Source organism: Microbacterium sp. NPDC087665 (assembly GCF_044743285.1).
Classification (GTDB): Bacteria; Actinomycetota; Actinomycetes; order Actinomycetales; family Microbacteriaceae; genus Microbacterium.
In genome coordinates, this window is sequence record NZ_JBIUWD010000003.1 from 570175 (window position 1) to 627845 (window position 57671).

At 68.2% G+C, this 57671-nt stretch carries 43 protein-coding genes, 3 tRNA genes and 1 other RNA gene (2 of these 47 only partly in view); 34 read left to right on the top strand and 13 right to left on the bottom strand.

The features are described from left to right. The 6 genes from ACIOSY_RS09525 to ACIOSY_RS09550 form a co-directional block, all read left to right on the top strand. A protein-coding gene (locus ACIOSY_RS09525) for a carbohydrate ABC transporter permease (protein WP_400852521.1) crosses the window boundary here: on the top strand, positions 1–241 show its 3' portion. It extends 731 nt beyond the left edge of the window; the window shows 241 of its 972 coding nt (coding positions 732–972); its start codon lies beyond the left edge, outside the window; the stop codon is at positions 239–241. A gap of 105 nt (positions 242–346) precedes the next feature. After that, complete coding sequence (locus tag ACIOSY_RS09530; protein WP_400852523.1) at positions 347–1723, top strand: cystathionine beta-synthase; 1377 nt, start codon at positions 347–349, stop codon at positions 1721–1723. 102 nt (positions 1724–1825) lie between these two features. After that, entirely contained in the window at positions 1826–2980 is a 1155-nt protein-coding gene (locus tag ACIOSY_RS09535) for a cystathionine gamma-synthase (RefSeq protein WP_400852525.1), read from the top strand. Positions 2981–3126: 146 nt separating this feature from the next. Beyond that, complete coding sequence (locus ACIOSY_RS09540; RefSeq protein WP_400852527.1) at positions 3127–4518, top strand: multidrug effflux MFS transporter; 1392 nt, start codon at positions 3127–3129, stop codon at positions 4516–4518. 274 nt (positions 4519–4792) lie between these two features. Further along, a complete protein-coding gene (locus tag ACIOSY_RS09545; RefSeq protein WP_400852529.1) occupies positions 4793–5443 on the top strand; it encodes a phosphatase PAP2 family protein in 651 nt (216 codons plus the stop codon). 9 nt (positions 5444–5452) lie between these two features. Beyond that, positions 5453–6055 carry a GNAT family N-acetyltransferase gene (locus ACIOSY_RS09550; protein ID WP_400852531.1) on the top strand — a complete coding sequence of 201 codons (603 nt, stop codon included), beginning with the start codon at positions 5453–5455 and terminating at the stop codon, positions 6053–6055. Between the two features lie 61 nt (positions 6056–6116). Here the strand turns inward: ACIOSY_RS09550 and ACIOSY_RS09555 are convergent. After that, positions 6117–6204: transfer RNA gene (locus ACIOSY_RS09555), tRNA-Ser, on the bottom strand. A 141-nt stretch (positions 6205–6345) separates the two neighbouring features. Between ACIOSY_RS09555 and ACIOSY_RS09560 the strand changes: the two genes are divergently transcribed. Together ACIOSY_RS09560 and ACIOSY_RS09565 are read left to right on the top strand one after the other, a co-directional pair. Then, on the top strand, positions 6346–13176 hold the full coding sequence (locus ACIOSY_RS09560; protein ID WP_400852533.1) for a PA14 domain-containing protein: 6831 nt from the start codon (positions 6346–6348) through the stop codon (positions 13174–13176). Beyond that, positions 13164–13607: a hypothetical protein gene (locus ACIOSY_RS09565; RefSeq protein WP_400852535.1), complete on the top strand. Its 444-nt coding sequence runs from the start codon at positions 13164–13166 to the stop codon at positions 13605–13607. The genes ACIOSY_RS09560 and ACIOSY_RS09565 overlap by 13 nt, the downstream gene beginning before the upstream one ends. Positions 13608–13794: 187 nt before the next feature. Here ACIOSY_RS09565 and ACIOSY_RS09570 read toward each other — a convergent pair. Continuing rightward, positions 13795–13882, bottom strand: a tRNA-Ser gene (locus ACIOSY_RS09570). A gap of 111 nt (positions 13883–13993) precedes the next feature. On the opposite strand from ACIOSY_RS09570, the gene ACIOSY_RS09575 reads away from it, so the two are divergent. After that, positions 13994–14884, top strand: a complete 891-nt coding sequence (locus ACIOSY_RS09575) for a rhodanese-related sulfurtransferase (protein WP_400852537.1) — start codon at positions 13994–13996, stop codon at positions 14882–14884. A gap of 71 nt (positions 14885–14955) precedes the next feature. Here ACIOSY_RS09575 and ACIOSY_RS09580 read toward each other — a convergent pair whose 3' ends face one another. From ACIOSY_RS09580 to ACIOSY_RS09595, 4 genes are all read right to left on the bottom strand, one after another. Beyond that, the gene (locus tag ACIOSY_RS09580) at positions 14956–17232 is read right to left on the bottom strand and encodes a DUF3488 and DUF4129 domain-containing transglutaminase family protein (RefSeq protein WP_400852539.1); all 2277 of its coding nucleotides are present in this window, start codon (positions 17230–17232) and stop codon (positions 14956–14958) included. Then, the gene (locus ACIOSY_RS09585) at positions 17219–18409 is read right to left on the bottom strand and encodes a DUF58 domain-containing protein (RefSeq protein ID WP_400852541.1); all 1191 of its coding nucleotides are present in this window, start codon (positions 18407–18409) and stop codon (positions 17219–17221) included. The genes ACIOSY_RS09580 and ACIOSY_RS09585 overlap by 14 nt, the downstream gene beginning before the upstream one ends. Positions 18410–18420: 11 nt before the next feature. Further along, positions 18421–19398 (bottom strand): AAA family ATPase, encoded by a 978-nt coding sequence (locus tag ACIOSY_RS09590; RefSeq protein ID WP_400852543.1) that lies wholly within the window; start codon positions 19396–19398, stop codon positions 18421–18423. A gap of 86 nt (positions 19399–19484) precedes the next feature. Next, positions 19485–22406: a hypothetical protein gene (locus ACIOSY_RS09595; RefSeq protein WP_400852545.1), complete on the bottom strand. Its 2922-nt coding sequence runs from the start codon at positions 22404–22406 to the stop codon at positions 19485–19487. 50 nt (positions 22407–22456) lie between these two features. On the opposite strand from ACIOSY_RS09595, the gene ffs reads away from it, so the two are divergent. From ffs to ACIOSY_RS09675, 16 genes are all read left to right on the top strand, one after another. Further along, an RNA gene (gene ffs / locus ACIOSY_RS09600) (signal recognition particle sRNA small type) lies at positions 22457–22553 on the top strand. Between the two features lie 41 nt (positions 22554–22594). Next, the gene (locus ACIOSY_RS09605; RefSeq protein WP_400852547.1) at positions 22595–23191 is read left to right on the top strand and encodes a rhomboid family intramembrane serine protease; all 597 of its coding nucleotides are present in this window, start codon (positions 22595–22597) and stop codon (positions 23189–23191) included. Positions 23192–23307: 116 nt separating this feature from the next. Then, positions 23308–23874, top strand: coding sequence for a hypothetical protein (locus tag ACIOSY_RS09610; protein WP_400852549.1), 567 nt, complete (start codon positions 23308–23310; stop codon positions 23872–23874). 57 nt (positions 23875–23931) lie between these two features. Beyond that, on the top strand, positions 23932–26049 hold the full coding sequence (pta, locus tag ACIOSY_RS09615) for a phosphate acetyltransferase (RefSeq protein WP_400852551.1): 2118 nt from the start codon (positions 23932–23934) through the stop codon (positions 26047–26049). After that, positions 26046–27266 carry an acetate/propionate family kinase gene (locus ACIOSY_RS09620; protein ID WP_400852553.1) on the top strand — a complete coding sequence of 407 codons (1221 nt, stop codon included), beginning with the start codon at positions 26046–26048 and terminating at the stop codon, positions 27264–27266. Before pta ends, ACIOSY_RS09620 begins: the two co-directional genes overlap by 4 nt. A gap of 104 nt (positions 27267–27370) precedes the next feature. After that, positions 27371–28129, top strand: a complete 759-nt coding sequence (locus ACIOSY_RS09625) for an HAD family hydrolase (protein WP_400852555.1) — start codon at positions 27371–27373, stop codon at positions 28127–28129. Then, positions 28126–30633, top strand: a complete 2508-nt coding sequence (locus tag ACIOSY_RS09630) for a glycoside hydrolase family 65 protein (protein WP_400852557.1) — start codon at positions 28126–28128, stop codon at positions 30631–30633. The genes ACIOSY_RS09625 and ACIOSY_RS09630 overlap by 4 nt, the downstream gene beginning before the upstream one ends. A 163-nt stretch (positions 30634–30796) precedes the next feature. Then, entirely contained in the window at positions 30797–33145 is a 2349-nt protein-coding gene (locus ACIOSY_RS09635) for a DNA polymerase III subunit gamma and tau (protein ID WP_400852559.1), read from the top strand. Then, on the top strand, positions 33145–33738 hold the full coding sequence (gene recR, locus ACIOSY_RS09640) for a recombination mediator RecR (RefSeq protein ID WP_400852561.1): 594 nt from the start codon (positions 33145–33147) through the stop codon (positions 33736–33738). Before ACIOSY_RS09635 ends, recR begins: the two co-directional genes overlap by 1 nt. Positions 33739–33757: 19 nt before the next feature. Next, positions 33758–34678: a DMT family transporter gene (locus tag ACIOSY_RS09645; RefSeq protein WP_400852563.1), complete on the top strand. Its 921-nt coding sequence runs from the start codon at positions 33758–33760 to the stop codon at positions 34676–34678. Between the two features lie 96 nt (positions 34679–34774). Then, positions 34775–36055, top strand: coding sequence for an aspartate kinase (locus tag ACIOSY_RS09650; protein WP_400852565.1), 1281 nt, complete (start codon positions 34775–34777; stop codon positions 36053–36055). 130 nt (positions 36056–36185) lie between these two features. Next, positions 36186–37250: an aspartate-semialdehyde dehydrogenase gene (locus ACIOSY_RS09655; protein WP_400852567.1), complete on the top strand. Its 1065-nt coding sequence runs from the start codon at positions 36186–36188 to the stop codon at positions 37248–37250. Positions 37251–37385: 135 nt separating this feature from the next. Then, positions 37386–38855: a malate:quinone oxidoreductase gene (locus ACIOSY_RS09660; RefSeq protein ID WP_400852569.1), complete on the top strand. Its 1470-nt coding sequence runs from the start codon at positions 37386–37388 to the stop codon at positions 38853–38855. 9 nt (positions 38856–38864) lie between these two features. Continuing rightward, entirely contained in the window at positions 38865–39482 is a 618-nt protein-coding gene (locus tag ACIOSY_RS09665; protein ID WP_400852571.1) for a thymidine kinase, read from the top strand. Between the two features lie 129 nt (positions 39483–39611). Beyond that, the gene (locus tag ACIOSY_RS09670; protein WP_400852573.1) at positions 39612–40379 is read left to right on the top strand and encodes a FadR/GntR family transcriptional regulator; all 768 of its coding nucleotides are present in this window, start codon (positions 39612–39614) and stop codon (positions 40377–40379) included. 10 nt (positions 40380–40389) lie between these two features. Continuing rightward, entirely contained in the window at positions 40390–41649 is a 1260-nt protein-coding gene (locus ACIOSY_RS09675; RefSeq protein WP_400852575.1) for an alpha-hydroxy-acid oxidizing protein, read from the top strand. Between the two features lie 43 nt (positions 41650–41692). On the opposite strand, the gene ACIOSY_RS09680 is transcribed toward ACIOSY_RS09675, so the two are convergent. From ACIOSY_RS09680 to ACIOSY_RS09705, 6 genes are all read right to left on the bottom strand, one after another. After that, positions 41693–42535, bottom strand: a complete 843-nt coding sequence (locus tag ACIOSY_RS09680) for a DUF1295 domain-containing protein (protein ID WP_400852577.1) — start codon at positions 42533–42535, stop codon at positions 41693–41695. 38 nt (positions 42536–42573) lie between these two features. Further along, positions 42574–43329, bottom strand: coding sequence for an HAD-IIB family hydrolase (locus ACIOSY_RS09685; RefSeq protein ID WP_400852579.1), 756 nt, complete (start codon positions 43327–43329; stop codon positions 42574–42576). Further along, positions 43326–43802: a VanZ family protein gene (locus ACIOSY_RS09690; protein ID WP_400852581.1), complete on the bottom strand. Its 477-nt coding sequence runs from the start codon at positions 43800–43802 to the stop codon at positions 43326–43328. The genes ACIOSY_RS09685 and ACIOSY_RS09690 overlap by 4 nt, the downstream gene beginning before the upstream one ends. A gap of 67 nt (positions 43803–43869) precedes the next feature. After that, positions 43870–43946, bottom strand: a tRNA-Pro gene (locus tag ACIOSY_RS09695). A gap of 53 nt (positions 43947–43999) precedes the next feature. Beyond that, the gene (locus tag ACIOSY_RS09700; protein ID WP_400852583.1) at positions 44000–44935 is read right to left on the bottom strand and encodes a metallophosphoesterase; all 936 of its coding nucleotides are present in this window, start codon (positions 44933–44935) and stop codon (positions 44000–44002) included. Further along, on the bottom strand, positions 44932–47505 hold the full coding sequence (locus ACIOSY_RS09705; RefSeq protein ID WP_400852585.1) for a transglycosylase domain-containing protein: 2574 nt from the start codon (positions 47503–47505) through the stop codon (positions 44932–44934). Before ACIOSY_RS09705 ends, ACIOSY_RS09700 begins: the two co-directional genes overlap by 4 nt. A 90-nt stretch (positions 47506–47595) precedes the next feature. Here ACIOSY_RS09705 and ACIOSY_RS09710 point away from each other — a divergent pair, with 90 nt between their 5' ends. Together ACIOSY_RS09710 and ACIOSY_RS09715 are read left to right on the top strand one after the other, a co-directional pair. After that, positions 47596–47820: a hypothetical protein gene (locus ACIOSY_RS09710; protein WP_400852646.1), complete on the top strand. Its 225-nt coding sequence runs from the start codon at positions 47596–47598 to the stop codon at positions 47818–47820. After that, positions 47817–48275: a RidA family protein gene (locus ACIOSY_RS09715; protein WP_400852587.1), complete on the top strand. Its 459-nt coding sequence runs from the start codon at positions 47817–47819 to the stop codon at positions 48273–48275. Before ACIOSY_RS09710 ends, ACIOSY_RS09715 begins: the two co-directional genes overlap by 4 nt. 58 nt (positions 48276–48333) lie before the next feature. Here ACIOSY_RS09715 and acs read toward each other — a convergent pair whose 3' ends face one another. Continuing rightward, a complete protein-coding gene (gene acs, locus ACIOSY_RS09720) occupies positions 48334–50301 on the bottom strand; it encodes an acetate--CoA ligase (RefSeq protein WP_400852589.1) in 1968 nt (655 codons plus the stop codon). Positions 50302–50650: 349 nt separating this feature from the next. Here acs and ACIOSY_RS09725 point away from each other — a divergent pair, with 349 nt between their 5' ends. The 7 genes from ACIOSY_RS09725 to topA form a co-directional block, all read left to right on the top strand. Next, positions 50651–51664, top strand: coding sequence for a TadA family conjugal transfer-associated ATPase (locus ACIOSY_RS09725; protein ID WP_400852591.1), 1014 nt, complete (start codon positions 50651–50653; stop codon positions 51662–51664). 17 nt (positions 51665–51681) lie between these two features. Beyond that, on the top strand, positions 51682–52551 hold the full coding sequence (locus ACIOSY_RS09730; protein WP_400852593.1) for a type II secretion system F family protein: 870 nt from the start codon (positions 51682–51684) through the stop codon (positions 52549–52551). 45 nt (positions 52552–52596) lie between these two features. Further along, positions 52597–52794: a DUF4244 domain-containing protein gene (locus ACIOSY_RS09735; RefSeq protein ID WP_400852595.1), complete on the top strand. Its 198-nt coding sequence runs from the start codon at positions 52597–52599 to the stop codon at positions 52792–52794. After that, on the top strand, positions 52791–53144 hold the full coding sequence (locus ACIOSY_RS09740) for a TadE family type IV pilus minor pilin (RefSeq protein WP_400852597.1): 354 nt from the start codon (positions 52791–52793) through the stop codon (positions 53142–53144). Before ACIOSY_RS09735 ends, ACIOSY_RS09740 begins: the two co-directional genes overlap by 4 nt. After that, the gene (locus ACIOSY_RS09745; protein WP_400852599.1) at positions 53144–53473 is read left to right on the top strand and encodes an Rv3654c family TadE-like protein; all 330 of its coding nucleotides are present in this window, start codon (positions 53144–53146) and stop codon (positions 53471–53473) included. Before ACIOSY_RS09740 ends, ACIOSY_RS09745 begins: the two co-directional genes overlap by 1 nt. 240 nt (positions 53474–53713) lie before the next feature. Next, a complete protein-coding gene (locus tag ACIOSY_RS09750; RefSeq protein WP_400852601.1) occupies positions 53714–55699 on the top strand; it encodes an Ig-like domain repeat protein in 1986 nt (661 codons plus the stop codon). 276 nt (positions 55700–55975) lie between these two features. Further along, positions 55976–57671, top strand: partial view of a type I DNA topoisomerase gene (gene topA, locus ACIOSY_RS09755; RefSeq protein ID WP_400852603.1) — the 5' portion only. 1145 nt of this gene lie beyond the right edge of the window; only the first 1696 of its 2841 coding nucleotides appear in the window; it begins with the start codon at positions 55976–55978; the stop codon falls past the right edge of the window.

Here is a 57671-nt window from a genome sequence, read left to right on the forward strand (position 1 = left end):
CTCCTTCGCGATCTTCCAGTTCCTCTGGGTCTGGAACGATCTGCTCGTGGCGACGATCTTCGCCTCGCCAGGGGCGCTGCCGATCACACAGGCGTTGAACTCGCTGTCGGGAACGTGGGGGAACAAGTGGTTCCTGCAGTCCGCGGGAACGTTCATCTCGATCATCGTGCCGTTGATCGTGTTCTTCGCCCTGCAGCGCTTCTTCGTGCGCGGCCTGCTGGCGGGTGCCACGAAGGGCTGATAGTCACTCGTTCCTGTTCCTGAGCGAGCGGAGCGAGACGAAGGACGACGGATGCCGCGGCGCAACACTTCTGCGCCGCGGCATCCGTCGTTCTACGCTGAGGTCATGAAGTATGCAGACTCGATCGTCGACCTGGTCGGCGACACGCCCCTCGTGAAGCTCCGGCACGTCACCGAGGGCGTGGCGTGCACGGTCCTGGTGAAGCTCGAGTACTTCAACCCCGGCGGGTCGTCGAAGGATCGCATCGCGTCGCGCATCATCGATGCGGCCGAGGCAGCGGGCGATCTGAAGCCGGGTGGCACGATCGTCGAACCCACCAGCGGCAACACCGGTGTGGGCTTGGCCCTGGTCGCGCAGCAGCGCGGCTACGCGTGCGTCTTCGTCGTGCCCGACAAGGTCGGCGATGACAAGATCGACGTGCTGCGCGCCTATGGGGCCGAGGTGGTGGTGACGCCGACGTCGGTGCCCGCCGACAGCCCGGAGTCGTACTACAGCGTCAGTGACCGACTGGCTCGCGAGATCCCCGGGGCGTTCAAACCGAACCAGTACGAGAACCCCAACGGCCCGCGTAGCCACTACGAGACGACCGGTCCCGAGATCTGGCGCGACACCGACGGGCAGGTCACGCACTTCGTGGCGGGCGTCGGCACGGGCGGCACGATCAGCGGCACGGGGCGGTATCTGCGCGAGGTCTCGGACGACCGCGTGCGCATCATCGGCATCGACCCCGAGGGCAGCGTCTACAGCGGGGGCACCGGTCGGCCGTACCTGGTGGAGGGTGTCGGGGAAGACATCTGGCCGGGCTCGTACGACCCGAAGGTGCCGCACGAGATCATCGCGGTCGGCGATGCGGAGTCGTTCGCGATGACCCGTCGGTTGGCGCGCGAAGAGGGCATCCTCGTCGGCGGGTCGAGCGGCATGGCCGTCGTGGGGGCGCTGCGCGCCGCGAAGGATCTTCCGGCGGATGCCGTGATGGTGGTGCTCCTGCCCGACGGCGGGCGCGGATACCTCGGCAAGATCTTCAACGACGGCTGGATGCGGTCCTACGGATTCAGCGAGGTCGAGGACGGAGAGACGGTGGCCGACGTGCTCGCCGCGCGCCCCTCGCGTCAGGGCGCGGGCATCCCCGACCTCGTGCACGCGCACCCCACCGACACGCTGCTCGAGGCGATCGGCATGATGACCGAGTTCGACGTGTCGCAGCTCGTGGTGCTGAGCGCCGAGCCGCCCGTCATGATGGGCGAGGTCGTCGGCACAGTCGACGAGAAGGGGTTGCTCGATCTGCTCTTCCGCGGCGAGGCGCAGCCGGCCGACGCGGTCGGAGCGCACGTGGGGGAGCGGCTGCCGCTCATCGGCATCCATGCCTCGGTCGCCCAGGCGCGCACCGCGCTCGCCGATGCCGATGCCCTGCTGGTGACCGAGGGCGGCAAACCGCACACGGTGCTCACCCGGCAGGATCTGCTGGCCTACCTGTCGAACTGACCCGGCCCTGCCGACCGGCCGCGCTGATCGACGCCGTGGGCGACTGACGCGCGACGTAACAGGATCGGCTGCCCCCTCGGGGCCGGACGTAGGCTGAGGGGCATGTCCGAGCACTCCTTTGCCACCCGAGCCATCCACGCCGGCCAAGAGCCCGACCCGCGGACCGGCGCCATCATCCCGCCGATCTACCAGGCCTCCACGCACGTGCAGGACGGCATCGGCGGATTCCGCGAGGGCTACGAGTACAACCGCGCCGGCAACCCGACGCGCTCCTCGCTGGAGACGCAGATCGCCGCGCTCGAGGGCGGCACCGCCGCGCTGTCGTTCGCCTCGGGCCTGGCCGCCGAAGACGCGCTGCTGCGCGGCATCCTGAAGCCCGGCGACCACGTGCTGCTCGGCAACGACGTCTACGGCGGCACGTACCGTCTGCTCACCCGCGTGTTCGCCTCGTGGGGCGTCGAGACCACGACCGTCGAGCTGGGCGACCCCGACGCGGTCCGCGCCGCGATCCGTCCGGAGACGAAGATCGTCTGGCTCGAGACGCCCAGCAACCCCTTGCTGAAGATCGTCGACATCGCGCAGATCGTCGAGCTCGCGCATGCGGGCGGCGCCATCGTGGTCGTCGACAACACCTTTGCGTCTCCGGCGCTGCAGCAGCCGCTCGCGCTCGGCGCCGATCTGGTCGTGCACTCGACCACCAAGTACCTCGGCGGGCACTCCGACGTGCTCGGCGGATCGGTCGTGTTCCGTGACGACCGCTTCTTCGAAGCCGTGAAGTTCCAGCAGTTCGCCGTGGGTGCCGTCTCCGCGCCGCTCGACGCCTGGTTGACGACCCGCGGCATCAAGACCCTCGCGGTACGGATGCGTCAGCACACCGAGAACGCACAGGCGATCGCCGAGTGGGCTGAGGCCCGCCCTGAGTTCGAGCGCGTGTACTACCCGGGACTCGCATCGCATCCGGGCCACGAGATCGCGGCACGCCAGATGAGCGGATTCGGCGGGATGCTGTCGTTCGGTCTCGCGGCAGGACCCGCCGCTGCGCGCGCCTTCGCCGAGTCGACGAGCATCTTCCAGCTCGCGGAATCGCTCGGCGGCGTCGAGTCGCTGATCGGCTACCCGCCCGAGATGACGCATGCGTCGGTGCGAGGCACCGAGCTGGCCGTGCCGGAGAACGTCGTCCGCCTCTCGGTCGGCATCGAGGACATCGGCGACCTCCTCGCCGACCTCGAACAGGGTCTCGGTCGCATCAGCGCCTGAAGCAGCCCCACCTGCGGTGGGAGATCGGAAACGCACGTCTGGGAAGTATCCGGACGTGCGTTTCCCCTGCGCGGGTGCGGGCGGCCTGTAGGATGGGAGGCTGAATCGAATCGATTCGACCTTCCTCCTCGCACCGAAAGGCCGTTGTGCCCGACGCCCCTCGCACCGATTCCCTCCCGACGCAGCACGCGCACACGCCGACCGATGGTGCTCTTCCCGAGCGCACGGCGACCGGCAGCATCCGTCTGCCCTCGACGGCCACCGGAGCGATCCGCACCCTCGGGGCCAACCCCGCCACCGCGCCCATCATGCTGCACCCGGGCGATTCGATCTCGAACCGCCGCCGGGTGCTCTACATCATCCTGCTCGGGGCGCTCACCGCTCTCGGCCCGTTCACGATCGACCTGTACCTGCCGGCGTTCCCCGTGCTGGAAGAGGACTTCCAGACCACGGCGGCCGCGATCCAGCTCACGCTGACGGGCACCATGATCGGCTTCGCCGTCGGTCAACTGCTGGTCGGACCGCTCAGCGACAAGATCGGCCGCCGCCTTCCGCTCATCATCGTGACCGCGCTGCACGTTCTCGCGAGCGTGGCCGCGGCCTTCGCCCCCAGCCTCGAGCTGCTCAGCGGTGCGCGCGTTCTGATGGGCATGGGAGCTGCGGCGGGTGGCGTGGTCGCCATGGCGATCGTGCGCGATCTGTTCGGCGGGCGCCGCCTCGTCGTGATGCTCTCGCGCCTGGCTCTCGTCTCGGGTGTCGCGCCCGTGATCGCGCCGCTCATCGGCTCGTGGCTGCTGACCTTCATGCCGTGGCAGGGCATCTTCATCGTGCTCGCGATCTACGGGGTCGTGATGCTGCTGTCGACGGTGATCTTCATCCCCGAGACGCTGCCCGCTGCCCGTCGTCAGGAGCGTGGCGGCGCCACGGTGCTGCAGCGCTACCGCTCGGTGCTCTCCGACCGCGTGTTCCTCGGCGTGCTCGTCATCGGCGGCATGACCTTCTCGGGCCTGTTCTCGTACCTGTCGGCGTCGCCGTTCCTGTTCCAGCAGACGCATGGGCTCGACCCGCAGCAGTACGGACTTCTCTTCGCCGTGAACTCGCTCGGCGTCGTCGTCGGCGTGCAGACCGCTTCGCGCCTGGCCACCCGCTTCGGCCCCCAGTGGGTGCTCGCGTACTCGACCGCGGTGCTTCTGCTCGCCGGGACCGCGATCGTCGTCACCGACCAGCTCGGCCTCGGGCTCTGGGGCACGGTCATCCCGCTCTTCGTGTTCATGACGGCGTGCGGCTTCACGTTCCCCAACGTGCAGGTGCTCGCGCTCGACCGCCACGGCAAGGCCGCCGGCACCGCCGCGTCGATCCTCGGAGCGACGAACTTCGGTGTCGCGGGCCTCATCTCGCCGATCGTCGGGTGGATCTCGAAGGACGCCGGCATCACCGCCACGACCATGGCCTCGGTCATGGTCGGATGCGCCGTGATCGGCATCCTCTCGCTCTGGCTGATCGTGCGCCCGCGCACCGTCGGCCTGCTCGCCCCCTGATTCTCGCCGTCCTTCGGGAGGGGATCTCGCCATCATTCGGGAGGGGATCGGCGTTCGGGAGGATGCATCTCTCGAAAGCGTCCTCCCGAATGCCGATCTCCTCCCGAACGACGAGTCCTGAACGACGAGTCTTGAACGACGAGTCTTGAACGACGAGTCTTGAACGACGAGTCCTGAACGACGAGTCCTGAACGACGAGTCCTGAACGATGAGAGGCGGCGACTTGGCGGGCCGGTTGCCCGGCTTCTCAGGCATGTTCCGTCAGACTGGGCCGATGAACAGACGCGTGCTGCTGTGGTCGGGTGTTGGATGCGTCGCCCTGACGTTCGCGTTGGGAGCCCTGCTCACGCTCGGCTTCGCGCACCCGTTCGCGCTGGATGCCTGGTGGAACGAAGCGGTCTCGGGGTTCCGCACCGAAGAATTGATCGCCTTCGCGCACGCGATGGACAGGGTCGGCGGGGGATGGGTCGCGGTCTATCTCGTGCCGGTGCTCGTGATCGTGGCGTTCGTCGTGGCGCGTCGCTGGCGGTCGGGCCTGTTCGCGGCGCTGTGCTTCCTGGCCAGCGCCGGGGCCGTGCAGCTGCTGAAGCACCTGTTCGGGCGCGCCCGCCCCGAGGACATGCTGGTGCTCAGCGACTACGGCTCGTTCCCCTCGGGGCACACCGCGAATGCCGCCACGCTCGCGTTCGTCTTCGCCGTGCTGTTCCCGAGCGTCTGGATCCGCATCGCCGGTGCGCTGTGGATCGTGCTGATGGCGCTCTCGCGCACCTTCCTTTCGGTGCACTGGGCCACCGACACCATCGGCGGGGCGCTGCTCGGCGCAGGGGTGGTGCTGCTGCTGGCGGCCTGGCTGCTGCCGTGGGTGCGGCGACCCGGCGCGGTCGAAGAGGCCGCCGATAGTCTGGACGACACCGCCACTCACTGAGGAGTCTTCGTGTCGAGCATCCGCCCTTACCGTCCGTCCGACCGTGCGTCGCTGTTCGAGGTGTGCGTGCGCACCGCCGACGCCGGAGAAGATGCCACCGGCGTCTTCTCGGACGACGAGCTCTGGGGCCTGCTGTTCGCGGTTCCGTACGTCGAGCGGCACCCCGACCTCGCCTGGGTCGTCGAGACCGACGACGAGCGGGTGATCGGCTACATCGTGGCGACCGATGACACGGATGCTTTCGAGGCATGGTTCCGCGATGAGTGGTGGCCGCAGTTCGCCGACCGTTTCCCTGCGGTGGAGGAGCCCGAGACCCGCCAGGAGAAGATGCTCGCCTACGCGTACGGGCGTCGCCCCGGCGCTCAGTCGAACACGGCGGAGTACCCCGCCCACCTGCACATCGATCTGCTCCCCGAGACGCAGGGCCAGGGACTGGGGCGCGAACTCATGCGCACCCTGTTCGACGAGCTCACGCGCCGCGGCGTGAAGGGCCTGCACCTGGGCATGGACCCCGCAAACACGGGAGCCGCCGCGTTCTACGAGCGCCTCGGCATGACCCCGCTGCCCAGCGCCCCGGGCGGGCAGAGCTACGGCGTGACCCTCGGGGGCTGAAAGGCTCAACCCGCACGAACAGAAAGGGCCCCGCACGAATGCGGGGCCCTTCTTCGTCATCTGGCGGTGACGGCGGGATTCGAACCCGCGGTTGCTTGCACAACACACGCTTTCCAAGCGTGCTCCTTCGGCCGCTCGGACACGTCACCAGGGAACCGCGGTTCGCGTGCCTCTGGGTTTGCTGTTGAGCAGTCATACTTCGAGCAGATACTTGCGAGACCAAGGAATTGTCCGCTATGAGTTAGCTGTGCGGCAAAAAGTCCGCGACTCCTTCGAGAGGAACCGCGGTTATGCGCCGACTCCCTGCTGCCGGTTTGGCTTGTCTTCTTGTTGGCGTGCTTGCACTAATCACTCCCGAGACCCCTGCGTTGGGTGACGTTCTTGTCAAGTCCGGGAACGCGGTGCCAGCGGTACAGACGGATACCCGAGACATTCCGGGCGTTGGTGAGCTGACAGCCGAAGACATCGCGAGATTGGGCGGTGAGCAGCAGTCGCCGGCAGAGGCGGCGCCGGAGATGCCTTCGGGTGATTTCTCCGAGCTTCTCGCCGACGCGGAGCGTTTCACAGCCCCAAGCAGGAACTCCCGGCTAGCTTTCTGGACTCCCGCAAAGGAATCCGATGATCTGAGCCTTGCTGAACGCGCCGAGGACCTCCCCGTTGTTGAGCGTGACGCGTTTACGACGACGTATGAGACTGAGTCCGGGTCGTTCATCAGCAAGCAGTCCGCGGAGCAATTGAATGTGCTCGACCGCGAGGGCGAGTGGCAGGAGATCTCTACGGACCTCGCCAAAGGTGCCTCAGGCTGGTCGGTAGATGCGCACCCCTTGTCACCTTCTTTCGCACCGAAGGCGGATGCGGCACAAGGTCTCACTGTCACGTCAGGTGATCACGAGGTCACCTTCGCGCTCGAACGCGCGGCGTCGGTAGGTGCAAAAGCACTTTCCTCGGATGACGCGGCGGATGGTGTTCAGGACGTTCTCCGATATGAGAACGTGACCCCCGGGGTTGATCTTGAGTTCGAGGTCGAGACGAGCGGGGTGAAAGAGACACTCGTCGTCTCGGCGGAACCGCGCGCGGCAGCCTCGTGGAGCTGGAAGATCGATGTCGGCGAACTGACGCCTGTGCTGAGCGAAGACGGAATGCTCGAGCTGAAAGATACAGCCGGGGCCGTGGCGATGCATGTCCCGGGGCCGGTAGCCTGGGATTCGTCTGGCGTCGAGGGCGAACGCTCCGATGCACTGATGAACCCGAAGGTGCGGATCGAACACCTCGAAGGAACTGAGTGGCGATACACCATCTCCGTCAGTGGTGCATGGTTGAAAGACCCTGAGCGCGTGTACCCGGTGTATGTAGATCCGACGATTAACGTCGGTCCTTGGTACACAAAGTCCTTTAAGTCCGATGGTTCCGTTTTTGCAGGACAGGCGCACATCGGAAACACGCGTCAGAACAACACGAACTCAATCTGGCGAACCTTCACGTCGTTCAACATCGCTCCGACAGCGTGGCACTTCATCGGCGCCTCGGAAGTGGGAATCGGCTTCACCGGCGAAGGAACACCGACAGCTCAGCCCGGCGGAGTCTGGTCCGGCACTGATCAGTGCTTCAACTGCATCAGCCAACAACTGTCACCATTCACTGTCGGGGCGACTGACACATGGGCATCCAGCGAGGCCATCTCGCGTAGCACAGTCGAGCACCTCGGGTACGGCCATACCCAGCAGAGCCTGTTCATCACGGGCAACGAGACAGCCGTCTACAGCCACAAGCGAGTCAATACAGCTCTGTTCGTCGAGTACTGGTTCTTTCCCTCGGTGAGTCAAGTGGCCCCGGCCAACGGGGTCACAGCCCAGACCTTGACTCCGACCTTGTCAGTGACGGGTGCCACATACTCCCCGCATGCGCCGGGGCTGGGGTACTCGTTCACCGTGTCACCGAATGCAGACATGAGCGCACCCGTCTGGTCGTCGGGGTGGACGACCGCGACGCAAGCCACCGTTCCTGAAAACAAGCTCCTGCCAGGCGTGACGTACTACTGGCAAGGCAAGATCCGTGATGGGCATTCAGGTTGGGCCGGCCAATCCACGGAGGTCGCGACCGGGGTGCGGTCGTTGACGACCCAAGTGCCACCACCCACTCCGCCGGAAGCGACCGCGACACCCGGCAATGCGTCTGGAGCGCCCGAGACGATCGTGACACTGACACCGACGCTGCAGGTGGATGCCGTGACCGATCCGGACAACATCCCAGCGGGCGCCGAGGTGAAGTACGAGTTCAAGATCGCAACTGGCTCGGACGCCAAATCCGGGGCGGTGTTCACTTCCGGGCTGCTCTCCGCGGACCCCGACGGCAAAGTCAGATGGACCGTCCCCGAGGGAACACTGCGCGACGGCAACATTTACTCCTGGATCGTGCAACCCACCGACGGGGTCGGGAAAAACACCACGCCCGCCTGGGTCAAGCGCATCAAGGTTGACATGCGCCTCGGCTCGTCCGGCCCGTCACCGTTCGACTCGACTGGCCCCGTCGCTGTCAACCTCGCGAACGGCAATGCGAACCTGTCGTTTTCTTCGCCATTGATCAATACGCTCGGCGGGCCTATGGGGATGTCGTTCAGCTACAACTCCCTCGCGGCCGGAGTGTCCACGAAGGGACTGGTCGGCTCTTACTACGATGCACGTGACGGGCTTGGCAACCCACCTACGTCCGCGGCGGGATACTCCTCCACTGGGAAGACTCCGGTGATGGTCCGCACCGACTCGGCCGCATCGTTTGACTGGGGGTTTGAAGCCCCGGGGCCCGCGTTGGCGAACGATCACTATCTCGCGCAGTGGGCCGGGTTCATCCGCGTTCCGCACGCATCCTCCCAGTGGCGTTTCGGTGTGCGCAGCGATGATGGTATCCGTCTTTGGGTCGACAACACTCGGATCGTCGACAGGTGGGCTGGAGGCTCTGGCAACGTCGAATGGTCTGCAAATCAGAACGTCTCGACTGCCGAGGTACAACTCCTGCTGGAGTACTACGAAGCAACGGGGGCTGCGTACGTCGAACTCTGGGCAGACGACCTCGCGGACTCGGCGGGGCCCGTGATCGTCCCTCCGTCCTGGTTTACAACCAAACGCACCACCATCGCCGAGGGCTGGACTTCGTCGACCCCGATCGCGGGCGATGCGACGGCGTGGGCGAAAGCCGCGATCGAACCTCAGGCAGTGATTCTCACGGACACGACTGGCGGCTCACACACCTATTCGCGAACGTCCAACGGTGGTTACACGCCGCCCGCGGGTGAGTATGGCGTGGTCTCCCTCGACATCACCGGGCGAGTGGTCTTCACAGACGAAAGCGGCACTGTATATCAGTTCGCCGCGAATGGGTCAGTCGAGTCTGCCACCTCCGCCGCTGACGGAAGAAAGCCTGCTGCCCCGGTGACAATCTATAACTCGGACGGCACAGTCAAAGAAATCGTCGATCCTCTGTCGAGAGATGGCGCAACCTATCTTCGCAAGATCTCATTCGTCTACCAGAATGCGACGCAGTCGCTTTGTCCGACGTTGCCTCCTGCAAATGCCCAGGCGCCGGTTGGCGTCCTTTGCAAGATCGTCTACCCTGCCCTCTCGGCAACGAACGCACCGGTGACGAACTTGTATTACTCGGGTGCGCAATTGTGGATGATTGAAGACCCTGGTGCGGAACGCACGCTCTTCCGCTACAACGCTGACGGCCTTCTCGAATCGATTCAGGACTCCGCAGCAAGTGACTACCTCCTCTCCGCCGCTGACCCGCCGTCGGCATCCCAGGTGGACACGCGGATAGCCTACGGTGACGGTCGCGTGAGTTCTGTAACCTTGCCCTCCACACGGGACGCAGTGCCACGGGCGAAGAAGAACTTTGAGTACGACATCCCGGGGCGAGAGAGTTGGGTTGCGCTAGACGGGGTCGCGGGTTCTGCGACCTCTGTCGCATACGACTCCGCGTGGCGTCAGGTCTCCGCGACGAGCCCGATGGGCGCCACCGTGACCCAACAGTGGCATCCCTCGAAGGATCTCGTCCTATCTGCGGTTAATTCGCTTGGGCAAAAGACAACGACAATCTATGATCCCGCGACTGACCGGGCGACCGACTCGTACGGCCCTGCGCCAGACTCTTGCTTCCAGGCGGATGGCAGACCGATAGTCAACCCCGAGCTTGCTGGCGAGTGTGGCATACTTCCCGCCCACACATCCACATCGTATGACGACGAATTCCACGGACTACAGGCGACGTATTATTCAAACCCGCACCTGGCAGGAAAGCCAGCGCTCATTGACTTGGGGGTCGGAGGGGTGAGCGGAACCGTAGATCGCGACTGGGCGGGCGCTGCTCCGGGCGCGGGAATTCCAGCCGACAACTGGTCGTTGCGTCTAACTGGTCTGGTCACTTTTCCAGAAACTGGACAGTACACTTTCGGTACCTTTAGTGACGACGGCGCGCGAATCTGGGTGGGGGATACCCTCATTGTCGACAAATGGGAAGGAGGCGGTGCAGAGCGTTACGGCGCCCCTATCACTGTCGAGGCCGGGGATAGTCGCCGCATTAGGATCGAGTACCGTGACGACACGTGGGGTGCATCGCTGCAACTCAAATGGCGGACACCGTCGTCGGCGACAGTCGGAGCGATGGTCCCTGGTGCGGTGCTGCGTCCCGACTACGGCCTCGTCACACGGACGACGAGCGATGACTCGACGGGTGCGTCTGGAGCGGTTGCGCCATCGATGACTACCTCCGTCTCATATCAGCACCCATGGCTGGGTCAGGCAACCGCGTCAACCGTTGATCCGGAAGGATTTGCTCTTAGGACTACTTCGACCTTTGAACAGCCTGGTGCGACCGGGTGGCTCCGTCGTCTCACTCGTACCCTCCCAGCGGGAGGTGCCCCAGGAGCCCCGGATACAGCCAAGACGACGGTGGCTTATTTCGGCGATCTTGAGGTGGCGCCGGCTGTGTGCGGGATCCCATCGGGGACGGGTCAGTTCGGCCTGCCGAGGTCCACCACCGGCCCCGCTCCGGCAGCGAACAACGCGATCACGTCGGAATACGCCTACGATTCCTGGGGTCGCACGATCGGCACACGAACAAGTGGAGACACTGCCTGGTCTTGCGTGAGTTATGACAGCCGCGGCTCGGTGGCGTCGACGACTTCCGCGGGCGGAGCCGGGACTGCAGCGATTTCGACGACGACGGAGCGTACAACTCGTGCGGCTGAGAGCGGAGGGTATGAGGTCACGACCTCAGGTGTGGCAGTGTCGGGGTCACCAAATGGGTCGAAAGTAACCAACACCACCGACCTTCTCGGGCGAACGGTGAGCTATGTCGACGTCTTCGACACGGTGACTACACCGACGTATGATCCCGCCACAGGTCGAGTTGTCCAGATCTTGACCACCCCTGCTGGCGGTAGCTCGTCGGTGACCGCGTATACGTACGACCTCGACGGTAAAGTGCTGACCGTTACTGTGGACGATCAGGAGCTCGCCTCGGTGACGTACGACCCTCTGCAACGTTTGCAACAGATCGTGTATGCGGACGGGTCCGAGCTAACCGGCGTTGGTCGCGACCAAGCGCAGAGGTTGTTGTCGCAGACGTGGTCGGTCGCGGGTCAAGTTGTGACCGACAACGTGGTGCGGTCGCAAACGGGACGAGTAGTGCAGCAATTCAGTTCGACGGCTGGTACTTCGCATTCCTCGACGTATGCCTATGACACGGCCGGGAGGTTGGTGTCGGCGACGATTCCAGGCCATCAGCTGTCCTATGATTTTGACGCCTCCAACCAATGCGGAGTGAATACGGCAGCGGGAAATTCGGGCAATAGGACCGGTCTCACCGACGTGTGGACGGCGCCGGGGGAGATGCCAGTATCGACGGAAACGTCTTACTGCTACGACTGGGCTGATCGCCTCACATCGTCAACGGTTACGGGGCCTCCCTCGGGTGCGACAAGCATCGCTGATGGTATACCCGCCGCGAATCTTACTTATAATGCGCGGGGCAGCATCACACGGCTAGACGACATGACCTTCCAATACGATGCGGCGAACCAGCATATTGGTACGACGTACGCTGATGGGAGCACCCTGCAGATTGAGCGAGATGCTACGGGGAGGATAGTAACGCGTACGACCGACCCGGCAGGCTCAGTCGTTGCCTCCGTAGTGAAGTACCTCTATTCTTCGGACGGAGACGTGCAATGGGGACAAAAAGACAGCGCAGGTCTGACGCGTAGCCTCGAGCTTCCTGGTGGAGTGTCCAGGACGGACCAGGCCGGATCCGTAACGTGGTCTTTCCCGGGGTTGGGGGGTCACGCGCTGATTTCTCGGAGTGGTTCCACAACCGGCAGTTTGTTGCTCTGGGAACCGTTTGGTCAGGCAGTCGATCCGGTCACCTTTGCTATCGGCGTTACGAGCGCGGAGGACGCCACGCAGGTTGCGGGCAACACGTTATGGCATCAAGGAGCGCTCAAACAGGCGGAGTCGGTTGGCTCGACGCTTCTGGTCGAGATGGGCGCAAGGTTGTACGTACCTGCGCTAGGTCGATTTGTTCAGGTCGATCCGGTGGAGGGCGGCGGCGCAAATGACTATTCCTGGCCAAGCGATCCAATCAATGGGCATGATCTAACCGGCAAAGAATGGTGGCAGGACGCCGCTAAATGGATCACAGATAGTCCAGTCGGCAACGCGGTCACATTTGCATGTGGTTTCGTGCCGGGAGCAATCGGTGCCGCTTGCGGCGTGATTGAGACAGCTGCTTACCTCGTGCAAGGGCGCGTAGGCGAGGCAACCGTGTCTGCTGCCGCCGCAGCAGCCAGCTTTATCGGAGGCGGTGCTGCCGTTCGTACTCTGAATGTGGCTGCGGCCGGTTCCATAGCTAATCGGACGGCGCACGTGGGTGTTGCAGCGGCGAGACCGCACAGAGCGACGATTCGGGCAGTTACCCAGCAGGTTCGTTCAAATAACCTGTGGTTGGGCACGGCGCTCGGAAACGTCACGGCAGGCGCCGCGAGCTACGTCCTCAAGCCTCTCGCTGCCCCGTGGCGCGTGAATTGGGGCAGGACTTTCAAAGCAGTTGGTAGATCATGGAAAAAGTGAAGGGTTCTGCGACAGGGGCTCGCACGGGCAGCATTCTCTGGGGTGCTGCGGCGAGTAGCTTGTTCCTCGCTCTCAGCTGGGGATCGGTCTTCTGGTGGATCGGACTACCTGTTTACGGGGTTGCGGTGGCAGCCTGCGTCCGTTCGGTGTTCCTTGGCGTGTGGGTCGGACCGGGTGAGGTGGTCGTATCTTCGTGGTTTCGCACGTACCGCTTTGTCGAGGGCGACGTCTCGGCCGTCGAAAAGGAGCTCTACTACGGTGTGGGCGGAGTGGGCGTCGGCTGGCTGCCCTTCTTCGGTACCGTGCGCATGATCGAGGTTGAGCTCACCACGGGCAAACACCTCGCTCTGCCCTCCACGATCGGCCGTCGCAACAGTGTCTTGCGGCTTGCGCGACGAATGCGCACGGCTCTTGGCTTGAAAGCTCGTTGATTTTGCGGGTAGCGCAAAGGCTTGAGCTGCAATCGTGCTCATCGTGGTCTCGTCTGGTGGTCTCAGAGAACTCCCGAGAAACCCGACGACGAGGAGCTTGGGGGCGATCTTTGGGGCTGTAGGCCGGCTGCCATCCCCTCAACGAACAGAAGGGCCCCGCACGAATGCGGGGCCCTTCTTCGTCATCTGGCGGTGACGGCGGGATTCGAACCCGCGGTTGCTTGCACAACACACGCTTTCCAAGCGTGCTCCTTCGGCCGCTCGGACACGTCACCAGGGAACAACCTGTCCATCCTATCCGATGCGGGTCGTGCTCCGTGACGCGACGATCCTGGCCGGACCGCCGCGCGGCGCGGGTGCTCCTGTGGACGACGTAAAATTCCTAGGTGGCAACCCCGAAGATCGTCCTGTTCTACGCCTTCACCCCGCTCGCCGATCCCGAGGCGATCCGTGTGTGGCAGCGCGATATCGGCGACGCCCTCGGATTGCGTGGCCGGCTCATCATCTCGGCCGATGGCGTCAACGGCACGCTGGGCGGCGACCTGCCCGCGCTGAAGAAGTGGGCGCGATCGTTCCGCTCCTACGCGCCGTTCAAGGACGCCGACATCAAGTGGAGCGAGGGCACCGGTCTCGACGGCGACGGGCTCAGCCTCGATTTCCCGAAGCTCAGCGTCAAGGTGCGCGACGAGATCGTGTCGTTCGGAGCGCCCGGTGAGCTGCAGGTCGACGAGAGCGGCGTCGTCGGCGGGGGCACCCGACTGAGCCCCGAAGAGCTGCACGCGCTCGTCGACGAGCGCGGAGACGACGTCGTGTTCTTCGACGGGCGCAACGCCCTCGAAGCGCAGATCGGCCGATTCCGCGGTGCGGTCGTACCCGACACCGAGACCACGCGCGACTTCGTGCGCCTGCTCGACTCCGGCGCCTACGACGACCTCAAGGGCAAGCCGGTCGTGACGTACTGCACCGGCGGCATCCGCTGCGAGGTGCTGTCGAGCCTCATGACCTCGCGCGGGTTCGGCGAGGTGTATCAGCTCGAGGGCGGGATCGTCCGCTACGGCGAGAAGTACGGCGACGACGGTCTGTGGGACGGATCGCTCTACGTCTTCGACAAGCGGGGCTCCGTCGACTTCTCCGACCACACGGCGGTCATCGGCGAGTGCGTCGGATGCGGTGCGCCCACCAAGCGCACGGCCAACTGCCCCGATCTCTCGTGCCGCACCCAGTTCGTGGTGTGCGAGAACTGCGACGCGGTGGCCTGCGTCGAGCACGCCGCCTGACGCTCACCGCGTCGGACATTAGGCCGAGGCGCCCCATCATGCCGAGGCGCCCATCAGGCCGAGGCGCTCCATCAGGCCGAGGCCACGACCTCCGGTCGGCGCGCGAGGAACAACGACCGCGGCAGCAGGAGCGCGCGCAGGCGCGCGGGGCGATCGACGCTCTGACGCAGCGCACGAAGAACGTCTGTGAGAGCAGCAGCGAGGTCATCGGCACCCGCACCGCTGCGCGCATAGGTCGCCCGTTCGACCGCGGTCGTCAGCCGACCGATCGCCGCGGCATCGACCGATCGCTCGCGCACCAGGGTCGCCGCACGCACGCGGGGAGTGTCGGCATCCGACACCGGCAGCCCGAGGTCGACCAGCGTCTCGTGCACCTCGGTCCACGCGGCACCGGCGTCACCGTGGCGGGCACGATCCATGCGCCGCGCCCGCACGAGCCGGCGGATCAGCGCGGGAAGGAGCAGCAGCACGACGACTCCGAGAGCCACGAGCAGCACCGGCGTCGGATCGACCTGGCGCAGCGTGCCCGCAGCGCCGCTGTTGTCGCCGGCATCGGGGCGCTCGGCCTGCGGCGCCGTCGTCTGCTCGGTCTGCGGTGCGGTCGTCTGTTCCGGCGTCGACGGATCGCCGGTCGTGCCGCCCGCCACGGTTTCTGCCCGGAACCCGGTCGGGACGCCGAGCGAGGCGGTCGGCTCGAAGGGCACCCATCCGATGCCGGGGAACAGCACCTCGGGCCAGGAATGCAGGCGATCGCTCGTGACGGAGAAGATCGATTCGTCGCCGCGCTTCTCCTGCGTCATCGAGCCGGGCAGGTAGCCGACCACGATGCGCGTCTGCATGCCCAGGCTCTCGGCCATCAACGCGAAGGCGCCGGCGAAGTGCACGCAATACCCCGAGCGCACCTCGAGGAAACGCGCCACCGCCTCGGCGCCGGTGCCATCGAAGCCCTCGTCGACCGGGGTGTCGAGCGAATACGTGAACTCGTTGCGGAACCACGACTGCAGGGCGATCAGGCGGTCGTAGTCGGTCGACTCCGCCCCGGTGACCTCGACCGCGAGATCGCCGACGATGGAGGGGATCTCGACGGGCTCCTCATCGGGGTCGGTCTCGGGCTGCGCGGCATCGACCGCGCGGATCTGTTCGAGCGTGGGGTTCACGCGCAGAGACGAGACGGTGTAGTCGGCACCCACGGCATCCGCACTGCGCGAGACGAGCGTGCGGTTCTCGGGCATCACCCGCCAGGCGCGAGGAACGCCCTGGATGCTGGTGGCCGGATACGGCACCGGCAACCAGGCGCTCGACATGCGCAGGATGCGCACCGAGGTGGTGGTCTCGGTCGTGGTGATGTCGTCGCCCCAATCGGGGTCGCCGAATCCCTCGGTCTGCGACTGCAGGCCGCCGCGGTCGGGCTCCCACACCTGGCCGTTGAAGTGCGAGAGCGTGGTGAGCCGCAGATACGGGGCGGTCTCGGCCTTCGTGGCGACGGTGAGCACCTCGACGGGATTCGGCTGGCGCAGGTCATCGCCGAGGCGCAGCGATGCATCGACCGCGATGCCGGCGCCGGTGCCGGTGAGTCCGGCTGCGAGCGGAAGCCCGGGAGCGATCGCGAGCGTCGTGACCACGGCGGCGACGCCGATCCCGGCCGCGAGCGTCGTCGATGAGCGCAGCGGGGAGAGCGGATGCCGACGCGACGCCGACCGGAACAGCAGCAGTGTCACGATCGCGAGCAGCACGAACCACACCAGGTTCGCATCTCCCAGGGTGATGATCATCGGCACGGCACCGACGATGCCCGTCAGCACTGCGGGGAGAACGGCGGCGCGGTGCACGACGAGCTGGTCGAGCAGGATCGCCACGAGCGCGAATCCGAAGCCCATGGTGGCAGCGAGTCCCGACGTGGCCGCGAGGGGAGCGGCGCCGTACGCGACCTCCTGCCAGGCGGATGCCGTGAGCGACGCGAACACCTCGACTGTGACGGGTGTCGGGAAGATCCCGAAGAAGGCGGTGTCACCCGCGACGAGCTGCACGAGCACGGCCGTGGTGACGACGAGCTGTGCGGCGAGGGCGACGACATCGCTGACCCACTCCGCCCGGCGCCGCAGCAGCGCACGCGCCGCCATGCTGCTGAGGGCGACGGCGAGGATCATCCCGATGACCGTGAACGACCAGGCGCCGGGTTCGATCACCGACGTGAACGGCCACATCGCGACGAAGCCCGCGACGGCCGCCAGCACCGCGGGAGCGACGATCTTGGGTGGGACGGTCTCGTCGCGGTGCCAGGTGATCGGCGTCGAGGCACCGCTGCCCCGGGCGCCCCGCGTGCGCCGAGGCTGCTCAGAGCGGAACATGACCGACCCCGATCCGCTCGGGCAGCGCCTGTTCCCAGGCTGCGGTGATGTCGTCACCGAGCGTCGCCACCGACCAGCCGTTGCGTTCGGCCGAGGCGATGGCCCCGGGCTCGGGGTGGGTGGTCAGGAGCATCGCGGCCGCGGCACCGGAGGGGCGCAGGCGCGAGGCGTCGTCTTCGTCGAGGTGGCCGGTGACGTACACGAGCGGACCGGGCGGCGTGCCGCCGATCAGGGTCGCGACGTCGCGGGCGTCTCCGCGCGGCGAGATCAGTGCCAGGGCGACGAGCAGGCCGTCGCGGTCGTCTTCGTGTCCGCGGAGCGTGCCGAGCAGCATCCCGGCGCTGTCGATCACGTCGACGCCGTAGCCCTCTTCCGACAGGTGGATCGCCGCGGACGCGCACATCGACACCGCCGCCTCGAAGGCGTCATCGGCATCGTCGTGGGCGGCGGCCCAGTGGGCCCCGCTGCGGTCGAGCACCACGACGGCGTCGGGGCTCGACTCCTCCTCTTCCTGCCGCACCATCAGGTGCCCGCGGTGCGCGGTCGCGCGCCAATGGATGCGCCGCATCGAGTCGCCCGGGTTGTACAGGCGCGGCGACAGGTTGTCGGCGCCCTGACCGAGTCGGGTCGACGAGGTGTGCGCGGTGCCGCCCGCAGCACCCACCCGCACGGCGAGCGGGGCGAGGGCGAGCACCTCGGGAACCACCGTCACGGTGCGCGTCTCGCCGAACTCTTGCTCGCGCTGCGCGAGGCCGAAGGGATCGACCGTGCGCAGGATCAGGGGCCCGATGGGCCAGACCCCGCGGCGCACCCCGGTGATCCGATAGCTCAGCTGCCCCGTCTCGGACGGATACTCTCCACCGGAGTCGCCGCTCACGGCGTCGGGCAGCACGTCGTGCCAGAGGGCGTGGGGGATGCGCAGGGAACGCAGCGCGAACCTCACGGTGACGCGGGAGGTCTCCGACACCGTGAGCAGGTCGGTGGAGATCTGGCGTGTGACCGAGCCCGAACGCCGCGGCACCCGCACCATCACCGCCGAGAAAGCGGTGAGCAGAGCCAGCAGCAGGCCGATGTACAGCAGGATCGGGGAGGCGACCAGATTGGCGCCGATCACGCAGCACAGGGCCGCGACGAGCGCGCCCGCTCCGCGCGGGGTGAGGAATCGGCGGCGACGCATGCGCGCGGGCCTCAGACGCGGCTCGCCACGGGAACGCGCACGCGCTCGACGATCTGCGCGAGGGCCGCCTCGACGGGCTGAGCCCCGGCACGATGCGCACCGCGTGCGGGCAGCAGTCGGTGCGCGAAGACCGGGATCAGCAGGGCCGTGACGTCATCGGGGATCACGAAGTCGCGTCCGTCGAGCGCCGCCCAGACCTTCGCGGCGCGGATGAGCTGCAGGGTGGCCCGCGGGCTCGCTCCGAGGTGCAGGTTCGGGTCGGACCGCGTCGCCTGCGCGAGGGCCACGGTGTACTCCTCGAGCGCCGGGGCGACGTGCACGGAACGCGCCCAGGTGATGAGCTGGCTGATCGAGCCGGCGTCCGCGACGGCGGATACGGCCGACAGCGGGTTCACGGTGTCGCGCTGGCGGAGCATGAGGGCTTCGGCCGCGGCATCCGGATACCCCATCGAGATGCGCATCATGAACCGGTCGCGCTGCGCTTCGGGGAGCGCGTAGGTGCCCTCCATCTCGAGCGGGTTCTGGGTGGCGACGACGAGGAACGGCTCGGGGAGCGGATGCGTCGCCCCGTCGACCGTGACCTGTCGCTCCTCCATCGCCTCGAGCAGTGCCGACTGCGTCTTGGGCGAGGACCGGTTGATCTCATCGGCGATGACGATGTGCGCGAAGATCGCGCCGCGCTTGAACTCGAACTCCCGATCGACCGGGTTGTACACCGAGACTCCGGTGACGTCGCCGGGCAGCAGGTCGGGCGTGAACTGGATGCGGCGCACGGTGGCGTCGACGCTGGCGGCGAGGGCCCGGGCGAGCATCGTCTTGCCGACGCCCGGAACATCTTCGATGAGCAGGTGGCCCTCAGCGAGGAGGCAGATCAGCGCGCTGCGCACAGCATCCGGCTTCCCGTCGATCACCGCTCCGACCGACGCGAGGATCGCGGAGGTCTGGGCGGCGAACTGGTCGGCCGTGATCTGGGGGGAGGTGTGTGACATGCGTTCCCTCTCGCGTCGGCGCGGCAGTGCGCGTTACTCGATCGTAACCGTCGGGCTGGCGCGGCGGGCTGGCAGATGTCTGTGCTTCATCCCCAGACGCGCGCGCGGGGTTCGGCGGCATCCAGACGCCCCTCGCTGCTGCGCGCGACGCGCAGCAGCGCCAGGCCCTGAACCCCCTGCAGTTCATGCAGGGTGCAGGTGCCGACCAGCTGCTGCCAGTGCTGCTGCAACCGCTCCGCGTCTCCACGACGGCGGGCGATCAGGCGCGGGACGGGCAGCAGGGTGCGCCCGGGGGAGAGGCGGTCGGCGAGCCGCTCGAACACCCGCAGGCGCGGGGCCCCGCCGCGGTCGATCCGCAGCAGGAACCGGGGCGTGCGCACCGCGGCGAACATCTCCTCCACGGCATCCGTCACGAGCCGGCGGTCGTGGGCCGTGCCTCCGAGCTCGATCCGCACCCGGGTGGGATCGCCCGCGTCCTGCCGCGCCACGATCGCGGATTCGTCGAGGGGTCCGATACGGCCGGCATCGTGCAGCGTGCGGGCCACGGCCACGGCGGCCGCGCGATAGGTGTCGGCGGGGCGAGCGCGGTCGCGCAGAGCACGCACGAGCAGCGGCGCGGTCGAGATCAGGCCCGCGAGTGCGCCGCCCGCCGCCGCGAGGGCGAGCCCGGCGAGCGGATGCACCGTGATCCCCTGACCGGCCAGGACCGCGAGCAGGATGCCGGTGCCGACGAGCCCCATCGCCACGGCGCCCGCCCCGTCGGTGCGCGCGGCCTGCGAGGTGCGCAGCAGGGGGGAGCGCCGCGTATGACGCACGGTGATCGCGTCGCGCTCGCGCGCGACGTACGGCTCACCGATCCGCCACTGCGCGCGGGTGGTGGAGCGCGCGGGCCAGGTCTCGCGGAGGATCGCGTCGATCCGGCCGATCGAGGCATCCGGTGCCTTGTCGAGCACCCCTTCGAACGCGTCCGCGGCGGGCATGGGCAGGACGTGACCCAGACCGCTCACGATGCGTCCCCGTCCATCGGCGTCGAGCCCCCACAGATGCGAGTGCTTGCGGCGCAGCCGGTTCGGTTCGCTCGCGTCGTCGAGAGCGACATCGGCGGGGATCAGGCAGGCGACCGACCAGTTGTGCGCGACCTTCTCGGGCCAGGCCGGATCGAGTCGCAGCGTGCGTCCGCGCAGCTGCTGCGTGGCCGACGACGTCGACACCGCGGTGAGGTCGATGAGGGTGTTCACCGCCGGGCAGTCCCATCCCTCGCCGAGCAGGCCGCGGGTGCCGATCAGCAGGCGCACCTCTCCGCGCCGGATGAGTTCCGAGACCGCGGCGACGATCCGCCCGCTGCCGACGCCGCGCACGCGCAGTTCGCGCGTCGCGCCGATGCGCTCGTCGATGTCGACCTGCGTATCGAGGAGCCCCGCGAGGGCGACCGCGAGAGTCTCGGCATCCGCGGCGCGCACCCGCAGGTGCTCGGCCGTGAGCAGCACGGGCCGCAGCGCGTGCAGCACGGGGTCGGTGGCGAGCACGTCGAAGGTGCGCAGGGCGCCGGCCGCGGCATCCGCTCGCCCGCCACGGCGATTGCCGTGCGTCACGAAGTCGGTGACGACCACGGCGCGGATGCGCTCGCCGTCTGCGGCGGCGAGCTCGCGGTGCAAGATCTCGGCGGCCGCGTGGTCCTTGGACTCCGAGTACGCGAGTGTCGTCTCGATCGGGTTGCGTCCGCGGCGCAGGCCCCGATCCGTGAGCAGATATCCGAAGTCGGCCAGCGATCGGCGCACGTAGTCCCACTGCTTCTTCGCCGACGGGTCGGGGAGCAGCACGGTCTGGGCGAAACGCACGAGCACGGTGAGCAGGTCGTCGGTCGTGCAGCGGTCGAGCAGAACGGGCGGGATCGCTGTGACGAGCGGATGCCCCGGCACCACCTCGCGGAGCACCACCGCGCACGATCGTGTCAGGGCGAAGTCGGCGGAGAAGGCCCGATCGATGCGGGCGAGCGCGTCTTCGGGGGCGCCGTCCGCTGCCTCGCCGCTGTCGGACGCCGGCTGCAGCTGACCCTCGAGGTACGCGATGCCGTCGGCCGTCGACAGCACGTCGAGGATCATGTCGTGCAGCAGCGCCTCGTGACGACGGATGAACCCCGCCTCGGCCGGGGTGGGCTCGGCGAGGAGCACATGATCGCGGTAGGGAGCCAGATGCCCCTCTTTCACGACGGCGGGGGCGGGCACCTCGTAGTCGACCTCGCCGAGCAGCTGGCTGTAGTTCTCGAACTCGGTCTCGTCGTCGGGCGAGGGCAGGGTGGCGGTCAGGCCGATGAGCAGCGGCTCGACCCCCGTCTCGCGGATGCGCGCGGCGAGATAGGCGACGACCAGAGCCCAGTGGTCGAGCAGGTGGTGGCATTCGTCGAGCACGACGGTGCGCACGCCGGCGGCGACCAGCCGATCCATCAGCGCGACCGCGTTGGGGTGCAGCACCCGGGCGAGCTCGGCAGGATTGCGCTGCGCGAACCGGGAGCGCAGCCGACGGGTGCGACGGCGGATGCCCGCGCGGTACTGCTCCGCGTTGTCGACAGAGAGCGTCGCGAGCCAGGTCGCGGCATCCGATTCGGTGCGGCCCGACGCGACGAGTTCCTCGACCCAGACGACCCGGGCGAGGTCGTCGAACGGCGAACCGTCGCCGGTCACGCTCAACAGTTGATAGGTGAGCGCGGTGAGGTCGCCGATTCGGGAGGGGTCATCGGACACCGCGCCCGCATCGGGGGCGAGGGCGGCTGCCGTGCGCACCCACTGCTGACGGATCGTGACGGTGGGAGCGAGGACCAGCGTGCGGTGCCCCTCGCGTGCGGCGAGCAGAAGCCCCAGGAGGGTCTTTCCGGCGCCCGGAGGCGCGACGATGTGCAGCGGCCCCGGCTGCCCCGCCGGGAGACGCTCGAGAACATCGGCCTGGTACGTCCGCAGAGCTCCGGTGTACTGCCACGCGCCGAGAGGGGTGGGAGGGGTCTGCGGCGCCATGATCCCCTCAGTCTGTCAAAAGCACGGTCGGAGGATCGGTTAGACTGATCCACGGCTCTCCGCGTGGCGGCATCCAGGCCAATTCCCCCAGGGCGGAAACGCAGCAAGGGTAACCGGGCTCTGCTGGGTGCGCGGAGAGTCACTTTTCTTTTCAGCCTCTTCCGGGGCTGCCCTGCGAGGATCGTGACGTGACCACCCCCGCCGTTCCTCCGCGTCAGCACGCTCTCGCCCGGTTCGCCTCGCCCGTTCTCCTGCTGCTCGCGATGTGGGTCATCCAGCTCGCCGATGCCGTGCTGCCCGGCTCGTTCTCGGGCTTCGGCGTGCGCTCGTGGGATCTCGCGGGCCTCGGCGGCATCGTGCTCGGCCCCTTGCTGCACGCGAGCTGGACGCACCTGATCGCCAACTCCGTGCCCTTCCTGGTGCTCGGACTGCTCGTCGCGGTCGAGGGCACTCGTCGCTTCTGGACCGTCACCGTCATCGTCGCCGTCGTCGGCGGGCTCGGCACGTGGATCTTCAACGCGCCCGGCACTCTGACCGTCGGGGCATCCGGCCTCGTCTTCGGCTACTTCGGATACACCGTCATGCGCGTCTTCGCGCCGGGCCGGGTGGCGCATCGTGTGCTCTACGCCGTCATCGCCCTCGTCGTCATCGCCGTCTACGGCGGGTCGATGCTCGCGGGCGTCTTCGGCGTGAGCAGCGGCGTCTCGTGGCAGGCGCACCTGTTCGGTGCGGTCGGCGGCGCGCTCGCCGCGTTCATCGGCACCCGCCCGGGTCGATCGGAGTGAGCGGGCCGCGAGCCGGATCGCGCGCGGCCCCGAAACGGCGCACGAAGAGGCGCAGGCCGTCAGCTCAACGACGCAAGCCCGGCGTGCGGGCCCGCGCCGCACGTCGCAAGAAGCGGATGCTCCTGCTGAAGCGCATCCTCGTCTCGGTCGCCGCGGTGGGGGTGTTCGTGGGGCTGGCCGTGCTCATCCCGCTGGGCCTGGCGCACGAGAAGCCCCTGGCGATCTGCGCGAGTGACCCGCGCACCTTCCCGAGTGCCGGCATCGAGGGCTGGCGCGGGGAGCAGCTCGAAAACGCGGCCACGATCATGCAGACGGCATCCGCTCTCGGATTCGCCCGCGACGGGCAGATCCTCGGCGTCATGACCGCGATGGGCGAGAGCAGCCTGCACAACATCGACTACGGCGACTGGGAGACGCGCGGCTTCACCAACCCGGACGGGTCGCGCACGACGAGCATCGGACTCTTCCAGCAGCAGGAATGGTGGGGGAGCGTCGAGGAGCGGATGGACCCCGCCACGGCCGCGCGCCTCTTCTACGAGCGCCTCGGACGCGTGCCCGACTGGGCGTCGCTCGACGCGTCGCTGGCCATCCACCGGGTGCAGATCAACAGCGACCCCGGGTACTACTCGCGCTTCTCGGATGACGCCACCGCGGTCGTCGATGCGCTCTCGGCCCCCTGCTGACGATTTCCTCCGGCCGTCTCTGAGGCTTCCCAGGTGAGGGACGCCTAAGCTGAAGGCGTGGCGCGGAGCATCTACATCACCTCGGCCGAAGGCCATACCGGAAAATCGACGATCGCCCTCGGCGTGCTCGATGCGCTCATGCGGGTGAGTCCCCGCGTCGGAGTGTTCCGGCCGATCGCGCGCTCGGTGACCGAGCGCGACGAGATCCTCGAGCTGCTGCTCGCCCACGATGGCGTGCACCTCGACTACGACGACTGCATCGGCGTGACCTACGACGACGTGCGCGACGACCCCGATCGCGCACTCTCGACGATCGTCGCGCGGTTCAAGGCGGTCGAAGCCCAGTGCGACGCCGTCGTGATCATCGGCAGCGACTACACCGATGTCGCGAGCCCGGCCGAACTCGGCGTCAACGCCCGGATCGCCGCGAACCTCGGAGCCCCGGTGCTGCTCGTGCTCAGCGGACGCGACCAGCAGCGCCAGGCCGAGCAGCTCGGCACCACGACCGCGCGCGTTCCCGGCGCCGTCGGACAGATCGCCGCGCTCGCGCTGACCGAGCTCGACCAGGAACGCGCCGAACTCTTCGCCGTGATCGTGAACCGCGCCGATCCCGATGCGCTCGACGGCATCATCGACGCCGTGCACGCGGTGCGGCCCGAGAAGAGCACCCCGGTGTGGGCCATCCCCGAAGACCGCACCCTCGTGGCGCCGTCGATCCGCGGCATCCTCGCCGCCGTCGACGGCCGACTGATCAAGGGCGACGAAGGCCGCCTCGCCCGCGAAGCGCTCTCGATCGTCGTCGCCGGCATGTCGATGGTCAATGTTCTGCCGCGCATCACCGAGGAGTCGGTCGTGGTCATTCCCGCCGACCGCACCGAGGTGCTGCTGGCGACCCTGCTCGCCGATGCCTCGGGAACCTTCCCTCGCGTGAGCGGCATCATCCTGAACGGCCCGTTCCCCCTGCCCGAGCCGATCGTGCAGCTGCTCGACGGCTTCACCTCGACGGTGCCGATCATCGCCACCGATCTGGGCACTTATGACACGGCGGTGCGCGTGATGGGAGCGCGCGGCCGGATCGCCGCCGACTCGCGTCGCCGCTACGACCGTGCGCTCGGGCTGTTCCAGACCCACGTCGACATCACCGAGCTCGCCACGCAGCTCGGCCTCGCCGAATCCCGGGTGGTCACGCCGTTGATGTTCGAGTACGGCCTGATCGAGCGGGCGCGTGCCGACCGACGCCGCATCGTCCTCCCCGAAGGAGGGGACGACCGCATCCTGCGTGCCGCAGCGACTCTGCTCGCCCGCGAGGTGGCCGATCTGACGATCCTCGGCGACGAGGCCGCCGTGCGCGCGCGGGCCACGGAGCTCGGCGTCGACATCGCAGCCGCCCAGGTGATCAGCCCCACCGACCCCGAGTACGTGGCGCGCTTCGCGGAGGAATACGCACGCCTGCGCGCCCACAAGGGCATCACGGTCGCCCAGGCGGCGGACACCGTCACGGATGTGTCGTACTTCGGCACGATGATGGTGCATCTCGGTCTCGCCGACGGCATGGTCTCGGGTGCGGCGCACACGACCGCGCACACCATCCGCCCGTCGTTCGAGATCATCAAGACGAAGCCCGGGGTGAACGTCGTCTCGAGCGTGTTCCTCATGGCGCTCGCCGATCGCGTGCTCGTCTACGGCGACTGCGCGGTGATCCCCGATCCGACCGCCGAGCAACTGGCGGACATCGCGATCTCGTCGGCCGCCACCGCCCGCCAGTTCGGCATCGACCCGCGCGTGGCGATGCTCTCGTACTCGACGGGGGAGTCGGGCTCCGGCGCCGACGTCGACAAGGTGCGCGAGGCCACCGCGCTCGTGCGCGAACGCGCTCCCGAGCTGCTCGTCGAGGGACCGATCCAGTACGACGCCGCCGCCGATGCCGCGGTCGCCAAGGCCAAGCTCCCCGACTCCGCCGTCGCGGGCCGCGCCACCGTCTTCGTCTTCCCCGATCTGAACACCGGCAACAACACCTACAAGGCCGTCCAGCGCTCCGCGGGCGCGGTGGCCATCGGACCGGTGCTGCAGGGCCTCAACAAGCCGATCAACGACCTCTCGCGGGGAGCATTGGTGGACGACATCGTCAACACCGTCGCGATAACCGCGATCCAAGCCCAGGGAAGTGCGGAATGAGCGCGATCCTCGTCATCAACAGCGGCTCGTCGTCGCTGAAGTACAGCCTTCTCGACATCGAGAACGAGAACGAGTTGGCCGCGGGGCTCATCGAACGCATCGGGCAGGGCATGAGCACCGCCAGCCACACGGTGCGCCCGCAGACCGATGCGGATGCCGTGCCCACCATGCTCGAGGCGACGTACAGCGATGAGCGGGAGATCGCCGATCATCACGCGGCGTTCGCCGTGATGCTCGAGCAGTTCGCCGAGCACGGCCCGTCGCTCGCCGAGCATCCGCCCGTCGCCGTCGGGCACCGCGTCGTGCACGGCGGGGCGCGCTTCTTCGCGCCGACGCTCATCGACCCCGACGTCGAGCGCCAGATCGAAGAGCTCTCGGTGCTGGCCCCGCTGCACAATCCCGCCAACCTCGCCGGCATCCTCGCGGCGAAGGCCGTCTTCCGCGGTGTGCCGCACGTCGCGGTCTTCGACACGGCGTTCCACCAGACGCTTCCCCCCGCCGCCTACACGTACGCCATCGACAGCGAACTGGCGAAGCAACACCGCGTACGCCGATACGGGTTCCACGGCACGAGCCACCAGTTCGTCAGCGAGTCCGCCGCCGCGTACCTCGGGCGGGACATCGCCGACCTGCGGCAGATCGTCTTCCACCTCGGCAACGGGGCCTCGGCCACCGCGATCGACGGCGGGCGCTCGGTCGAGACGTCGATGGGACTCACCCCGCTCGAGGGCCTGGTGATGGGCACCCGCTCCGGCGATCTCGATCCGGCCGCACTCGTGCACCTCTCGCGCCGGGCGGGGCTGTCGATCAACGATCTCGACGCGTTGCTGAACACCCGCAGCGGCCTCAAGGGTCTCGCCGGCCGCAGCGACATGCGCGACATCCTCGCGGGCGTCGAGGCGGGCGAAGAGGCGGCCACTCTTGCCTTCGACGTCTACGTGCACCGCCTGCGCGGCTACGCCGGCGCGTACATCGCCCAGCTCGGCGGCGTCGACGTCATCTCGTTCACCGCGGGCGTCGGCGAGAACGCGGCCCGGGTGCGGTCCGAGGCGATGGCCACGCTCGGTTTCGCGGGCGTCGAGATCGACCAGGAGCGCAACAGCGCGCGCGGTCGCGGCATCCGCACCATTTCGACGGATGCCTCGTCGGTGACCGTTCTCGTGGTGCCCACGAACGAGGAATTGCAGATCGCCCGGCAGACCGCTGCGCTGCTCTGAGGACACTCGAATCTGAGGGGTTACCGGTCGGCGCCGTGCGGCACTACGCTGTCATGGTGGCACGGAGGAGTGCCGAAACCCTCGACCTTCTCCTGGAGGCTTCTGTGCCGGAATCCCTGCCCGATCTGCTCGCTGCAGAAGGGGTGCTGTTCGACCTCGACGGGGTCCTCACTCCCACGGCAGAGGTGCACATGCGCGCCTGGAAAGCCGTCTTCGACGACGTCTTCACCCGCTGGGGCATCGAGCCGGCGTACACCGACGCCGACTACTTCGACTACGTCGACGGCAAGAAGCGCTACGACGGTGTTGCGAGCCTGCTGCGCAACCGCAATGTCGAGGTGCCCTTCGGCGCGGTCGACGACCCGCCCGAGGCCGAGACCATCTGCGGAATCGGCAACCGCAAGAACGCCGCCTTCGCCGCCGAACTGCGTCGCGACGGGATCGCGCCGTACCCGGGATCGCTCGCGCTCGTCGAGCGCTTGCACGCCGCAGGGGTTCCGCTCGGCGTCGTGTCGAGCTCGAAGAACGCCGAAGAGGTGCTCGCCGCCGCCGGCATCCGCTCGTTCTTCCGCATCGTCGTCGACGGCGTCGTCGCCGAGCGCGACGGACTGGCGTCGAAGCCGGCGCCCGACATGTTCCGGCAGGGCGCCATCGCCCTCGGTGTCGACCCCGCGCTGAGCGTCGCCGTCGAAGACGCCACCTCGGGTGCGGCATCCGCCGCCGCCGCCGGCTACGCCCACGTCGTCGGGGTCGATCGGGGCACCGGGGCAGACGCCCTGCGCGCCGCCGGCGCCACCGTCGTCGTCGACGACCTCGACCGCTTCCTTTCCACCACCCAGACCGCCACCTCGGAGACCGCATGATCGATCGCGACCGCTTCCCCGTCGACCCCTGGCGTCTCATCGAGACGCGTTACTCGGAGGAGGGCGTCGGCGAGACGCTGTTCTCGGTCGGCAACGGCTACCTGGGTCTCCGGGGAAACCACATCGAAGGCCGCGGTGCGCACGAGCACGGCACCTTTATCAACGGACTGCACGAGACCTGGCCGATCCGCCATGCCGAGCAGGCGTACGGCTTCGCCGAGGTAGGTCAGACGATCGTCAACGCGCCCGACGCGAAGGTCATGCGCGTCTACGTCGACGACGAGCCGATCTCGTTCGACGAGGCGGATGTGCGCGAGTACCGCCGCACGCTCGACATGCGAACCGGCGTGCTCGAGCGTCTCGTGGTGTGGGAGACGCCGTCGGGCAAGCGCGTTCGTATGCGCGACGAGCGCATCGTCAGCTTCGAGGAGCGCCACCTGGCGATCCTCCGTCTCGAGGTCGTCGTCGAGAACTCCGATGCCCCCGTCACGATCAGCTGCCAGATGATCAACCGCCAGGACGGCGCCGGCGTCTACGCGGGCACCCCGGCCGCCGCGCAGAAGGCCGGATTCGACCCGCGCAAGGCCGAGAAGATCGCCGACCGGGTGCTCGAGCCGGGCGAGCACTGGCAGGACGGCATGCGCTCCGCGCTGTCGTACCGTGTAGCGGCCTCGGGCATGACCGTCGCCGTCGTCGCCGACCACATCGTCGAGACCGAGAACGAGTACAGCGCGCGCGCCCTCGTCGAGTCCGACATCGCGAAGAACGTGTTCCGCGTGCAGGCCAAGGCCGGTGTGCCGATCACGGTCACCAAGCTCGTCAGCTACCACACCTCGCGCGGCGTGCCCCCGCGGGAGCTCGTCGACCGCTGCCGCCGTTCGCTCGACCGCGTGGCCGTCGAGGGCGTCGAGACGCAGTTCCGTCGCCAGGCGGACTGGCTCGCCGCGTTCTGGGAGCGCAGCGACGTGCAGATCGGCGGTCACGACGACCTGCAGCAGGCGACCCGCTGGTGCCTCCTGCAGCTCGCGCAGGCATCCGCCCGCGCCGACGGCACCGGAGTCCCCGCGAAGGGCGTCTCGGGTTCGGGCTACAGCGGCCACTACTTCTGGGACACCGAGATCTACGTGCTCCCGTTCCTCACGTACACCTCGCCGCAGTGGGCGCGCAACGCGCTCCGTGCCCGCGTGCTCATGCTCCCGGCCGCGCGTCGTCGGGCAGGGCAACTCAACGAGGCGGGGGCGCTGTTCCCCTGGCGCACCATCAACGGCGAAGAGGCCTCGGCCTACTACGCCGCCGGCACCGCGCAGTACCACATCAACGCCGACGTCAGCTTCGCCCTCGGCAAGTACGTGCGGGCGACCGGAGACGAGGCGTTCCTGCGTCGCGAAGGAGCTGACGTCGCGGTCGAGACCGCACGTCTGTGGGCGACGCTCGGGTTCTGGCGTTCGTCGCGGGTGGTCGAGGAGATCGGTGACGGCGACGGCATCCAGACCTTCCACATCCACGGAGTCACCGGACCCGACGAGTACACGACCGTCGTCAACGACAACCTGTACACGAACGTGATGGCGCGCTACAACCTGCGCTTCGCGTCGGAGGTCGTCCGCGAGATCCGCGAGCAGTACCCCGCCGACTACGCCGACCTCGTCGAGCGCACCGGGCTCTCCGAGGGTGAGGCCGAGTCGTGGGAGCGCGCCGCGGAGGCGATGTTCATCCCGTACAGCGAGGGCCTCGGCATCCACCCGCAGGACTCGCTCTTCCTCGAGCGCGAGGTGTGGGATCTCGCGCACACCCCGGCGACGCAGCGTCCGCTGCTGCTGCACTTCCACCCGCTGGTGATCTACCGGTTCCAGGTGCTGAAGCAGGCGGATGTCGTGCTGGCACTGTTCCTGCAGGGCAACCACTTCTCGCCGGAGGAGAAGCGCGCCGACTTCGACTACTACGACCCGCTGACCACGGGCGACTCGACGCTCTCGGCGGTCGTGCAGTCGATCCTCGCGGCCGAGGTCGGCTACCAGGATCTGGCGCTGTCGTACTTCGAGCAGTCGATCTTCGTCGACCTCCACGACCTGCACCACAACGCCGCCGACGGCGTGCACGTGGCGTCGGCAGGTGGCGTCTGGACCGCGCTCGTCTGCGGCTTCGGCGGCATGCGCGACTACGAGGGCGAGCTCAGCTTCGACCCGCGTCTTCCCGCCGACTGGCCGTCGCTGTCGTTCCCGCTGCAGTGGCAGGACTCGGCGCTGCAGATCACCGTCACCACCGATGAACTGCGTGTGAAGGTGCGCGTGGGGGAGCCGGTGCCGTTCACGGTGCGCGGCGAGGCGTTCATCGCGACGACCGACGACGAGGTCGTCGTGCCGCTCGCCGATCAGGGACCGCTGATCCCGGGTCGTCCGTCGCTGCGCAAGTTCGCCGAGGCCCGCCGTGAAGACGGCACCCGGTTGTCGGCATCCGTCCCCGTGATCACGACGTCGATCCCCATCATCGAGCCGATCGACTGACGCCTCGCGTCCTGTTCCCCGAGCCACCCCTCCGCGGGCGAGCCACCCCTCCGGTGCCGCACGCAGAGGGGTGGCTCGCATTTGTCGGGGTGTCTCGGCATCCCCGATCGATCGGATGCGCCGCGCCCACCGCAACGTCCGTGGCACGCCGTAGGCTGTTGAGGTGACCACAGCCCTCTACCGCCGCTATCGCCCCGAGACGTTCGGCGAGATGATCGGGCAGTCCCAGGTGACCGACCCGCTGATGACCGCGCTGCGCGGTGACCGCGTCGGCCATGCCTACCTCTTCTCCGGCCCGCGCGGGTGCGGCAAGACGACGTCGGCGCGCATCCTCGCCCGCTGCCTCAACTGCGCCGAAGGCCCCACCGACGTGCCCTGCGGCACCTGCCCGAGCTGCGTCGAGCTGTCGCGCGCCGGCGGAGGCTCGCTCGACGTGGTCGAGATCGACGCCGCGAGCCACAACGGCGTCGACGACGCCCGCGACCTGCGCGAGCGCGCCACGTTCGCGCCGAGCCGCGACCGGTTCAAGATCTTCATCCTCGACGAGGCGCACATGGTCACCCCGCAGGGGTTCAACGCGCTGCTCAAGCTCGTCGAAGAGCCGCCCGAGCACGTCAAGTTCATCTTCGCGACCACCGAGCCCGAGAAGGTGCTCGGCACCATCCGCTCGCGCACCCATCACTACCCGTTCCGGCTGGTGCCGCCCGCGGCCATGCTCGAGTACGTCGAGAAGCTGTGCACCGAAGAGGGCGTCGTCGTCGAGCAGGGCGTGCTTCCGCTCGTCGTGCGCGCGGGCGGCGGCTCGCCGCGTGACACGCTGTCGCTGCTCGACCAGCTCATCGCGGGAAGCGAGTCCCCGGCCGGATCCGAGACGGTCACGGTCGCCTACGAGCGAGCGGTCGCGCTGCTCGGCTACACGCACGCCACTCTTCTCGACGAGATCGTCGAGGCGCTCGCGATCGCCGATGCCGCGACGGCGTTCCCGGCGATCGATCGTGTCGTGCAGACGGGGCAAGACCCGCGACGATTCGTCGACGACCTGCTCGAGCGACTGCGCGACCTCATCGTCATCGCCGCCGTGGGCAACGGTGCGTCGGCGGTTCTCCGCGGCATCGCCGAAGACGAGCTCGAGCGCATGCGCACTCAGGCCGCCGCATTCGGGGCGACCCGTCTGTCGCGCACGGCGGACATCGTCAGCGCGGCCCTCGACGACATGTCCGGAGCCACGTCTCCCCGCCTTCACCTCGAACTCATGATCGCGCGCGTGCTGGCCGGCGGAAGAGCGGATGCCGCGGCCGCCGTCGCCGCGCCCGCCGCAGCTCCTGCGGCCGAGCGTGCACAGGCGCCGCAGCGCCCGGCTGCCGAGCCTGCGCCTGCTGCAGCTCCTGCCGCAGCCGCAGCACCTGCACCTGCGGCTGCGACACCGATCGCCGTGCCGGAGCCCGCTACGGCGGCTTCGGCGACGGCAGAGAGTGCTGTCGCTGAACCGGTTGCCGCGCCTGCCGGCCCTGAGCCCACCAGCGCCGCGCCTGCCAGCTCTGAGCCGGTGAGCGCCGCGCCCGCCAGATCTGAACCCACCAGCGCCGCGCCATCCGGCCCGGTCACTCTCGACCGCATCACCGCCGTCTGGCCGGCGGTGCTCACGCGACTCGAGAGCCTCAGCCGTTCGTCCTGGATCATCGTCACGGCGGTGCAGCCGCTCGCGTACGACACCGACTCCGAGGTGCTCACGATCGGATTCGCGAGCCAGCACGACGTCGCGAAGTTCAAGGGCCCGACGCCCGGCCCCGGGCCCTCCGACCACCTCCGCACCGCGCTCGAGGCCGAGGTCGGCGTGCGGGTGAAGTACCGCCCGGCGCCGCTTCCCGCCGCCGGTGCACCGCGGTCGGGCGGAGCATCCGATCGTCCTGCGTCCGACGCGCCTTCGGCATCCTTAGCAGCAGCGTCGTCCTCCGCGTCGCCGCCGGGCGGTTCCGCCAGCGCCGGCACTGCTGCGGCGCCCGCCGCGGCGCGCCCCCAGGCCCGCGGAGCATCCGCGCCGGCCGTCACGGAGTGGGCGGTCGCCTCGATCCCCACGGCCGAAGAACCGCCGGCGTCGAGCGCGCCCGAGTCGCCGCTGCCCGTCGACGATGAGCCCGAAGAGGTCGAGGCCGCGGCATCCGCTCCGGTACCGCCGTCCGACGGGGGGATCGACCCCGAGGTGCCGCCCCTGCCGGGTGACGACGAGGCGCCGTACCCCGACGACGAGCCTCCCTACGATCCGTCGTACGAACCGCCGGCCGGGCCCCCCGCGCCGCGGTCTTCCCCAGCTGCCGTCGCGCCCGCAGCGCGTGCCGCTGCTCCCTCGGCTGCTCCCGCCGTCCGAGCACCTGCCGCTCCCGCCCCGCGTGTCACCGAGCGTGCACCCGCCGTCGGAGGCGTGCAGCGCTACGGAGAAGCTGTGATCCGCCAGGTGCTCGGCGCGACGTTCGTGCGCGAAGAGCCCTATGAGCCCCCCACGAGGTTCGCCTGATGTACGACGGAATCGTCCAAGAACTGATCGATGAATTCGGCCGCCTTCCCGGCATCGGCCCCAAGTCGGCGCAGCGCATCACCTTCCACATCCTCCAGACGCCGACGTTCGACGTCGCGCGTCTGTCCGAGCTGCTGAGCGACATCCGCACGCGCGTGCGCTTCTGCGAGATCTGCGGCAACGTCGCCGAGCAGGAGAAGTGCGCGATCTGCCGTGACCCGCGCCGCAACCAGGCGCTCATCTGCGTCGTCGAAGACGCCAAAGACGTGGCCGCCATCGAGCGGACTCGAGAGTTCCGGGGTCTCTATCACGTGCTCGGCGGCGCGATCAGCCCGATCGCCGGCATCGGCCCCGACGATCTGCGCATCGCCCAGCTCATGACGCGCCTCGGCGATGGCACCGTGCAAGAGGTGATCCTCGCGACGAACCCGAACCTCGAGGGCGAGGCGACGGCGAGCTATCTCAGCCGCTACCTCACCACCATGCAGATCACCGTCTCGCGGCTGGCCTCGGGGCTGCCCGTCGGCGGCGACCTCGAATACGCCGACGAGGTCACTCTCGGTCGCGCCTTCGAGGGGCGGCGCGTGCTGTGACCGTGCCCGTGATGCGTCGATGAACGCGCCCGCCGGATTCTCGAAGCGCGGCTGGTTGCTCTTCGGGGCGATGGCTCTGCTGTGGGGCGTGCCGTACCTGTTCATCAGCATCGCCGTCGAATCGATCTCGCCGCCGGCCATCGTCGCCGGTCGTACGCTCATCGCCGCGCTTCTCCTGCTGCCGTTCGCGCTCCGCAGCGGCGCTCTGCGCGCCGCGCTGAAGCACTGGCCGTGGATCCTCGCGTTCGGCGCGGTCGAGATGGCGGGCCCGTTCCTGCTGCTCGGGCACGCAGAGCTGACGCTGCCTTCGGGCATGACCGGCCTGCTCGTGGCGACGGTGCCGCTGTTCGCGGCGCTGATCGCCCTGAGCGGTGGCGACCGCGGAGTGCTCCGACCGGCCCGTTCGATCGGACTGCTGGTGGGCTTCGTGGGCGTGGCGATCGTGGTGGCAGGCCCCGGGCTGTTCGGGGGAGAGGTCAGCCTCTTCGCCGCGGGCGAGGTGCTGCTGGTCGCGGTGCTGTACGCGATCGCTCCCTTCATCGTGGCGCGCAAACTCGCCGATGTGCCCTCGCTCGGCACGATCACCCTCTCCCTGCTGATGATCGGCATCTTCTACCTGCCGATCGGGGTGCTGACGCAGCACGAGGTTCCCACACTGCCGTCGATGTTCGCGCTGCTGGCCCTCGCTGTCATCTGCACGGCCGTGGCATTCCTCGCGTTCTTCGCCCTGATCCGCGAGGTGGGCCCGGTGCGTGCACCGCTGTTCACCTACGTGAACCCGATCGTCGCGATCGTGCTGGGCGCGATCGTCCTCTCCGAGCCGCTCACTCCGGGTCTGCTGATCGGCTTCCCGCTCGTGATCATCGGATGCTGGTTCGCGGGTACCGGCGGGCGACTGCGGCCCCCGGCATCCGCTCTTCCCCCGCCCGCGCCGCTCTGACGCGACGCCCGGCATCCGTCACATGCGCAACGGCGCATATGGCGCGATCGTAGAATGAGCGGTGGGCGGATCCGCCCGACATCCCCGGGAGTGAACGTGGCCCTCATCGTGCAGAAGTACGGCGGCTCCTCTGTCGCCGACGCAGAGAGCATCAAGCGCGTCGCCAAGCGCATCGTCGATACGCGTCGTGCCGGTCACGACGTCGTCGTGGCGGTCAGCGCGATGGGCGACACGACGGATGAGCTCCTCGACCTCGCGAACGAGGTCGCGCCGATCCCCGCGCCGCGTGAGCTCGACATGCTGCTCTCCAGCGGAGAGCGCATCTCGATGGCGCTCCTCGCGATGGCCATCCACTCGATGGGGTTCGAGGCGCGCTCGTTCACGGGCAGCCAGGCCGGCATGATCACCGACTCGCAGCACGGCGCGGCGCGCATCGTCGATGTCACCCCGATCCGCCTGCGCGAAGCCCTCGACGAGGGCGCGATCGTCATCGTCGCCGGGTTCCAGGGCTTCAACCGCGACACCCGCGACATCACGACGCTGGGCCGTGGAGGATCCGACACCACCGCGGTCGCTCTCGCCGCGGCGCTCAAGGCCGACGTCTGCGAGATCTACAGCGATGTCGACGGTATCTTCACCTCCGACCCGCGCATGATCCCGTCGGCGCAGAAGCTCGACCACGTGTCGAGCGAGGAGATGCTCGAGCTCGCCGCGAACGGCGCGAAGGTGCTCTACATCCGCGCCGTCGAATACGCACGCCGCCACGGCGTCCTGATCCACGCCCGGTCGTCGTTCTCGTCGGCCGAGGGTACGTATGTGTTGGGCGAGGGTATGAAGAACCCCCGCGAAGTCGAGGGAGCAGTCATGGAAGAACCGATCGTCGCCGGTGTCGCCACCGACCTCAGCCAGGCCAAGATCACCGTTGCCGGTGTTCCCGATGTGCCGGGCAAGGCGGCCGAGATCTTCAAGATCGTGGCGAAGTCCGGAGCGAACGTCGACATGATCGTGCAGAACGTGTCGGCCACCGGTCGCACCGACATCTCGTTCACGGTTCCCAAGGCCGATGCGGCGGCGGCGCTGAAGGCCCTCGCCGGCGAGCAGACCGAGGTCGGCTTCCACAACCTCGTGCACGACGACCAGATCGGCAAGCTCTCGGTCGTGGGCGCGGGCATGCGCACGCACTCGGGCGTCTCGGCGGTGCTGTTCGAGGCGCTGTCGGCCGGCGGCATCAACATCGAGATGATCTCGACCTCCGAGATCCGCATCTCGGTCGTGCTGCGCGGCAGCGACCTCGCCGAGGCCGCGCGCACGGTGCACACCGCCTACGGTCTCGACGGCGACTCCGAAGCCGTCGTGCACGGCGGCACCGGCCGCTGAGACGGCGCCCGACCCCTCGGCGGGGCGATAGACTCGCCGAAACCCTGACATCGGCGCCAGGCGTGGCATCCACACCCTGACGCCGCGCCCTGCGCCTCGTACGCTGTACCGCACGACGCCAAGGAACATCATGACCCGCATCTCCGACTCAGGACTCTCCATCGCCATCGTGGGCGCCACCGGACAGGTGGGCACCGTGATGCGCGAGATTCTCGAGGAGCGCTCCTTCCCGATCCGCGAGCTGCGCCTGTTCTCGTCGTCGCGCTCGGCCGGCACGGCCATCGAGTTCGGCGGCACGACGGTCATCGTCGAAGACGTCGACAAGGCCGACGCCGCGGGCATCGACATCGCCCTCTTCTCCGCCGGAGCCACCGCCAGCCGTGCCTACGCCCCGCTGTTCGCCGCCGCCGGTGCGGTCGTCGTCGACAACTCCAGCGCTTGGCGCATGGACCCCGAGGTTCCGCTCGTGGTCAGCGAGGTCAACCCGCACGCGATCGACGATCGCCCCAAGGGCATTATCGCGAACCCGAACTGCACCACCATGGCGGCGATGCCGGTGCTCAAGGCGCTGCACGCCGAGGCCGGGCTCGAGCGACTCATCGTCTCGACGTACCAGGCGGTCTCCGGCTCCGGCCTTGCCGGTGCGCAGGAGCTGCTCGGCCAGGTCGAGGGCGTTCTCGCCCAGGGCGACACCCTGCGCCTCGTGCACGACGGTTCGTCGATCGACTTCCCCGAGCCCGAGAAGTACGTCGCACCGATCGCCTTCGACGTGATCCCCTTCGCCGGCAACCTGGTCGACGACGGCGACAACGAGACCGATGAAGAGAAGAAGCTCCGCAACGAGAGCCGCAAGATCCTCGAACTGCCCGACCTCCGGGTCGCCGGCACCTGCGTGCGCGTGCCGGTCTTCACCGGCCACTCGCTCTCGATCCACGCCGAGTTCGCCCGTGACATCACACCCGCCCGTGCCACCGAGCTACTCTCCGCGGCACCCGGTGTGGTGCTCGAAGAGGTGCCGACGCCCCTGCAGGCCGCCGGCAAGGACCCGAGCTTCGTCGGTCGTATCCGCGCCGATCAGTCCGCCCCCGAGGGCAAGGGACTCGTGCTGTTCGTCAGCAACGACAACCTTCGCAAGGGCGCCGCGCTGAACGCCGTGCAGATCGCCGAGGTCCTCGCGGAGCGCCTCGGCGCCTGAGGGGAACCCGGACGGGCATTTGCAGAGTCATATCCGGAGAGTCATAGCCGGACCGCATCCCCGCGATGCGGATCCGGTCTGACCGGACGTGCCCCGGTGGTCTGCTCGGTCGCGCCCGCGAACTAGACTGTCGTGGTGACCGAAACAGTCGATGTCGTCCTGATCGGCGGTGGCATCATGAGCGCCACCCTGGGTACTTTGCTGCATGAATTGCAGCCGGAGTGGAAGATCGTCGCCTTCGAGCGACTCTCGGATGTCGCCCAGGAGAGCTCGAACCCGTGGAACAACGCGGGTACGGGCCACGCCGCCCTCTGCGAGCTGAACTACATGCCCCAGGGCAATGGCCCTCTCGACCCTGCCAAGGCTGTCTCGATCAACGAGCAGTTCCAGCAGAGTCGTCAGTTCTGGTCGTCGCTCGTCGAGAAGGGCGTGCTCGACGAGCCCTCGACGTTCATCAACGCCACCCCGCACATGACGTTCGTGCGCGGCGAGAAAGATGTCGCGTACCTCAAGGACCGCTACGAGGTGCTCAAGAAGCAGCCGCTGTTCGCGGGCATCGAGTACAGCGAAGACTCCCGCGTGATCAATCAGTGGGCGCCGCTGCTCATGCAGAAGCGCCGCAAGGGCGAGCCGTTCGCGGCGACGCGCGTGCCAGCCGGCACCGACGTGGACTTCGGGGCGCTCACCCACCAGCTCTTCGGACACCTGACGAAGTCCGGGGTCGACCTGCGCACCAACCACGAGGTCCGCTCGCTGAAGAAGCAGAAGGACGGCACCTGGCTGGTGACGTACCGCAACAGCATCGGGCACACCCCCAACCAAGTGAAGGCGAAGTTCGTGTTCGTCGGTGCCGGTGGCTGGGCGCTCAAGCTGCTGCAACGCTCGGGCATCCCCGAGATCAAGGGTTACGGCGTCTTCCCGATCGGCGGACAGTTCCTGAAGACGAGCAACCCGAAGATCGTCGAGCAGCACAAGGCGAAGGTGTACTCGCAGGCCTCCGTCGGCGCACCGCCCATGTCGGTGCCGCACCTCGACACCCGCGTGGTCGACGGCGAGGCCTCGCTCATGTTCGGTCCGTTCGCGACCTTCAGCCCGAAGTTCCTCAAGAACGGTTCGATGTTCGACATCGTCAGCCAGGTGCGGCCCCACAACCTGTGGCCGATGCTGCGGGTCGCGTTCGCGAATCCCGACCTGATCACCTATCTCGTCGGCGAGCTCATGAAGAACCACCGCAAGAAGGTCGACAGCCTGCGCACGTTCATGCCGACCGCGAAGGACGAGGACTGGACGCTCATCGATGCGGGCCAGCGTGCGCAGGTCATGAAGAAGGATGCCAAGAAGGGCGGCATCCTGCAGTTCGGCACCGAGGTCGTGGCCGCGGGCGACGGCTCGATCGCGGGTCTTCTCGGCGCATCGCCGGGTGCCTCGACGGCCGTGCCGATCATGCTCACCCTGCTGAAGACCTGCTTCCCCGATGACTACAAGAGCTGGGAGCCGCACCTGCGCGAGCTGATCCCGACGTTCGGCGAGCAGCTGAACACCGACCCCGCTCTTGCGCAGAAGTCGACGGAAGCCACGGCGGCGACTCTCGGCATCAACGTCTGAGTCCGCACCGTGGCGAAGCTCTACTTCCGCTACGGCGCGATGAACTCGGGAAAATCCACCGCTCTGCTGCAGGCCGCGTACAACTACGAGGAGCGCGGCCAGCAGGTGCTGTTGGCGAAGCCCGCGATCGACACCAAGGGCGCCTCCGAGATCGCGAGTCGTCTCGGCATGACGCGCGAGGTCGACTTCCTCATCGCGCCCGACGACGACGCGCGGGCGCTGTTCGCGGCGCACCGGCAGAAGTCCGCCCACGGCATCGCGTGTCTGCTGATCGACGAGGCCCAGTTCCTCACCCCCGCGCAGGTCGACGACCTGTTCCGCATCGCGGTGGAGGCGGGCATCCCGGTGATCGCCTACGGCATCCGCAATGACTTCCTCACCCACGCCTTCCCCGGCTCTGCGCGTCTGCTGGCGATCGCGCACTCGCTCGAAGAGCTCAAGACCATCTGCCGCTGCGGTCGTAAGGCGGTGTTCAACGGTCGAGTGATCGGCGGACGCTTCGTCTTCGACGGTGACCAGGTCGCGATCGATGAGGGGGCCGACGGGGCGGGCGCTCCCGAGGTCACGACATATGAATCGCTCTGCGGCACCTGCTACCTCGAAGAGTCCGGCGGACGCCTGGGCTGAGAGTCCGTACACCGCTGTTCCCTGTGGGGAACGGGTGTTTCGTGCACCCTGTTTGCGTGGTCTGACCACACGTCGTAGAGTGTGGTCAGACCACAACGAACGACGCAGGGTCGCGATCAGGGAGAACCGATGGCAGAGCAGCCGGTGCGCGCGTGGCGCCACGTCCTCGACCACATCGAACGCGACCTCCTCGACGGACGCCTGAGCCCCGGTGACCGCCTCGCCTCCGAGCGGGACCTCGCCACCGATCTCGGCGTCGGACGATCGAGTGTGCGCGAGGCACTGCGCGTCCTCGAGGTCATGGGTCTGATCCGCACGGCCACGGGCTCCGGTCCCCAGTCCGGCGCGATCGTCATCGCCACGCCCACGGGCGGGATGTCGGCGCTGCTGCGCCTGCAGGTGGCCGCGCACGGCTTTCCCCTGGCCGACGTCGTGCAGACCCGACTCGTGCTGGAGGATGCCGTCGTCGCCGCCCTCGCAGGCGCGCACGACCGCGACACCGGGCAGGCGCACCGGATGCTCGACGCCATGGATGCGACCGGCCTCACCTCGGCCGAGTTCCTCGCCCTCGACGCGCAACTGCACCTCGCCCTCGCAGAGGCGAGCGGGAACACCGTCATCGCTGCGATGATGGCCGGCCTGCGCTCCTCGATCGAGTCCTACGTGCAGTCCGGCGCCGCCACCATTCCCGACTGGGACCGCATGTCTGCGCGTCTGCGCGAGGAACATCGGGCGCTCGTCCACGCGATCGACGCGGGCGATGAGGCATCCGCCCGGGCGCTCGTTCACGCCCACATCACCGGCTACTACGCAGCCACCGGTCTCACCCGCGACGCCGCAGCCGCCCCCACAGCAGACACCGACACCGACACCGTCTCTCCGACCCCCGACAACTGAGAGGATCACCATGGTCCAGCGCCAGGTTCCCCGCCCCGCCGAGCTTCTCGACCTGATGAAGTTCAAGAAGCCCGAGTTCAACGGCCGCAAGCGCCGCCTCGACGGAGCGCTCACGATCGACGATCTGCGTCTGATCGCGAAGCGCCGCACACCGAAGGCGGCGTTCGACTACACCGACGGCGCCGCCGAGGGCGAACTGTCGCTCACGCGCGCCCGCCAGGCGTTCCAGGACGTCGAGTTCCACCCCGGCATCCTGCGTCCGGCGCCGAACATCGACACCAGCGTCGAGATCCTCGGCGGGCCGTCGGCCCTCCCGTTCGGCATCGCGCCCACGGGCTTCACGCGCCTCATGCAGACCGAGGGCGAGGTCGCCGGTGCGAGCGCCGCCGCCGCAGCCGGCATCCCCTTCACCCTCTCCACCCTCGGCACGACGTCGATCGAAGGGGTGAAGGCAGCCAACCCCCACGGGCGCAACTGGTTCCAGCTCTACGTGATGCGCGACCGGGAGATCTCCTACGAGCTCACGCGCCGCGCCGCCGCCGCCGGATTCGACACCCTGCAGTTCACGGTCGACACCCCGGTCGCCGGCGCGCGTCTGCGCGACAAGCGCAACGGCTTCAGCATCCCACCGCAGCTCACGCTCGGCACGATCATCAACGCGATCCCGCGGCCGTGGTGGTGGTACGACTTCCTCACCACGCCGAAGCTCGAGTTCGCATCGCTCAGCACCACGGGCGGCACGGTCGGCGAGTTGCTCGACGCGGCCATGGACCCCACCATCAGCTACGACGATCTGGCCGTCATTCGCGACATCTGGCCCGGCAAGATCGTCATCAAGGGCGTGCAGAACGTCGAGGACTCGGTGCGTCTGCGCGACGCCGGCGTCGATGGCATCGTGCTGTCGAACCACGGTGGGCGTCAGCTCGACCGTGCGCCCATTCCGTTCCACCTGCTCCCGCACGTGCGCAAGGCGGTGGGCGACGACTTCACCGTCATGATCGACACCGGCATCATGAACGGTGCCGACATCGTCGCCGCGGTCGCCCTGGGCGCCGACTTCACACTCATCGGGCGCGCGTACCTCTACGGGCTGATGGCCGGCGGACGCCAGGGCGTAGACCGCACGATCGCGATCCTGCGCAGCGAGATCGAGCGCACGATGCGGCTGCTCGGCGTCTCGTCGCTGGCCGAGCTCGAGCCGGGGCACGTCACGCAGCTGCTGCGGCTCGTGCCGGTCGCCCGTGCGGCCTCCGAGGCAGCGGTCCGCTGACGGCATTTTCCCTGACGTCGCGCGGAAGCGCCGTCGTTCCGCCTCAGGTCTGCGGAACGGCGGCGCTTCGTCGTGGCGGCAACGGAACGAGCATCGATGTCGTGCGGCGATACTCTGCGTAGGCGGGGTACTTGCCGGCGGTGATCGACTCGGTGAAGATCGTCGACCCGATGAAGAGCAGCGAGAGCAGCACGGCGCCGATGATCGTGATGTTCACCGCCCCGCCGAGCACGCCCGCGCCCGAGGTGACCGCCGCCGTCGCGCCGAGCGCGTAGAACGCCCACCACTGCGCCTGCTCGAAGAAGAAGTTGGGATGGCGGCTGTAGCGGAACAGGCCCTCGGTGGCGAAGCCGGGGGAGAGCGTGCCGCCGGCCGCCTTCTTGCGCTGATGGAACGCCCACTGCTGCTGATCGGCCACGGTCTCGCCGATCAGGAACCCTAGGAACAGCGCGATGAAGAGCGCGTCCCAGCCGGTCAGGGCAGACGGATGCTCCGCCGCGACCCCTGCCGGAAGCGTGATGAGCACGAGCAGAGTCATCTGGTAAGCGATGATGAACAGCGCATTGAAGATCTGGAACTGCCAGTGGCGCATGCGCCCGCGCAGGATCGCCCAGCGGTAGTCCTCCATGCCCGTATACCCGCCCTTGCGGGCGAAGTTGAACGTGAGTCGAGCGCCCCAAGCCGTGGCGAGCAGGCCCATCACGACGAGGCGTGCCGACCCGTCGCCGTGCGAGAACGCCACCGCGACGAAGATCCACGCGTAGACGACGGGAACGATCGACCAGGCACGATCGACCCACGAGGTGTCGCGCGTGATCAGCGACAGCACCCAGCACGCGACGCTGCTGAGGGCGGCGACGATGACGACGATGAGCAGAGCATCCATGACGCCATGCTAGGACCCGAGGCGGCCCCGGTGGCGGATCAGAGCGTCGGGAGGAGCGCGTCGAGCCTGTCGGCGGTGTCTTCCCAGCCCTCGACCGCCACCGAGGGCACCCCGATCGCGAGCACGGGGTAATCGTTGCCGCCCTCGTCGAGGCGGTCGCCGTAGAACAGCATGGACGTGAGCGGGATGCCGGTGAGATCGGCGAGTCGGGTCATGCCGAAGGCCTTGTCGATGCCGGCGCGGGTGATGTCGATCGACGTCGAGCCGCCCGAACGCACCTCGAGTCCGGGAACGCGCGCGGCGACGGCGTCGCGCAGGGCTGCGCGCTTGGCGCCATCGGGGTCCCAGGCGTGCTTCGCCTCGCCGGGTGCGCGTTGCCCGAGTGCCGAGAAGGTGATCTGCGATCCGCGGTCTTCGAGGATGTCGCCCCAGGGCTCGGCCTCCCACAGGCCCAGGCGCTCCGCCTCTTCGCGCAGAGCCGTGAGCGCCGCCGACTTCTCGTCGTCGCTGAGGTCGTGCGCGTACACCGTCGTGAAATCGCTGCCGTCGTAGCGCAGGTAGCGGGTGCCGCAGGTGGGCAGCAGGTGCAGACGACCGAGGTCGACGGCATCCGTTCCCCCGAGCTGCGCGACGACCTGCGAGCGGAACTGCTGCTCGTTGCCCCCGGAGATGATGGCGACGTCGACGGTGCGCAGCAGTGCGCGCAGCAGTTCGGCCATGCGCGGGCTGATCGCGCCCTTGGACGGAGCGAGCGTGTCATCGAGGTCGAAGGCGACGAGAGAGGGCGCGGTCATGATGCCTCCAGCCTAGGAGAGCGCGGCTGGGAAGAGAGAGCCGCGGCGAGAACTGTGCACAACACGGCGAGCACCACCCCGACCGTCGCGCCGGTGCTGTTGGCGATCACATCCGAGACGGTCGCTGCGCGGTGGGGGAGAGCGATGCGCTGGAACACTTCGATCGCCAGTGAGAGCGTGGGGCCGACGACGAAGGCGAGGCCCCAGGCCCGTCGCGGGAGCAGCAGGAACGCGAGGATGCCCACGGGGATGAACACGAGTACGTTCGCGAGGACCTCGAGTCGGGTGAAGTCGAGCGACGACCAGCCCAGCCGGTGTGCGAGGGAGAGCACCAGATCGAGCAGATTGGGCATCCGTTGTTCGACGCGCGATGGCGTCAGCGTGAGCGCGACCAGGCCGACGACGAAGGGGATGCCGAGTCCGAGCGCCCACGCGCGCGTGAGGCGCCGGGGAGGAGGAAGCAGCGTGCCCATGGCGTCCCCTTCGTGAGCCGTTCGGATACAGAGAAGGCCGCCCCTGAGGGCGGCCTTCCGGTGTTACTGGTCGGGGTGACAGGATTTGAACCTGCGACCTCTTCGTCCCGAACGAAGCGCGCTACCAAGCTGCGCCACACCCCGTTTGCAACCCTCCGAGTCTACAGGGAAATCTCCCGAGCACCGAATCGAGCGGGTCAGTCGCGCGCCGTCAGCGTGAGCAGCGTCGCCTCGGGTCGGCACGCGAAGCGCACCGGGGCATAGATCGAATGCCCGCACCCGGCGCTCACGTTCAACGGCACCGCTCGACCGCCGTGGGCCCAGGTGCTCAGCCCCTTGGCCTGCTTCAACGGGATGTCGCAGTTGGCGACGAGGGCCCCGTATCCGGGCAGGCAGACCTGACCGCCGTGCGTGTGACCGCCGAGGATGGCGTCGGCGCCCAGGTCGACGTACTCGTCGAGCACACGCCGGTACGGCGCGTGCGTGACCCCGAGCACGGGCGTGCCGGGCGTGCGGGTGCCGAGGGCGTCGAGCGCGGCGGGGAGCACGTCGAGACGGTCCCAGTCGCGGTGGGCGTCGTTCACGCCGAAGACGTCGATCTCGCGACCGTCGACGACGATGCGGGCCGCACGATTGTTGAGATCGGTCCAGCCGAGGTCATCGGTGAAGTAGTCGTCCATCGCCTCGGTGTCGAGGAGTTCTGGCTTGACGTGCCGCTTCGACGGGCCGGTGAAGTAGCGCAGCGGATTGCGCGGCGAGGGGGCGGTGACATCGTTCGAGCCGTGCACGAAGACGCCGGGGATGCCGGCGAACGGGTCGAAGGCTCGTCGGATGCCCTGCAGGCCGTCGCGGTGGCCGAGGTTGTCGCCCGTGTTGACGATCAGATCCGGCTTCAGTTGCGCGAGCGATGCCAGCCAATCCTGTTTGCGATGCTGCCACGGTGCCATGTGCGCGTCGGACAGGTGCAGGATGCGCAGGGGAGCGGACCCCGCCGGGAGAGCGGATGCCGTGACCTCGCGCACCGTGAACAGGTAACGCTCGATGCCGATGCCCCAGACCGCCGCCGCAGCGCCCACGGCCCCCACCGCGCCGAGCGCGATGAGGGCCGGGTGCGCCGAATGTCGGTGCGTCACTGGCAGACCACGGTGACGTTCGTCGTCTTGGTCGCTGCGCTGCCTGGCGCGGGATCGGTGCTGGCGACCGTCTTGCCGGGACCGTTGCACGAGCTGTCGAACTGGAGGCTGTTGAAGCCTGCTCCGACGAGCGATGCGGTGGCATCGGCGCGCGATTTCCCGATCAGGTCGCCGGGCACGGTCGCACCCAATCCGTTGCTGGGCGAGATCGTCACAGTGGCGCCCGCGGCGGCCTGACCCGAGGGGTCCTGCGCGACGATGATGTTCGTCGCCTGGTCGCTGTCGACCGCGGCGCCGACCGAGACGGTGAATCCGGCGCCCTCGAGTGTGGCCGTGGCATCCTCGATCGTCATTCCGGTGACGGCCGGCACGTCGGTGACCACCTGGCGGATGAGGTTGCCGTCGGGCTCGGGGAAGGCGCCGCCGCCGTAGAACTCGTTCGCGGCGGCCTGCATCGTCCGCGCGAGCGGGTAGCGCATCTCGTTCAAGTTGTATCCGCCGGCGCGCTGGCGATAGATGTTCGCCTGGCCCTCCCAGCGGCCCACCCAGACGGCCGTGGCGACCTTGGTGCTGGACTCGATCATCATGGTCGACCAGGTGTCGTGCGTTCCGGTCTTGCCGATCAGCGGGATTCCGTCGCGCGTGTTCGCGACGGCACCCGTGCCGCTGCCGGTCATCACGCCCTGCAGCGCGTAGGCGGCGGTCGCGGCGACCTCGGGCGAGATGACGCCCTCTTTGCAGGTGATCGGCGGGATCTCGCGGTCGGCACCGTCGGAACCGACGACGCGGTCGATCGCGATGGGCGCGCAGTACGTGCCTCCGCTGGCGACCGTGGCGTAGGCGTTGGCCATCGCGAGCGGCGAGATGTTCTTCGACCCGAGGATGTCGTAAGGCACGTTCTGGTCGGTCGTCTTGCCGCCGTTCGCGAGCGTGACGCCCATGCGGTCGGCCACCTTGTTGATCTCGCAGAGGTCGAGCTTCGACGCCATCGCGAAGAATCCACTGTTGAGCGACTGCGCGGTGAAGTTCATCACCGTGTTGGTGCCGCCCTGACCGCCGCCGAAGTTACCGATCTTCTTCGTGTCGACCGTGTGGGTGACTCCGCCATTGGTGCAGGAGTCCTTGATCTTCATGTTCGTCTGCACCTTGCCGTTCAGCGTCTCGCGCAGGGAGTGCCCCTGCTCGAGCCAGTCGATCAGCGTGAAGAGCTTGTAGGTCGAGCCGACCTGGAATCCGTTCGAGTTGCCGTGCACCTTGTCGCCGGCGAAGACGAGCGAGGTGTAGGCGAGGTCGTCGGTCGGCGTCTCGGTGAATGTCGTGTTCTGCGTCATCGAGAGGATGCGCCCCGTGCCCACCTCGATCGAGGTGCCCGCGGCACCGAAGTGCTGGTTGTCGTAGTTGGCGGGAACGATCTCAGCCATCACCGCAGAGGCCGGATCCTGCACGCGCAGGTCGAGCGTGGTGTAGATCTGCAGGCCGCCGCGACGCAGCAGCTCACGACGGTCCTGGGGGGTGTCGCCGAAGGCGGGGTCGTTCTCGACGACCGACTTCACGTACTGGCAGAAGTAGGCGTTGCGACCCGCTGCGGCACAGCCCTGGGTGGGCTGCGTGATGGCGGGAGTGATCGGCGTGGCCTTGGACTCGTCGTACTCCGCCTGCGTGATCTTGCCGTCGGCGAGCATCCGTCCGAGTACGTAGTCGCGGCGGTCGAGGGTGTCTGCGAAGCCGTCGGCCGCGGTGTTGTGCGCGACGCCCTCGGCGTCGGTGTAGGTGCCGTCGACCTTGTCGATGCGCAGGCGGTTCGGGTTCTGCACGATGCCGGCGAGCGTCGCCGCCTGGGCGATCGTGAGGTTCGCCGCGCTGGTCGAGAAGTAGTAGTTGGCCGCGGCCTCGATGCCGTAGACCGTGCCGCCGAAGTTCGCGATGTTCAGGTATCCCAAGAGGATGTCGTTCTTCGACGACTTCTTCTCGATCTGGATCGCGTACCGCATCTCCTGCAGCTTGCGCTCGATGCCGTCGACGCCGGATGCATCCGTGGCCTTCTGCCAGCACGTCGTCAGGTCGTCGGCGTAGGTCTCCGACGTGGCGTCGGCGTCTTGCTCGCACTGCTGGATCTGCACGTTCTTGACGAACTGCTGGGTGATCGTCGACGCACCGCGGCTCGAGGTGCCGCGCACGTTGTCGACGAGTGCCTTGACCGTAGCGCCGAAGTTGACGCCGCCGTGGCTGTAGAAGTTCTTGTCCTCACTCGACAGGATCGCGTTGATCAGCGTCGGCGAGAGCTGCTCGAACGTCAGCGGCACGCGGTTCTGCTCGTAGAACGAGGCGAGCTTGGCGGGGTTTCCCGCGCCATCCTTCGCATAGATGACGGACTGCTCCATCGGCGTGTTGACGTCGAGGTTCTCCGGGAGATCTTCGAAGATCGTGATCGCCTGGTTGCCGGCGATACCGGTCATGGCGAGGACGGGAGTGACGCTGGTGGTGACAAGAATGCCGGCAACGGCGCTCAGACCGACGAGCCCGAGGAGACCACCGAGCACGCCTTTCACCGTACGGTTCTTTTGAGGCATACGCTTGATCGTAGGGGAGTTCCCTGAATACCGCCTTTGACGGGCCTGCGTCTCTTCGTCGTCGCTCGCGCCCCGATCGAATGGAGTGCCATGACCACGTGGGAGTACGTCACCACACCGCTGCTGATCCACAACACCGCCGCGATCCTCAACAACTGGGGCAAGCAGGGCTGGGAGCTCGTGCAGGTCGTGCAGGGCCCGGAAGGCGGCCTCGTCGCCTACTTCAAGCGCCCCGTCACGCAGGACGGCTCGAACGAGACCGGCCTCGCCGCCGCCGCGCAGGCCGCCCGCCAATTCGACGGAGGTGCGGCATGAGCATCTCCGCGCGCCTCGCCGAACTCGGTATCGAGCTGCCCGCCGTGGCCGCCCCGGTCGCCGCCTACGTGCCCGCCGTCGTCCACGCCGGTCTCATCTACACCTCGGGACAGCTCCCGTTCGCCGACGGCGCGCTCCCGGCCACCGGCAAGGTGGGCGCCGCGGTCGACGCCGACGATGCCAAGTCCTACGCGCGCACCTGCGCTCTGAACGCTCTGGCGGCCGCTGCGGATGCCGCGGGCGGTGTCGACCGCATCGCCGGTGTGCTGAGGGTCGGCGGATTCGTGGCATCCGTTCCCGAGTTCACCGGACAGCCCGGCGTCATCAACGGCGCGAGCGAAGTGCTCGGCGAGATCTTCGGCGACGCCGGTCGCCACGCCCGCGCCGCCGTGGGCGTGCCGGTGCTGCCGCTCGACAGCCCGGTCGAGGTCGAGGTTACCTTCCTCCTCGCCTGACCCCCCCACATCGAATACGCCCCTCCCGATTCGGGAGGGGCGTCTTCGCGTCTCTGCGCTACTTGACCTGCGACGAGATGATCGTCATCACGGCGGTGTCGGCCAGCGTCGTCGTATCGCCGACCTCGCGCCCCTCGGCCACGTCACGCAGCAGGCGACGCATGATCTTGCCCGAGCGGGTCTTCGGCAGCTCGCCGACGATGTAGACGTCGCGCGGGCGGGCGATCGCGCCGATCTGCTCGCCGACCCAGAGCCGCAGCTGCTGGGCGAGACCCGCCGGGTCGTGGGCGTCGAGATAGCTCTGTTTGATGATGACGAAGGCGACGACGGCCTGGCCGGTCGCCTCGTCGGATGCTCCGACCACGGCGGCCTCGGCCGTCGCCTCGTGCGCCACGAGCGAGGATTCGATCTCAGCGGTCGAGAGTCGGTGGCCCGACACGTTCATGACGTCATCGACTCGGCCGAGCAGCCAGAGGTCGCCGTCGTCGTCGAGCCGGGCACCGTCGCCGGCGAAGTAGTAGCCCTTGTCCTCGAACTTCTCCCAGTACGTCTCGCGGAAGCGCTCCGGGTCGCCCCAGATCCCACGCAGCATGCTGGGCCAGGGCTCGGTGATGACGAGGAGCCCGCCATTGCCGGTGCCGACGTCTTCGCCCTTCTCGTCGACGACGTCGATGGTGATGCCGGGGATCGGAACTTGCGCCGAGCCCGGCTTCGTCGCGGTGACGCCCGGGAGGGGGGACACCATGATCGCTCCGGTCTCGGTCTGCCACCACGTGTCGACGATCGGGGCGCGGTTTCCGCCGATGACCTCGCGGTACCACATCCACGCTTCCGGGTTGATGGGCTCGCCCACCGATCCGAGCACGCGCAGCGACGACAGGTCGAACTTCTGCGGCACGCTGCGGCCGATCTTCATGAACGAACGGATCGCGGTCGGCGCGGTGTAGAAGATCGAGACCTTGTACTTCTCGATGATCTCCCACCAGCGCCCGGCGTGCGGAGCATCCGGCGTCCCCTCGTACATGACCTGGGTGGCGCCGTTCGCGAGCGGGCCGTAGGCCACGTACGAATGACCGGTGACCCACCCGATGTCGGCGGTGCACCAGTACACGTCGGTCTCGGGGTGCAGATCGAACACGTACTTGTGCGTGTAGGCGGCCTGTGTGAGGTATCCGCCGGACGTGTGCAGGATGCCCTTCGGCTTTCCCGTGGTGCCCGATGTATAGAGGATGTAGAGCGGGTTCTCCGAGGGGAACGCCTGCGCGGTGTGATCGGCGGATGCCGCGGGCACCACGTCGTGCCACCAGTGATCGCGCCCTTCGACCCAGTCGACGTCGTTGCCGCCGCGCTGGACGACCAGCACGTGCTCGACCGTCAGCTGCTCGCCGTCGCCGCGGTCGCTGAGCGCCTGATCGACGGCCGGCTTGAGGGCGGAGACCCGTCCCTTGCGGTATCCGCCGTCGGCCGTGATGACGACCTTCGCGCCTGCGTCGTCGATGCGCGAGCGCAGGCTGTCGGCGCTGAATCCGCCGAACACGACGGAGTGGATGGCGCCGAGACGGGCGACCGCGAGCATCGAGGCGATCGCCTCGGGAATCATGGGGAGGTAGATGGCGACGCGGTCGCCCTGGCCGACACCGAGTTCGGCGAGGACGTTCGCGGTGCGCTTGACCTCGTCGGTCAGTTCCGCGTAGGTGATGCGACGCGAATCGCCCGGCTCGCCTTCCCAGTAGAGGGCGACACGTTCGCCGTTGCCGGCCTCGACATGGCGGTCGAGGCAGTTGTAGGCGACGTTCAGCTCGCCATCGTCGAACCACTTCGCGAAGGGCGGGGCCGACCAGTCGAGCACATGGGTGAATGGCGTGTGCCAGTGCAGCAGCTCGCGGGACTGCTCTGCCCAGAAGCCTTCACGGTCGGCTTCGGCGCGCTCGTAGAGGGCGGGTGAGGAGATGGACTGGGCGACGAACTCCTCGGAGGGCGGGAACTGGCGGTTCTCGTCGAGAAGGTGATCGATCTGACTGCTCATCGGCAGACGCTCCTTTGCGGCTGGGCATGTTCCCGGCATGGTGCGACCAGGACAGGCCGAATCTAGTCGCGCCCCCGGCGGATCGCATACTGCCGAAAGTAGGTAGTGTGGCCTGGTTTTGTCAGGACGGTCGCCTTGCGTACACTCGACGACAGCCGAATACTCATTCCGGCCTTGGCGAGGCCGATTCCCCCGATCGGTGCTCGCCCTGGGCGGCATCTCATTCCCCCCGTGAGATGCCGCCCTTCTCATGCCCGTGCATTCTGCACCGCGTCCGCTCCGACGGAGTTGTGCACAGCTGCCGTTGCGACCGATCGGCGTTGGACTGCGTCCTGCCTAACGTCGGGACATGGCCGACTCGTTCATCATCCAACCCCGGGGCGGCAGTGCTGCCTCCGGCGCGATACCGGGCAGCGCACCGGCGCCGCTGCGCATCGATCCGACCTTCGGAGCACTGTCGGAGTACTGCGCCGACGAGGCCGTGACGGATCTGTTCGTGAACGGCGCGGCCGGGCTCTTCCTCGACCGGGGGCAGGGCACCGAGCCCGTCCCGGCCTGGCGTGCGTCCGAACGCGAGGTGCGCGAACTCGCGGTCGCGCTCGTGGGCCTGGGCGGGCGGCATCTCGACGATCAGGCTCCCTGCGTTGACGTGCGCCTCGATTCGGGCATCCGCGTGCATGCCGTTCTCGCGCCCGTGTCGACCACTGGCACCGCGCTCTCCATCCGCATTCCGCGGGTGCGTGCGGCCGATCTCGACTCCCTGGCCGCGCTCGGCGCGTTCGACGCGCGCCAGCAGGCCTGGCTGACGCGGCTGGTCGCCGAGCGCGCCAACCTGCTCATCACGGGAGGAACGGGCACGGGCAAGACGACGCTGCTCTCCGCCCTGCTGTCCGAGGTGCGGCCGTCGGAACGGCTGGTGACGATCGAAGACGTCGCCGAACTGCGTCCGCGGCATCCGCACCACGTCGCGCTCGAAGCGCGTCAGGCCAACCTCGAAGGCGCCGGGGGCATCACGCTCGCCCGACTCGTGCGCGAGTCGCTGCGCATGCGACCCGACCGACTCGTGGTCGGGGAGTGCCGCGGCGAGGAGGTGCGCGAGCTGCTCACGGCGCTCAACACCGGGCACGACGGCGGTGCCGGAACGCTGCACGCGAGCGGACTCGGAGACGTTCCCGCCCGGATGGAGGCGCTCGGCGCGTTGGCGGGGATGGATGCCACGGCGCTCGCCCGTCAGACGGTCAGCGCGTTCACGATCGTCCTGCACCTCGAGCGTGCTCCCGGGGGCACCAGGCGCATCGCCCAGGCCGGCACCTTCACGCTGGTGCGCGACCGACTCGGCATCGACGAGGTGCAGCCGTGGTGAGGCGGCGGCGTTCCGCCGTGTCGAACGATGCCGACGCGGCGACATCGGTGCAGACGCTGGCGGTGCTCCTGCAGGCGGGTGCGGTGCCGGTCACCGCGTGGAGGCATCTCGCCGACACGGGCGACAGGCACGCCATCGCGATCGTCGCTCGCCTGGACGACGGTGTTCCGCTTCTCGATGCGATCGAGGCGGAGGGCGGCGTCTGGACCGATCTGGCGGCGGCGTGGGAGATCGCCAGCACGGTCGGGGCGCCGCTCGCCGAGGTGCTGCGCATGATCGCCGAGACGCTCCGCGATGCCGCCTCGGCCGCCGATGATGTGCGCATCGCGCTCGCCGAGCCGGCCGGAACCGCCCGCCTGCTGCTCTGGATGCCGTTCGCCGGGCTCCTCTTGGGCTTCGCACTCGGCTTCGACACGATCGGCGTCGTCACGCGCAACCCGCTCGGCGCCGCCTGCGTGGTCGCCGGTCTTCTCCTCGTGCTGCTCGCACACTTCTGGACGACACGCCTCCTGCGCCGCGCCCGTCCCGCTCCCGGAACTCCGGGCATGCGCGCCGAACTTGTCGCCGTGGCGCTCTCGGGCGGCGCATCGATCGAGAGGGCGTTGCGCCTCGTGTCCGAGAGCGCCGGTGCCGCGCCGGGCGACGAGCGCCGGATCGCCTCCGTCCTCGAACTCTCGAGCGCGGCAGGAGTCCCCGCCGTCGAACTGCTGCGCGCATCGGCCGCGCAGGAGCGCCACAGTGCCCGCATCCAGGGGCGCCTGCGCGCGGCGCGGCTCTCGACGCGACTGCTGCTGCCGCTGGGGGTGTGCACCCTGCCGGCCTTCTTGCTGCTCGGCGTCGCCCCGCTGCTCCTCAGCGTGCTCGCCTCGACCCCGCTGCCGCTATGACCCCTCCGCAGACGCGACCGCGTCCCGACAGAAAGAAGGAACCCCATGAACACCATCCCCCGATTGACCCGCCGCCGTGCGTCGTCACTGTTCGCCGACGACTCGGGTGCCGCGACCGCGGAGTACGCCATCACGACGATGGCGGCCGTGGCATTCGCCGGGCTGCTCGTGGTCATCATGCGATCCGACGAGGTGCGGGGCATCCTCACCGATCTCGTTCGTCGTGCACTCACGGTGTCGTGACGAGAACGAGACGCCGTGTCGGGAGCGAGCGCGGATCGGTCGCGGCCGAACTCGCGCTCGCGCTCCCCGCGGTGGTGCTCACGCTCGCCCTGGGCGCCGGTGCGCTGGGTGCCGCGGCGCGGCAGGTGGCGTTGCAGGATGCCGCTGCGGATGCGGCTCGCCTGCTCGGCCGCGGCGAAGACGGAGGAGCGGCAGCCGACATCGTGCGCCGGGCCGTGCCCGGATCGACGATGTCATCGGGGCCGTCCGGAGACCTCGTCTGCGTCACCGCGCGATCCGACTTCGGGATCGGGAATCTGGTGCGCATTCCGTTGCAGGCATCCAGCTGTGCGCTCGGCGGCGGTCGCTGATGGCGGGCACGGCGCTCGCCGCGGGCGTGCTCGTGGCCGCCTGCGCACTCTCGCTCGGGCTCGCCGCCGTCGGGGGAGCGGCGGTCACGGCGCAGCGCGTGGCGGGGGCAGCCGATGCGGCAGCGCTGGCTGCGGCCGACGCGGCGAGTGGAGCCGTGCCCGCCGTCGACGACCCCTGTACGACGGCCGCGCGCGTCGCCGCGGCATCGGGCGCGACGCTCACGGCATGCGCGATCGAGGGCTTCGTGGCGACCGTCGAGGTCGAGGCGGGGTACGCCGGACTCGCTGCCATCTCGCGAGCTCGTGCGGGACCACCCGCGGCGGAATGACGGCGGGATGATGGCGGAAGATGCGGCGGTGAAGCGCGGCCGTCACCGCCACTCCGCCGCGTCGAACGCTTGCACGGCAGCGGCGCGCGCCGATAGCTTGGATGTCGAATTGACCCCCGGGTCGCCGATTCCGACGTCGCAGGGGAGATCATGCGAAGACTAAACCGCCGTGCCCGATATACCGCCATTCTGGTTGTGGGGGCAGGTGTTGCCGCCGCTCTGGTCACTGCGACGCCGGCGATGGCCGCATCGACCTATACCGTCACTTCCGACGATGACGGGATCCCCGGCATCACCGTCGTCGACGCGCAAGCGGTGACGATCGCGGTCTGCCAGGACGGCTGCGACTACACGACGATCGCGGCCGGCATCGCCGCGGCGGCGGAGGGCGACATCATCGAGGTCGCCGCAGGGACGTACGCCGGCGGGATCGCGTTGAACAAGCCGGTGACGCTCCGCGGAGCGGGCAACGGGGGCGATCCGTCCGTCGACACCATCATCGAGGGATCATCCGGCAACGGCATCACCACGAGCAACGGCACCGCCGAATCAAGGGTGACGATCGAGAACATCCGCGTCACCGGCTTCGGCAGCGGTGTCGTCGCCGGCAGCCACACCACCCTCGATCGCGTGGTCAGCACGGCGAACTCGAGCTACGGCATCAACCTGAGCGGCTCCGACAACGCCGGCCTGCGGATCACCGATTCGACGATCAGCTTCAACGCGACCGGTGTGAAACTGGGCTCCGCCGCGAGCGCTCGCAATATCGAGATCTCCGACAGTCACTTCGACGACAACACGAAGAACGGGTGGTACGCGGACAAGAGCACGTCCGGGGACTCTCAGCTCGATGATGTGACGATGACCCGCGCGACCTTCGACCGGAATGGCGAGAAGGGGTTCTACGCCGAGAAGCTCTCGAATGCGATCTTCACCGATGTGACGGCGAACGGGAGCGGTCACGACAGGGCGACCATGGGCAACGGCATCAGCATCAACCTGAAGGCCGGCGACTACTCCGACATCGTCTTCGACAACCTCACCGCGCTGAACTCGGGTGGCGGACAGGGCGCGCCTCTCGGGGCGGCCGTCGATATCCAGGCCCGGAACGACGGCAGCTACGCGGCGAACCCGGCGACCCTGACCGGTCTCGTCCTCGACGGCGGCGAGATCAGCGGCTCCGACATCGGCCTCATCATCGGCGGCGGTACGACCGGAGCCGTGGTGACCGGTATGAATCTGAGCGGCACCGTCATCGCACTCCACAACGAGAACGGCGGCCGGATCACCGCGACGCACAACTTCTGGGGCAGCGCGAACCCGGACTTCTCGACGATCGTCAGCGGCGATGTGAATTACTCCCCCTGGTGGAAGAGCGCGGAGATGACTGCGCAGCCGACATCGGTGTCTCTCACCCTCTCGTCGCCGACCATGCCCCGAGGGGACGCGAATACGCGGGCCGTCGCCAGCGTCGCACCGGCCGTGCAGGGAACCGTGCAGTTCTTCGACGGCGGCGCCCCTCTGGGCGGCCCGGTCGTGGCCGAGGGCGGCGCGGCGTCGATCGCGCTCGGTACCCTGGGCGCCGGTTCGCATTCGATCACGGCGCAGTTCACCCCGGATGACACGATGGACTACCTCGAGTCCCCGGTGTCGGATGCTCGCACCATTGTCGTGAACGTGCCGAACCCGGAGCCGGCTCCGGCGCCCGCGACGAACTCGGAGCAGTTGCAGGAGCACATCCGGAGCGGTGCCGTTCCGACGATCCCGCCGAGCAGCTTCAACGCCTCTGACGGAAGCGCGGCAGGTAACACGGATCTTCAGAGCCTCGACCCGAGCAAGCCCCTCCAGGGCGAGATCCCCTGGAGCGACGGCTCGGACAGCTATGTCGATGTCTACGCGTATTCGACGCCGGTCTTCCTCGGTACCTTCCCGGTCGTCAACGGGCAGGTGCAGTTGAACCTGACGCCGGCCCAGTTGCAGCTGCTCGAGGGCGGCGATCACGATCTCGTCTTCATCGGGCAGACGAGTGGCACGACCATGGCAGTGGCGATCCAATTGGCTGTCGATGGTGGCGGGGACACCGCCCCCTCCGCATCTCCGCAGGTGCTCGCCAACACCGGCGCCTCCACGCCCGTGCACCTCTCCGCGTCGGCGATCGTCATGCTCCTCCTCGGTGCGGTGGCGCTCGGGGTCGCCCGGGTGAAGCGGAGGAAGCTCCACCCGTGAGCGGCGACCGGTAGTCGGTGTCCCCGTCGGGGCCTCCCGTTGCGCTCGACGGGGGCTCCGACGGCGGAGATCGGCGATGGCCGCGGCGCGCACGACCCGCTCGGTGCGGGCCTCGTGGCGACCGTGGAGGTCCAGGCGGCGTACGCTGGACTCGCTGCCGTCTCCCGAGCTCGTGCCGGACAACCCGCGGGCGAATGACGGCGGAACATACCCCCTCACTGTGAACCACCCGAAAAGTGGGGTGTGTATGGTGTGCTTCGAAGAAAGGACGCACCCTTGGCTGAAGGCAAGAAGCTCGTCATCGTCGAGTCCCCGACGAAGATGCGGTCTATTCAGGGATACCTCGGCGACGGCTACGAGGTGCTCAGCTCCGTCGGCCATATTCGCGACCTCGCTGACAAGAAAGACATTCCGGCGGCCGATAAAGAGGCATACGGGAAGTACTCGATCGACATCGACAACGGGTTCGACCCGTACTACGTCGTCTCGGATCGCAAGACGAAGACCGTCGCCGAGCTCAAACGAGCTCTGAAGACGGCCGACGAACTCCTGCTCGCCACTGATGAGGACCGCGAAGGCGAGGCGATCGCCTGGCACCTGCTCGAGACGCTCAAGCCCAAGGTCCCGGTCAAGCGCATGGTCTTCCACGAGATCACCAAGGACGCGATCCAGGCCGCCGTCGGAAACACGCGTGAGCTCGACCACGCCCTCGTCGACGCGCAGGAGACCCGACGCATCCTCGACCGCCTGTACGGGTGGGACGTCTCGCCCGTGCTCTGGTACAAGGTCAAGACCGGCATCTCCGCCGGTCGCGTGCAGTCCGCCGCGACCCGCCTGATCGTCGACCGCGAGCGCGAGCGCATGGCGTTCGTCTCTGCGGAGTACTGGGACGTCGACGCCTCGGCAGCGGCGACCGGAACGTCGTTCCGCATCCGCCTGGTCCGTGTCGACGGCGGCCAGTTGGCCCGTGGAACCGACTTCGATGACTCCGGTTCTCTGAAGAAGGCCGTCATCGTCCTCGATGAGGCCAAGGCCACCGCCCTCGCCCAGGCGGTCGCATCCGTCGGCGCTGGAACGGTCACCAAGGTCGAGGCCAAGCCCGGAACACGGAGCCCCTACGCGCCCTTCACGACCTCGACCATGCAGCAGGAGGCCGGACGCAAGCTCTCGATGGGGGCCAAGCAGGCGATGAGTGTCGCCCAGCGCCTCTACGAAAAGGGTTTCATCACCTATATGCGTACCGATTCCACGGCGCTGAGCACCCAGGCGGTGCAGGCGGCGCGGAGCCAGGCGGTCTCGCTCTACGGCGACCGCGCCGTGCCGTTGAAGCCGCGCGTCTACAAGTCGAAGAGCAAGAACGCCCAGGAGGCGCACGAGGCGATCCGCCCGTCGGGAGAGACCTTCCGCACCCCGGCATCCGTCTCCTCGCAGCTCGACCGTGACGAGCAGCGGCTCTACGACCTGATCTGGAAGCGCACGGTCGCCAGCCAGATGTCCGACGCGAAGTACGAGACGACCACCGTCACGATCGCCGTCGACGCCGCAGGTCAAGTGGCCGAGTTCACCGCGTCCGGAACCGTCTACACCTTCAAGGGCTTCCTCGAGGCGTACGAAGAAGGACGCGACGAGAAGCGCAGCGATGCGGATGCCGCCGAGAACCAGTCGCTTCCGGCCGTCGCCGTCGGCGACGAGCTCGCGGTGTCGGATGCCGAGGCCAAGGGTCACCGCACCACGCCGAAGCCCCGGTACACCGAGGCGTCGCTGGTGAAGGTGCTCGAGGAGAAGGGCATCGGTCGCCCGTCGACGTTCGCCACGATCCCCGAGACGATCCTCGATCGCGGATACGCCGTCAAGCGCGGTCAGGCGCTCGTGCCGACCTGGCTGGCGTTCAGCGTCGTCCGCCTGCTCGAAGAGCACTTCGCCGAGCTCGTCGACTACGACTTCACCGCATCGCTCGAGGACGACCTCGACA

Coding starts and splice junctions, on each gene's coding strand:
- ACIOSY_RS09530 (WP_400852523.1), top strand. CDS start 347: ATGAAGTATGCAGACTCGATCGTCGACCTGGTCGGCGACACGCCCCTC.
- ACIOSY_RS09535 (WP_400852525.1), top strand. CDS start 1,826: ATGTCCGAGCACTCCTTTGCCACCCGAGCCATCCACGCCGGCCAAGAG.
- ACIOSY_RS09545 (WP_400852529.1), top strand. CDS start 4,793: ATGAACAGACGCGTGCTGCTGTGGTCGGGTGTTGGATGCGTCGCCCTG.
- ACIOSY_RS09560 (WP_400852533.1), top strand. CDS start 6,346: ATGCGCCGACTCCCTGCTGCCGGTTTGGCTTGTCTTCTTGTTGGCGTG.
- ACIOSY_RS09565 (WP_400852535.1), top strand. CDS start 13,164: ATGGAAAAAGTGAAGGGTTCTGCGACAGGGGCTCGCACGGGCAGCATT.
- ACIOSY_RS09580 (WP_400852539.1), bottom strand. CDS start 17,232: ATGTTCCGCTCTGAGCAGCCTCGGCGCACGCGGGGCGCCCGGGGCAGC.
- ACIOSY_RS09585 (WP_400852541.1), bottom strand. CDS start 18,409: ATGCGTCGCCGCCGATTCCTCACCCCGCGCGGAGCGGGCGCGCTCGTC.
- ACIOSY_RS09590 (WP_400852543.1), bottom strand. CDS start 19,398: ATGTCACACACCTCCCCCCAGATCACGGCCGACCAGTTCGCCGCCCAG.
- ACIOSY_RS09595 (WP_400852545.1), bottom strand. CDS start 22,406: ATGGCGCCGCAGACCCCTCCCACCCCTCTCGGCGCGTGGCAGTACACC.
- ACIOSY_RS09610 (WP_400852549.1), top strand. CDS start 23,308: ATGCTCCTGCTGAAGCGCATCCTCGTCTCGGTCGCCGCGGTGGGGGTG.
- ACIOSY_RS09620 (WP_400852553.1), top strand. CDS start 26,046: ATGAGCGCGATCCTCGTCATCAACAGCGGCTCGTCGTCGCTGAAGTAC.
- ACIOSY_RS09630 (WP_400852557.1), top strand. CDS start 28,126: ATGATCGATCGCGACCGCTTCCCCGTCGACCCCTGGCGTCTCATCGAG.
- recR (WP_400852561.1), top strand. CDS start 33,145: ATGTACGACGGAATCGTCCAAGAACTGATCGATGAATTCGGCCGCCTT.
- ACIOSY_RS09645 (WP_400852563.1), top strand. CDS start 33,758: ATGAACGCGCCCGCCGGATTCTCGAAGCGCGGCTGGTTGCTCTTCGGG.
- ACIOSY_RS09655 (WP_400852567.1), top strand. CDS start 36,186: ATGACCCGCATCTCCGACTCAGGACTCTCCATCGCCATCGTGGGCGCC.
- ACIOSY_RS09670 (WP_400852573.1), top strand. CDS start 39,612: ATGGCAGAGCAGCCGGTGCGCGCGTGGCGCCACGTCCTCGACCACATC.
- ACIOSY_RS09675 (WP_400852575.1), top strand. CDS start 40,390: ATGGTCCAGCGCCAGGTTCCCCGCCCCGCCGAGCTTCTCGACCTGATG.
- ACIOSY_RS09680 (WP_400852577.1), bottom strand. CDS start 42,535: ATGGATGCTCTGCTCATCGTCGTCATCGTCGCCGCCCTCAGCAGCGTC.
- ACIOSY_RS09685 (WP_400852579.1), bottom strand. CDS start 43,329: ATGACCGCGCCCTCTCTCGTCGCCTTCGACCTCGATGACACGCTCGCT.
- ACIOSY_RS09690 (WP_400852581.1), bottom strand. CDS start 43,802: ATGGGCACGCTGCTTCCTCCTCCCCGGCGCCTCACGCGCGCGTGGGCG.
- ACIOSY_RS09705 (WP_400852585.1), bottom strand. CDS start 47,505: ATGCCTCAAAAGAACCGTACGGTGAAAGGCGTGCTCGGTGGTCTCCTC.
- ACIOSY_RS09710 (WP_400852646.1), top strand. CDS start 47,596: ATGACCACGTGGGAGTACGTCACCACACCGCTGCTGATCCACAACACC.
- ACIOSY_RS09715 (WP_400852587.1), top strand. CDS start 47,817: ATGAGCATCTCCGCGCGCCTCGCCGAACTCGGTATCGAGCTGCCCGCC.
- acs (WP_400852589.1), bottom strand. CDS start 50,301: ATGAGCAGTCAGATCGATCACCTTCTCGACGAGAACCGCCAGTTCCCG.
- ACIOSY_RS09725 (WP_400852591.1), top strand. CDS start 50,651: ATGGCCGACTCGTTCATCATCCAACCCCGGGGCGGCAGTGCTGCCTCC.
- ACIOSY_RS09735 (WP_400852595.1), top strand. CDS start 52,597: ATGAACACCATCCCCCGATTGACCCGCCGCCGTGCGTCGTCACTGTTC.
- ACIOSY_RS09745 (WP_400852599.1), top strand. CDS start 53,144: ATGGCGGGCACGGCGCTCGCCGCGGGCGTGCTCGTGGCCGCCTGCGCA.
- ACIOSY_RS09750 (WP_400852601.1), top strand. CDS start 53,714: ATGGCCGCATCGACCTATACCGTCACTTCCGACGATGACGGGATCCCC.